The organism is Bradyrhizobium sp. SRL28 (genome assembly GCF_018596315.1).
GTDB lineage: Bacteria > Pseudomonadota > Alphaproteobacteria > Rhizobiales > Xanthobacteraceae > Bradyrhizobium.
Window position 1 is genome coordinate 1 of sequence record NZ_JAHEAG010000019.1, and the last position, 57,671, is coordinate 57,671.

Here is a 57,671-nt window from a genome sequence, read left to right on the forward strand (position 1 = left end):
CGCAGAGCTCCGTCGCTCGCTGCAGTATCTGGCCGATGTTCCGGGTCTGCATCGCGATTCGGCCGAACTCGCCCAGCAAGGACTGTTGCCTCAACCGGTACGGAAGTTCCTGTCTCGTTGCCGCGGTCGACGCGACGGGAGACGTCACGGATTCCGTCCCCGCGGGGGTTGGCATGTATTCGTCCTTTCGAAATGCCGGCGGCCGGCCCGCCCTCCACTTGTAGCATGATAAGTTGCCGACCGGACGAGCGCGCTTAAGTTTGTCTTGCGGGATGGGATCGCGCGGACCTCTCTCCTAGCGTCCAGTGCCAGGCCCGGCGTTGCCGGAAGACTCCTCGATATGTTTTAATGACGGAACCTATTGTTCCGCCACCTCTTGTCCTGCCGGAGGACTGCAACGAGGCAGCCAGGGGGAATACGGCGTTGAACGATGCGGTTAAGATTCTGGTCGTCGAGGACGACCAGCTCATTCAGGCTATGGTCGAAGAAGCCCTTTCAGACGGTGGCTTTGCGTCGGCCCTGACAGCGTCCGGGGAAGAAGCAATTACGCTTCTACAGGACGACAAATCCAAATCCAAATACCGGGCGGTCGTGACCGACATCAACCTGCTGGGAAAGCTCGATGGATGGGAGGTCGGCCGCTTTGCCCGGGAGATCGATCCGACGATGCCCATCATCTACATGACCGGCACTCACGGGGAGGAATGGGCGTCCAAGGGCGTCCCTAACAGCCTGCTGCTTGCAAAGCCTTTTGCCCCTGCTCAGATCGTGACTGCTATATCCCAGCTTCTTAACGCGACCCCGCCGGTCCCGCCCGCAGATTAGCGAGCCGGGCCTCATGGCGAAAAAGCTGAAGATCCTGTCAAACCTCGCTGGGCTTCTTCGACCAGGCCATCGCGGCCGAGCGGGCCGCATTGGGAAAGCGCTCGCAACCCGAGAACCCCGTTGGGAGAAGCAGAAGAACAAGCTGGACCTCGCCGTGCGCCGGGCCCGCAAAGAGTTCACAGCGAAGGGGAGCGCCGTCAAGGCGCCCCTGCCCGCGCGGCCGTAGCGCACCGGCCGGGCGATCCAAATCAGGGCAAAAAATTTTTGACCCCCCCTTGAAACCAAAAACGGGTTTTGTAATTTCTAAGTCGCCACCGCAGGGTGGCTCTCGGGTGCCTGATGGGCCCAGGAAATCCAGACGGGCACCGGTCGTGTCCGGTGCCGCTATTAACCATTTTGCTCCTAGGAGGATCTGGCTATGCGCACTTATGACTTCGCTCCCCTCTTCCGGTCGACCATCGGTTTCGATCGTCTATTTGACCTCGCCGAGACCGCCCAGCGCGGTGCCGAGGAAAGCTATCCGCCCTATAACATCGAACGGCTGGCCGAAGACCGTTACCAGATCACGCTGGCGGTCGCGGGTTTCTCGCCGGATGAAATCTCGATCACTGCAGAGCAGAACGTCGTCACCATCGAAGGCAGCAAGACCGAGAAAGCCGAGCGCGAGTTCCTTTACAGGGGTATCTCGACCCGGCACTTCAAACGGCAGTTCAATTTGGCCGACTACGTCCAGGTCAAGAACGCGTCCTTCGACAACGGTCTGCTGAAGATCGAACTGGTCCGGGAGATTCCCGAGGCCATGAAGCCGCGGCGGATCACCATCAACGGCGCGGCGCCGGCCAACGTGCACCAGATCGAGTCAAAGGCGGCTTGAGCAAACCACGGATCGCGGCGGCCCAGACTTCGGGCTGCCGCTCCAACTCGTCTTCGAATGGAGGAAACCATGCGGCCGACGACCGCCATTGACGACAACGTCTTCGACTTCCAAGCGCTCCTTCACCCCGGTACCGTCTTCGAGCACCCCAAGGACGTGGTCATGCATCCGTCCCTGACGCTGGCCGAAAAGCGGGCAATCCTCGCCTCCTGGGCATCGGACGCTTCGGCGATCGCCTCTTGTCCTACGCTACGCGCTCCGCAAGGCCTGAAGATGCCGGTCAGCATCGACGCCATCCTCGAGGCCTTGTGCGAACTCGATGGCGGCCCACGGAACCCGCCCGGCGGAAAGCCGCAGCGCCGGTTTTCCACGGCGCGCGCGCAGGCCGCCTGAAGGTACAGGATCGAATTCGTCTACCCGGCAGGTGCACGCTGGCGACTGAACGGCAATCAGAACCCATCCCTTCCAACCGGTAGGAGATGCGCTATCTCCTCGGCAAGTTGCGCTTGCGTGTAGGGTTTTGCGAGGCGTGCGACGTCTACCACTTCACTTCCTTCCAGCTCAGCGAACCCCGTCGCGAGCAAGATCGGAAGTCGAGGATATTGGCGGCGCACTTCTCGGGCCAGTTCGATTCCTGTCATCCCTGGCATCGCGTGGTCGGTTATCAAAAGATCAGCAGCCAGTCCACCTTCAAGAAGCCGCAACGCCTCTTTGGCGGAGTGCGCTTCAACCACCTGATGTCCGAGGTCTTCCAGTAGATCGACAGTACTGCCGGCGATCAGAAGATCGTCATCCACAAAGAGAATCTTCGCTGGTCCTGAGGCTTGAGTGACGATGTTTCGCGCCTGTCCGGAAGGGAGCGCCGTTTCACTGGCAACGGGAAGCCAAAGTCTGGCGGTTGTTCCGCTCGAGGGGGCGCTTTCGAGGCTCAGGGCACCGCCGGATTGTTGCGCGAGGCCGAACACCATGGACAAACCCAAACCCGTGCCTTTGCCCACTCCCTTCGTTGAGAAGAATGGTTCTACCGCCCTGGCCAGCGTTTCTGCGTCCATTCCTTCTCCAGTATCTCGCACCGAGAGCACCACATATCGGCCCGGCTGGACACCCAGCTGATCGTCGACGTCGACAATTTGCTCGGACAGCCCGACCGTGAGGACGCCGCCCGTAATCATCGCGTCCCGGGCATTCACGGCGAGGTTGAGCAGAGCCATTTCGAGCTGGTTCGGGTCGACGTCGACGACCGGCATATTGCCTTCGGCGTGAAGCTCGATCCGAACCATCGGACCCACCGAACGATCTATGAGGCCTATCATGTCTTCCACAAGGCTTCGGACATCGGTGGCTTGCGCCTTCAGTTCCTGCTTGCGCGCAAAGGCGAGTAGTCTTTGCGTCAAAGCGGCGCCACGGCGGGCGCCTTCCATAGCGCCATCCAGGAGCCTGTGAAGTCGCGCATCTTCACTTAGTTTTTTGGAAAGCAGGTCGAGATTGCCGATGACAGCCATAAGCAAGTTATTGAAATCGTGGGCTACCCCACCGACAAGCTGGCCCAATGCCTCGATTTTCTGTGCCTGCAGCAACGCTGCCTGGGCTCGTTCGCGACCCGCAATTTCTTCTCGGAGTTGACTGTTCGCCCGCTCAAGGTCGGCCGTTCTCTCCGTCACCAATCGCTCCAGTTCTGCAGCGGCGCCGCGCTGGGCTTCAAGGTACGCACGAGTTTGATACTGTCGTCTTCGAGCGCGCTCCGCGGAAAGTATCGTGGCCTGAAGCGTGATGGCCTGCAACGGGCGCTCGAGAAAGCCCACGTTACGCAGGCGAATGACCAACTCGCGCCTGAACGCGGCAAACTTGCCACCTTCGTTGTGGTTAGTCAGCACGACAAAGGGTTGATCGGACCACGGTGGCTGACGGCCCACCCATTCCTCCAAAACGCCGGCATTATTCCCGTAGAGCGCCTCCTCCGCTACAACCACGACTTCGACGACCCACTCGAGATACTCAATCAGTTCCTGAAGAGTGTTGCAGACCACCGGACGTAAGCCGGCCCTTTCGATCAACGTGGCGACGGTTGCGGCGTCACGTCCCACTGGCATCAGGACCAAAACCACCCCTCTGGGCGTTTCAGCCCTGACCATTGGTGTCCCGAGACATCAGAGGCGCCTCTTCTCCTTTGTACACCGGCGTTCCGCCGAAAATTCCGCTAAAACCCTTGAGCGGGGGGCCGACGGTGATGCCTTGATGGCTTAGCTTGAATTCACGGATCGTATGTTCGTGATTGCCGCTTCGTTTCTTCACGACGGACAGTGCGCGCCTCACGCTGCCGTCGAACTCGAAATACCGCAGCATCAGCACACCATCGGCGAGATAACTAATATCAAGCGGCGTATCCATCGGCCCAACGAGACCATGCTGCGCAAGTACCAGGATGGTTAAGACGCCACGCTGACTGAGATAGCTCAGTAGCTCGTGCATCTGAAGAATCAAAAACCGTTCGTCCGGCATAGCATTGAGATAGCCGTTGAGGCTGTCGATAATCACGACCTGGGCAGTATCCTTTTCAACACTGCCTCGCACGGTGTCGGCGAACTCACCCGGGGCCATTTCAGCAGGATCGATTTGCTGAATGTTGATCAACCCATTTGCCAAACCCTGTTCGAGCGGGAGTCCCAGCGTCTCGGCGCGCGCCCTCATGGTCCCACGCCCCTCATCGAAGGCAAAAATCACGGAGCGTTCGTTCCGAGACGCGGCCGCAATCGCGTAGGTAAGTGCTAGGGATGATTTTCCGACGCCCGCCGCGCCGATCAGGAGTGCATTTGTTCCGCGCTCAAAGCCACCGCCTAGCAGCGCGTCCAGCTCAGGATTTCCGCTTAGGACGAGGTCGGTGTCGAAATCTTTATGATGCTCGGCTGCAACGAGTCGGGGGTAAACGTTGAGACCCCCATGCCTGATAGTAAAGTCGTGAAATCCGCCCTTGAAATCGATGCCACGCATCTTCACGACACGAAGGCGTCGCCGCTGCGCACCGTAGTCAATCGCCAGCTGCTCAAGCAGAACGACGCCATGAGCGATCGAGTGCAGTTGCAGATCGTTCTGCTGTGATGAAAGGTCGTCGAGCAAAACCACGGTAGACTTGCGACCTGAAAAGAAGTGTTTCAGCGCGAGAATCTGACGACGGTATCTAAGCGGACTTTGTGCCAGCAGCCGAAGCTCCGACAGGCTGTCGAGCACAATGCGGGCCGGGGCCAACGCCTCAACCCGATCGAAGATCATTTGCGTGGTTTCGTTGAGCTCCATATCTGCAGGATGCAGCACCGTGAGTTCTTGGCTTGGATCCAGAGTGGTCTCAGGCGGGATTAGTTCAAAGATCGTGATGCCGTTGAGTGACCACCCATGACGCTTCGCGACCAGACGCAGTTCTCGCTCGGTCTCCGATAGCGTGACGTAAAGTGTCGGTTCGCCGGCGCGAACTCCTTCAAGCAGAAATTCCAAAGCCAGGGTCGTCTTGCCCGAACCGGGTTGCCCTTCGAATAGATACATCCTCTCGGGATCGATGCCGCCCCCGAGTATGTCGTCTAAACCGGCATTTCCAGTGGAAATCCTCGGAAGCTCATCCTCGTCGAGCAACTGCTTATCATCATCCATGTCAAATCCCCGTTCCGCCGCAGGCGAACCCTCAACATCGATGTAGGGAAACTTTTACCCCCGGGGCTCGGTTCCCGGCGTGAGCCTGCTCGAACGAGTTTGACGGGGCGGGAAGCCCCTTGAGGGCCTGACATGCCCGCGTTCTTTCGATGAGCATTCCATCCACTGCAGGCAAACAACGGCGCATTCATCTCAATCTGAGATGCGGGATGTTGAAATATGGAACCAAGGCGCGTTTTGCTACGTTGGGTCTGTTTGGGAGCGCTCGACCCGTTGGATAAACCACAATCAAAGCTCGACGGGGTCGCCGATGCACGGCGGCTTCAACTGCTGATAGATGCCATCGTGGATTACGCAATCTACATGATCGATGTAGATGGCACTGTGCGTAGCTGGAATTCCGGTGCCGCGCGACTGAAGGGCTATTCGGCCGACGAGATTATCGGCAAGTCATTCTCATCGTTTTACTCGCCCGGGGATCGGGCGAAAAAGCTTCCTCAAACCGCGTTGAGGATTGCAGCCGAAACCGGCCGTTTCAGCTCTGAGGGTTGGCGCGTCCGCAAAGACGGGAGCCGCTTTTGGGCGTTAGTTGTCATCGATGCGATTCGCGACGAGCAAGGTCAGGTGATCGGCTTTGCAAAGGTCACACGTGACATCACAGAACGTCAGCAGGCCCACAACGAACTTTTGGAGAGCGAGCGACGATACCGTCGATTGATCGAGGCTGTCGTCGATTATGCGATTTTTCAGCTCGACCCTGCCGGCAATGTAACTACTTGGAATCCGGGTGCACAGCGCATCAAAGGCTACGATCCGGGCGAAATTATCGGTCGGCACTTCAGCCAGTTTTACACGCCTGAAGATATTCAACTTGGTGTGCCTAAAATCGCACTTGCTGAGGCGGCCGAACAAGGACGCTTCGAGGCTGAAGGCTGGAGAATGCGAAAGGACGGCAGTCGCTTTTGGGCGTCAGTTGTCATCGATCGCATCACAGATGAGGCTGGCGAACTCGTCGGCTTTGCAAAAGTAACTCGCGACGTAACGGAGCGAAGGCAGGCACAGGAAGAACTTCAGCGCGTTCAACTGCAGTTAGCTGCATCTCAGAAGCTCGAAGCGGTTGGTCAGCTCAGCGGCGGGATTGCGCACGATTTCAATAATCTCCTGATGATCGTGCTCGGCAACCTTGAGACCGCAGAGCGGAACAGCCGCGGCTTGGCTGACAGCATGAATCTTCAGCGGGCGCTGGCCAATGCCAAGCGGGGCGCACAACGGGCAGCAGCGCTGACTAGCCGCCTGCTCGCGTTCTCCCGTCGGCAAGCGCTGAATCCGCAGCCTATCAATCTGAATAATTTCCTGAATGGTTTGCAAGAGTTTCTGCAACGTACCCTCGGCGAACGCATCGAAGTTCAGACCGTCGGAAGTGCGGGTCTCTGGTCGATCGAGGCCGACACCAACCACCTCGAATCCGCCATTATAAATCTCGGCATCAACGCACGCGATGCAATGCCCGATGGTGGGAAACTGACCGTCGAAGCGGTGAACGTATTAGCTGACGAGGACTATTGCCGCGTAAATCCCGAGCTTTCTCCAGGTCAGTATGTAATCGTTTGCGTGACGGACACGGGTACCGGAATGAGCGCGGACGTCCTTAATCATGCTTTCGAACCCTTTTTTACGACGAAGGATCCCGGGCAAGGCACGGGCCTCGGTCTAAGCCAAGTCTACGGTTTCGTAAAGCAGTCTGGCGGGCATGTGAAGATCTACAGCGAAGTCGGCCAAGGTACCAGCATCAGAATGTATTTCCCCCGGTACCATGGGGATGCTCGACCGGCCGATAGTGATGCAGAGGAGATTCGCCCGGAAGGCGAGAAACTTGAGACGATACTCGTCGTCGAAGATGATGCGGACCTGCGTGCATATGTTTCCGAACTGCTGCGAGACTTGAACTATCGGGTCGTTGTGGCTTCCAGCGCCCAAGCTGCCTTGACCATTCTCCTGCAGGAAGAGCCAAAGGTCGATCTCTTATTGACGGACGTCGTTATGCCTGGAATCAACGGACGGGAGCTTGGTCGGCGCGCACAACAGATCCGCCCCGGCATCAAGATCCTGTATATGACAGGTTACTCGCGAAATGCCGTGGTCCACCAAGGACGCCTGGACGAGGGAGTCGAGTTATTAGAGAAGCCTGTCTCTCAGGCAAAACTCGCCTTGCGCGTGCGCGAAATGTTGGACTGGTTCAGACCATAGTCATGAATCGAGCCCGACACGCAGCGGGCACGACACATTCCCGGCCCGTTTCGTTTGTTGACCTTAGTTTTACCGTACATGATTGGAACGCCGAGGATCATTCTCGGTGCGATGGCCTCGCGCAGACGTGTCTTTCCTTCCGACACGGCCCAACTGCGAGTGAGGAACTCCGTCAGTGGCAGCCTCACTTTGTCAATTTGCAAGCTTCCCCGGGCTTGAGATGGAGTTTATCCAGCGAGGCCTGTTGCTCTTGCGTAACGCGATCAGTCACGAGTTCCGCAGTCCAACCCTCCGGGACGGCTGCAAGCACCAATGTCAGCGCTTGACTTGGTTTGGCTGCCGCGACCCAAAGCTCCTTCCTTGGTCGTCCTCCAGACCAATCGCGGATCAACGCCCTCGGCGAATAGTGTTGCTTGAGGGCCTCACCGCCACTCAGCCGGCAGGTGTGCGAACCCTTGAAGCTTTCAAAAGTCGTTTGAAGGAAAGGGGCGTCCAAAACATCGAGATTTTTATCGAATTTCTTGAGCTTGGAAGATTTCCCGGCCAGGCCCACGAGACCCGAACAGCGCACTACCTCAAGGAAAAATACTCCGAAAATCCGCCGGACCTAGTGATTCCGATCAGTCGTGGTGCACTGGCCTTCTCGCTGCAATATCGGAGCACGGTCGCCGCCGACACGCCCATCGTCTATTGCTGCACAGCGGCGTCTTCTGTGACCGCCATGAACGTTCCACGAAACGTGCCCGGTGTCGTTACTGAATACAATTGGCTCCAAACACTCGCGCTTGCCGAGCGCCTTCAACCAGAAGCGCGCAACCTGGTCGTGATTTCGGGGGCGTCCGATTTTGATCGGGCCTGGCAAGAGGACGCGCGCCATCAGATCGAGGGGCGTTCAAAAAGATTTAACACGAACTACATGGCTGGCCTTCCCTATGAAGATTTACTACGGGAAGTTTCGCAATTGCCGCGCGACACCATCGTGTTGCTGGTCCCCGTTTTCGTGGATGGGTCAGGCCGACCGCGCATGCCGCCAGAGGTCGCTGCGGACGTTGCGCGGGTCTCGTCCGCCCCCGGTTATGCGCCAGCCGCTACTTTTTTTGGTCATGGAATCGTCGGCGGATATATGGATAGCTTTGAAGCGCACGGTACTGCTGCGGCTGACCTGGCTCTCGAAATTCTTTCCGGAAGAGATCCGACCACGCTCCCTGCTCAAACCAAACCAACTCACACTTACCAAATCGACGCACGGCAGCTCGCACGTTGGCAACTCTCGGAAGGCAACCTTCCGCCGGGATCAGTCGTTCTGCTCGCCGAACCAACGCTGTGGGAGCGCCATCGCACCCTTGTGATCGCGGTCATTGTAGGATTCGCACTACAGAGCGCTGTCGTCACGTTCCTCCTGATTCAAATGCGCAAGCGCCGGCAAGCCGAACTCTCCTTGAAGGAGAGCGAAGATCGACTGGCATTCGCGGCGGCTGCTGCAAACATTGGCATCTGGCGCTTGGACGTCGCAACCAACGAGTTCTGGTCAACGGAGTACTGCCGGTCAATCCTCGGCCTTGCGGACCAGAAACCTCTCAACCTCGACAGGGTGCTCAGCGCCGTTCATCCGGAAGATCGTCATAGCCTGGCCGAGACGTTGACGTCTGCTGCGGACGATGGACTGGTCATCGACAATGAATTTCGTGTCGCTGCTCCGGGGCAAGAGGTGCGCTGGCTTCTTGCACGCGGGCATTCCTTGTTCAACAACGGCGGAGATCCGGTCGGGATCAGCGGTATTTTCGCAGATATTTCGGCCCGAAAGGCTGCTGAAGCGGAGGCCGATCTTCAACGCAAGGAAGTTTCACACCTCATGAGAGTTTCTGTTCTTGGCCAACTGTCGGGTGCGATCGCCCACGAATTGAATCAGCCGCTGACAGCGATCCTGGCCTATGCGCAGGCCGCGCGAAAAATGATTGCCCGCAACAACTCCGATTTGGGCAAAATCACGGAAGTGCTTGACGACATCGTCGCGGAGGATAAACGCGCCAGCGAGGTAATCCGACGTCTGCACGGGTTGTTGCGAAAGGGTGAGAGCAAGACCGAATCGATCAACCTCAACGATCTGGTCGACTCGACGCTCCGGCTCCTGCGCAGCGAATTGATAGATCGGAGGATCAAGGTCGACGTCACCCTCGAGCACAATTTGCCTCGAACGTCGGGCGATCCCGTGCAGCTGCAACAGGTTCTGCTCAACCTCTTGATGAATGGCATGGATGCAATGAACGCAGCCTCACTTTCGCAACGGGTCCTTACCGTGGGAACGCGCTCCTCCGGCACAGGCACCATAGAAGCCTTCATTTCCGATCGGGGCCAAGGAATTGCGCCCGAAGAACACAGCCGGATTTTCCAGCCGTTCTTTACGACCAAGCATCAGGGGCTCGGCCTCGGTCTCGCGATTTGTTCCACTATCGTGAAGACGCACGGAGGCAAGCTTGGCATCGACAATAATGCGGACGGTGGCGCGACTGCATCATTTGCGCTGCCAGTGGTGGTTGAGATGGCTCCAGCGTCATGATCGAGAGCCAGTTGACGGTCTTCCTCGTAGACGACGATCCGGGTGTGCTGAAGGCTCTCGCAGTGTTGCTAACCGAGTCCGGCTTTGATGTGCGAGCTTTTTCCACGCCGCACGAGTTTCTTTCCCAACACGACCCGTCAGTGCCGGGATGCGCTGTACTCGATGTCGCGATGCCCGGTCTCGATGGCCTTGAGTTGCAGGCTTCTCTTGCGACCGGCAAATTAGATAGACCAGTAATCTTTATTACCGGGGTCGGAGATGTGCCAACCTCCGTTCGTGCCATGAAGGCGGGCGCAATCGATTTTCTCACGAAGCCGGTGAGTGACGATGAACTCTTGGCTGCGATCGCTCGGGCTACGGAAAAAGATGCTGAGTCAAGGACGCGGCATAAGGAGCTGCAATCGATCAACGAGCGACTGGCAAAGCTGACGCCGCGCGAACGCGAGGTGCTCACCCACGTCATCGCCGGTCGGCTCAACAAACAAATCGCCCATGATCTCGGGCTGGTCCTTAACACGGTCAAGATCCATCGTGGTCGGGTCATGGAAAAAATGGGAGTAAAATCAGTAGCGGAGCTTGTCAGGCATGCTGAACTGGCCGGCGTTCGGGCTGCCAAGTGTCCGTCCGGTCCTTGAGTTTTTCAGCCAGATTGATCCTTGGGCCAACTCGACAAGTCCTATCCCAAGGGGAACTGTCGCGCATGTCCAGCCAGCACGCCCGCGTGGCCATTGTGGATGACGACGCTTCCGTTCGGAAGGCGCTGTCCCTGTTGCTGGATGTCTATTCGTATGAAGTCGAAACATACGGATCTGCAGCGGAATTTCTGCAGTCGCTGCGTAAAGGGGTTCCTCAATGCCTGATTGTCGATCTTCAAATGCCGGAAATGACCGGGCTTGAACTTCAGCATCGCCTTGCCTGCGACGGCTTCAACATACCGACGATCGTGATTACGGGCCACGATGAAGTCGCCGCGCAGGAGCGGTGCCGGTCAGCCGGAGCAAAGGCATATCTGCACAAGCCGATCCAGGAGGACACGCTGATTGCAGCCATCGGAGCAGCAACGGCCTAATAGAGGTGTCCTCTGAAGGCGGTAATCGATGCGCGCGTGAGCCATTTCTTGAACGAGCCCACCTTCGAAGATGTCCGCTGATGCTGTGGACTGCTCTTCCACGGGAACGTGAGTGCCACCGATTTGGGGCTGAGTTTGACCAACCGCCGCTTTCGGTTGCAAAAAAGGTGATCCACGCTATCGAGCGGAAGCCTGGGAAGTCTGTCGATCCTAAAACCGAGCCCTACGGTCCGCATTAAGGCGTGACAAAAAGCTCGTTGCTCATGTGAGCGGAAGTATGGGCCAGGATATGGGCTGCCAAATAGCTACCTTCACGAAGCGCTGAAAATTAATGACTTTTCGGCCTCTATGGCGGAGAGAGTGTCAGTCAATCCTCATTGAAAGATCAAGCATTTTCGACCTTCCTCGGCCAAAACCCACCGTTTGAGCTACCGCCGGAAAACGAGATCGCGTCTTCGACAAGAGCCTATCGCGTCCAATGGATTGTCATCGACAACAACGCCACTAAGCGACCAGCGAAAGGCAAATTGCCGTCGCACCGCTCAGCCTGATCGCCGTCAGTAGCAATCTGGGTCGCGCCGAGACGCTGCCGCTGGTGGTTCCTTAGCCCGATATCACCGAAGTCAGACCGCCATCGACGGCAAGGATCTGACCAGTGATGTGCTTGCCGGCGTCGCTGGCGAAGAGAACCGCGGCGCCTTTCAGATCGTCCTCGTCGCCGATGCGGCGCAGCGGCGCGCCGGCGGCGAGCTTTTCGACCCCGACAGCTTCGATCGTGCCCTTCGTCATCCTCGACGGAAAGAAGCCGGGCGCCAGAGCATTGGCCGTAATTCCGTAGCGTCCCCAACTACCCGCCAGGGCCCGCGTGAAATTGACCACGGCGCCCTTGCTCGTATTGTAGGCAACCATCTGCATATCTCCCGAACTTCCGAACAGGCCCGCGATCGAAGCAAGGTTGATAATGCGGCCATACTTGTTGGGAATCATCGAGTGTTTTGCAACCTGTTGGCTGAGCAGGAACAGCGAGCGGATATTCAGATTCATCACCTTGTCCCACGCTTCGATCGGGTGATCTTCGGTCGGCGCGCCCCAGGTGGCGCCGGCGTTATTCACCAGAATGTCCACCCGGCCGAGCTTCCTGATCGCTTCGTCAGTGAGCCGCTTGACGTCTTCGTCCCTGGAGTTATCCGCTGCGATCCACTCCGCCTTGATACCGAGACCGGCAAGATGCGCCTGGGCATTTTCCAGGTCCGGCGCCTTGCGAGACGAAATCAAGACACGAGCCCCTTGCTCGCCTAACGCCTCGGCTATCTGCAGCCCAAGGCCGCGGGAGCCGCCTGTAACAAGGGCGTTCTTGCCGGTGAGATCGAATGCCTTCTTGATGCTTCCCATAGTCAGATCCTCTTTGTGGGCGAAGTTCTGCCGAGCGGTTATGTGGACCGCGGGATCTCTATTTCCCGCGGAATACTGCCGAGCGACGTTCCACGAAAGACTGGATACCTTCTTTCATGTCTTCGCTGCTGAAGACGCGATCCTTGATCTTGGGAATGTAATCGATCGCTGCTGCCTCGCCGGCCTCGATATATTTCAATGCGGCTTCCTTGGTCACCTGAATGCCGATCGGCGCGTTCTTGGCGATGAGTTGTGCGATTTCCATCGCGCGGGCAATCTGTTGGCCGGAAGCGACGACTTCCTGAACAAATCCGATCTTGTAAGCCCGCGCTGCGCCGAACTCGTCGCACAGGAACAAATGATACATCGCATCTCCCCAGCCGGCGCGCGTCAAATACCGAAAGTGGGCGCCTCCAAGCGGCGCGATCCCGCGCTTGGATTCCATCTGGCAGAAGCGGGCGTCGTCGGCCGCCACGACGATGTCGCCAGCCAGCATCATTTCGATGCCGATCGTGAAGCAGATCCCCTGCACTGCCGTCACAATCGGCTTGCGGCAACGGCTTTTCAGCGCGAACGCATCGATGTTGCCAGGCTTGATCACGGTATTCTCAGCCTTGGGCCCAAAGAATTTCGGCATATCCAGTCCGGCCGTGAAATCCGGGCCTTCGGCGCAGAGCACGCCGACCCAGTAATCGTCCGTTCGGTCGAGAAGCGTCATCGCATCCGACATCTGCGCCATCATCTGCGGACTGAAGGAGTTCTTCTTCGCCACGTTGTCGATGATGATCTTGAAGACGTGCCCATGCACCTCGGTGCGGATCTGCCCGACTTGGGCCTTAGTGTCGTTCATTGCTGGTCTCCGAATTGCTTCCAGGTGACTGCGCAACCACACGCAGGCTTTTCCGGGTCGACTGGAGTGCCGCCGATTATTCCTTGCCAACCAGCTTGGAACGGTCGCCAAAGCACCGGCTACAAAGCATTTGGATAGCCTTTCATCGCTCAGCTCAGCGCCGCGAACGCGGTCCGTTCGAAAGCCATCAGTTCTTCCGTCCGGCCGTCACCTACCTTCAGTAGCCACTGCGGATCCTGAAGCAACGCCCGGCCCACCGCGACGAGATCGAACTCCTCGCGATCGAGGCGGCGGATCAACTCGTCGAGGGATGCCGGACGGGAGCTTTCTCCACCGTATGCGGCAATGAATTCGCCCGTCAGACCGACCGATCCGACTGAAATCGTCGGTACGCCCGTCATTTTCTTCGCCCATCCGGCGAAATTCAAATCGGAGCCATCGAATTCCGGCTCCCAGAAGCGCCGTTGTGAGCAATGCAAAATGTCGACTCCCGCGTCGACCAGAGGTTTGAGCCAGACTTCCAATGCGCGAGGCGTATCGGCCAGCTTCACTTCGTAGTCCTGCTGCTTCCATTGGCTGATCCGGAGCAATATCGGAAAATCCGTTCCGACCGACTTGCGCACCGCGTGGACGATATCAGCAGCAAACCGGGCCCGGCCGGGCAGGTCCTTGCCTCCGTAGCTATCCTCTCGGCGATTGGTACCTTCCCAGAAGAATTGATCGATCAGATAGCCGTGCGCGCCGTGCAATTCGACAGCATCGAATCCCAAACGCTTCGCCGCAAGCGCCGCATCGGCAAATGCGCGAATGGCGTCTGCGATGTCCTCTTCGCTCATCGGCTCGCCGAACTTCTTCTCCGGTCGCGACAGGCCGGACGGACTGTCGTAGGCACCGGGAGGAGACCAATTCTGGGCGCGCGTGCGGACGGCTCCGACATGCCATAGCTGCGGTGCCATCAGGCCACCCGCGGCGTGCACCTCGTCGACCACACGCCGCCACCCCGCCAGTTCCTTATCGCCATGAAAGCGAGGAACATTCGGATCGTTCAGGGATGCCGGACGATCCACGCCCGTCCCCTCCGATATGATGAACCCGACCGCGCCTTCGGCACGGCGGCGATAGTACCGCGCAACGTCTTCAGTTGGAATTCCGCCGGGAGAGAATGAGCGCGTCATCGGCGCCATCACGACCCGGTTCGGCAGGTTCAACCCCTTTAGCTTGAAAGGCCGGAAAAGTACGTCGCTGGACATTCGTGCTCCACGGTTCACTCGGTAGCTTTGCGGGCTCAGATTACGCGGATTGCATCTTCAGAGGGCAAATTCACTTTTCCTCGGCGGTGAGCACGTTCCCGAACTGCTCCCACGAACTGCCGGTCCAACGCTGCAATTGAAGCTGCCTGTACGCCATACTGCTTTCCGGGCCCGTGTTGATCGTAACACCCGGTATGAGAGTGGGTAGCGACAGCCCGCGTATGTTCCGCGATTGCTTGACGATATTCTCGCGCGAGAGATCGTCACCGCACTGCTTGAGCACCTGCTCCAGGATGTCCCTGCTGCGTACCGAACAGATAATTGGCGTCGCCGATGTCGGCGCCCGGCAGGTATTTCGCGAAATGGTCACGGTACCATTTGATGCCAGGGTCGTCGGCCCACTTCTTGTCGTTTGGATCCTTGGTAATCGTTGCCGCGACGATGCCCACGGCCTTTTCCGGTCCCGCGGGAACGATGGTTGAAGAGACTGAACTCGAAACGAAATTGATCAGGAACAGAGGCTTCCAACCGACCTCATCGGCCTTCTTGATAGCCTGAGCCGCGAACTTCGGCGTGCCGGCAACCAGGAACGCCTCTGCGCCGGACGATTTCAACTTCACCACATGGGAATCGATCGTCGGCTCGGTCACTTCATAGGAGGACGATACAACTTTCTTGTCGAAGTCGTCTTTCAGGTAGCCTTTGAATGCGTTGACGAAGTCCTTACCCAGATCGTCGTTCTGATACAGGATCGCAATCTTTGCGTCCGGCCGGGCCTGGGTGATGTATTTCGCGTAGATCCGCCCTTCCGTGTCATAGCTCGGCAACCCAGTGGTGGTCATCGGAAATTCCACGAAGTTCGTGAATTTGGTGACGCCGCTTACCACAAACAGATGTGGCACTTTCTTCGCGTTGACGTACTTGATGGTGGCGCCGATGCCGGGTGTACCGAGCGGGCCGAACAGGAAGGCCACTTCATCGCTTTCGACGAGCTTCCTGGTCTGCTCCACCGTCTTGGGAGGACTGTAAGCATCGTCGTAGGTGATGAGATTGATCTTGCGGCCGTTGATGCCGCCGCGCTCGTTGATCGAATTGATGTAGGCGATCAGACCCTTCCCGGTATTGCTGAGCGGCGACGCGGGACCGCTAAACGGGAACGTAGCCCCCACCTTCACTTCGGCGCTCGTGATGCCGGGCGTTTCCGCACGCGCCTGCGCGCCGACGATCGTCACGCCGATCGCGGCTGCTAATATAGACTTCCTGAACATCGACCTCTCCCTTGTGCGGCGACAGGTTGCGTCGCTCATCAATCGTTGAATTTCCGTACGGCCTCGGCGACCGGCTCCCGGTGTAGCTTCGTCCCCATCCCTTGCAGTGCGGCACTCAGCCCGCTGCTGCGGCATCGGATGTCTTTCCCGTCGTCCGTTCGATCGCCATCTCTCGCAGCTTGTGTTTGAGTATCTTGCCGGTGGAGGCTGACGGCAGAGCGTCGAGCACGATCAATTCAGTCGGGCGCTTGTACGAAGTGAGCTGTTGGGCTGAGTACGCCTTCAGGTCTTCGGCGCTGACACTGGCGCCGGGGAGAAGCTGCACGAACGCGACGACCTCTTCGTTGCCATCAACCGGCCGTCCCACCACCGCTGACTGGACGACTTGGTCGTGCGCATTCAGCACCGCCTCCACCTCGGCGGGATAAACGTTGAAGCCGGAGCGGATGATGAGTTCCTTGGTGCGGCCAGCGATGTAGAGATGGCCCTCGCCGTTCACCCGAGCTAGATCCCCTGTGTTGAACCATCCTTGGTCGTCGATCGCCGCGGCCGTCTGCTCGGGAGAGCGATAGTAACCGAGCATCACATTGGGGCCTCGGACGTGCAACTCGCCCACTTCGCCGGTCGCCACCTTCTTGCCCTGCCTGTCCACGATCCGGTGCTCAATACCGGGAAGAAAGGGGCCAACCGACTCGTCTGAGACAGGACGTTCTGATCGGACACCCGACAGGCCCGGCGAACATTCGGTTATGCCGTAATTGTTCAATAGCGGGATTCCGAATTCGTCCTCGATCCTCTTCTTCAGGTCGAGGTCGAGCGGAGCGCCGGCGACGGCCGTGATCCGCAGCTTGCCTCGCTCGAGTCGTTGGATGCCCTTGACCGCCTTGTGTTCGAGCAGCCGCTGATATGTGGCGGGAACACCGAACAGGCTCGTGATCCCCTCCTCGGCTATGGCGTGGGCCAGCGCGGCGGGATCGGCCTTGGCCACAACATACAATGTGCCGCCGTGCATCAGCGTGGCGATCAGCAGGATCGAATACCCGACGATGTGGGACATCGGCAGCACGCCGTAGATGCGGTCCGCCGGACCGCTTTGGCGAAGAATTCCCGAAGTCTTTGCGGTAAAGAGCAGGTTGCGGTGGCTCAGCATGACCCCCTTCGGAGCACCGGTCGTGCCCGAGGTGTACAGGAGGCCCGCGACCTGGCGGGCGCCATCCTTCTCGACGGGCTCCGCTTGCGCATCCGCATTGAGTGGACCAATACCGATTCCACCGAACGGTCCCACAGCGTCTATATTGGCGCCGACGCGGCTGGCGTGATCGGACGCTTCCTTCGAAAGCGCCGAGTTGAACAGCACACGCCTGGCGCCGCTGTGCGTCCCGATCAGGTCGATCTCCCTGGCTGAGAGGCGGGGATTAACCGCAATACCCCAGGCATCGAGCTTGCTCGCCGCGAGCAGCATCGCCCCCAGGGCCACGCTGTTCTCGCTTGCAATCATCACGCGATCGCCGGGCCTGATCCCCAAATTGGAAAGATCCTTCGCTACGGCGTCGACAGCTTCCGAGAACTGCCGGTAGCTCCACGAACGTCCCCCTTCCACGAACGCCGGATGATCCGGGATGTCCCGCACGAAGGGCGCATAGACCTCGTGTACCCTGGATGGCAGGCCGTCCAGCAGTTCGGCCGCGGTGATATCGTCCACGCTCCTCATGCCACCCTCCTCGCGCCTTGTCTTCGGGAGCGCTGCGCGGCCGCCTTCAAACCGGGAGGTCCGCCCCTTCAGGCGAAGTAAATAGTTCTAAAATAGAACTGTCAAGCCGGATGACCATCCATCGGTACTGACGGATACGGCGACGTCGGTCGTACGTCCATAATTCCTATTTGGAATTCGACGTCACGACGTAAATCGTTCGGATAAAGCCGTGGCATAAGGCTCACTTAAGGTACACGCCTGCGAAAGCGGCAGAGCCGTACCACCTGAAGCGACAGCTTTCCGCTGATGTTAAAGCGCGTCAGCGTTCGACAGGAAGAACCCGAGCCGGCGACGGAAGTGGCGCGAGCGTGAGACGTCTCAAGTCGAGCGATGCCTGCGATGTGTATGCAGGACAGGCTTCCGCGATCACTCAATCAACCGTTACAGAGCGCATGCGTTTGGCTGCCGATCGTCCGGCGCCTGGTGCAACTGAGGGACGCCCTCAATTGAACTTCCATTCTGCTTGCCCCAACTCCGAAGCGAAAGCAGTACAGGTCCGAGGCTCTGGCCGAAGGCAGAGATTTCATATTCCACCTTCGGAGGAATCTGCGGATAGGCACGGCGCACGATCACGCCATCGGCCTCCAACTCGCGCAATTGAAGGGTCAGTATCCTCTGCGTGGCGTTAGGGATGGCTCGGGACAGTTCCATGAACCGCTTCTTGCCAGCGAAGAGATGAAACAGGATCAGTGGCTTCCACATGCCGCCAATGACGGACAGTGTCACTCCGACCGCACATCCGCTCTTCGCGTCAAACCGTCTTGGACGCATAGACACCTCCAAAAATGGTCGCATCTGCCATGATCATGCGTTCTGCGGCATGCAGGACACGAATTCGGGCCGGCGGAGCCTAAGCTCCGGTCACACTCGCTCAGTTGACGTCTTTGGATGTTGCCGTCGATGCCATTGAACCGACGTCAGGATTTATATCACATGACGATCCTAATACAATAGATGCTCGCAGCCTCCTGCAAGACAGCGGGGTGATTTCGGCCGGTAGCCTGCCCAGGCTTCGGGACGCTCCATCGCCAAATCAGGCCCGCTGTCATATCAGCCAAGCCCGGGCTCCCCGCTTTGGCACGCGTCGGGTACGTCCATAAATGATAGTATCCGCTTTAATTGTGCCTTCTTGCGATAAAGCGGCGCGACCCTAGCTCCGTGGACAACGCAACACCGACCCTAGGATATGGCGATGACGTTCAAGGCGCTGCTGGCAGCAAAGACGGGTGAGAAGATTACGACCAGCGTGGTCGAAATGAACGAGCAGGATCTCATGCCTGGCGACGTTACGGTCGCCGTCGATTATTCGACCGTGAACTACAAGGATGCGCTGGCCATTAGCGGGCGCACGCAGGTCATTCGCCAGTTTCCCCTCATTCCCGGTATCGATCTCGCTGGAACAGTGGAGGCATCCTCCTATCCCGGCATCGCAGTCGGAGACCGCGTCGTCGCCAACAGCTGGGGGTTAAGTCAGACTCATCATGGTGGATATGCCCAGAGGGCACGGCTGAAAGGCGAATGGCTGGTGAAGATTCCGGCGCCATTTTCGACAAAGGACGCCATGGCGATCGGTACGGCCGGTTACACCGCGATGCTGTCGGTGCTCGCCCTCGAACACGGCGGCATTACACCGCAGCGTGGAGATATCCTCGTAACCGGCGCTAACGGCGGCGTCGGGTCGATCGCGGCCGCGCTCCTCGCCGATCTCGGTTATCGCGTCGTTGCATCGACTGGACGTCTTGAGGAAGCCGATTATCTGCGGAGTCTCGGCGCGGCTGAAGTCATCGATCGACGAACGCTTTCGGAGCCTGGAGCGCCTATCGCGCGCGAGCGTTGGGCTGGCGCTGTCGACTCCGTCGGCAGTCATACCCTGGTGAACGTATTGGCACAGACGCAATACCGCGGCGTGGTGACGGCCTGCGGCCTGGCCCAGGGTGTCGATCTTCCTGGAACGGTTCTGCCGTTCATCCTGCGCAATGTCACCCTGGCGGGCATCGACTCGGTGAATACCCCTCAGGCGGCGCGACTCGAGGCATGGTCACGCCTGGCGCGCGATCTGGATGTGAACAAACTGGCCCGAACGATGCAGGTGGTCGGCCTCGCAGAGGTTCCCGATGTGGTGCGCCAAATGTTGGCCGGGAAGGTCCAGGGCCGCACGGTCGTGGACGTCAATGCCTAGCTATGTCGCGACCGGACTTGCTTGGCCACGCCTCGATGAAAATCGGACCGCGCGGCAACAAGACAGCAAAACCCTCTTGGAGACCATTATGCGTTTTCTGAAACGATCAGGCGCCCTCGCGCTCACCTTGGCTGCTGTACTCATGTCCTCCGGGACCCGGGCGGATAATGCCTCACCTGTCGGCTTGTGGAAAAATGTCGATGACGTCAGCGGCAAGCCGAGAGCGCTTATCCGTATCACGGAATCGAATGGCACCCTGCAGGGCAAGATTGAAAAGGTATTCCGCGCCCCGTCCGAAGACCGGAACCCGAAATGTGAAAAATGCGAGGGCGCGCTCAAGGATGTGCCGGTAATCGGCTTGGTAATCCTGAGTGGCCTGAAGAAGGACGGCGCCGAATATACCGCCGGCAAAATCCTCGATCCGGACAATGGCAAGATCTACAGCAGCAAGATTCAGCTGACCGACGGCGGCAAGAAGCTCAACGTGCGCGGCTACATTGGCGTGTCAATGCTGGGACGTTCGCAGATTTGGGATCGCCAGGAATAGAGAGCAAGCTCAGCATCGATTGAGACCGGCCTCGGACGCGAATGATAGCTTCCGGGGCCGCGGAAGCCTCGTCAAATGGCGACCTCCACCTTCTTGTTGACGAACACTCGGTCGATGTCGGCGAGAGGCACGTCAACTCGAAAGGCATTAGTCAGTCGCTACGTAGATCCGAACCGAGGCAAATGCGGTTCACCATTTCTCGGCCCACGGTCGGAGGACGACTTCGAACGCCCAGGTCGACCGATGCTGCTGATGAAGCTGAAGATAGGTTTTCGCGATGTGGACGGGGTCGGCCATGTTGTCATCGACAGTCGTGCCCGCCAGCCGATGTGCGCGGGTCCCGTCCTCCTGGGTCCAGCCGATCGCGGCGTCGATCGGCACATTCGCGACGTGGATACCCTGCGGCATCAGTTCTCTTGCCATGCTTTGCGCGAGTCCGGACTTGGCATGACATGCCATTGCAAAGGCGCCGCTTGATGGGAAGCCCTTGAGCGCCGCGCTGGCGTTCGTGAAGATGATCGTTCCTCTCGCGCCGTTGGCATCGGGTTCGTTTCCGAGCATGAGCCGAGCGGCCTGTTGACCGACCAGAAACGCGCTGAAGGCCGAGTTTCGAAGTGTTTCGAGCGCCATCACCGGCTCGGCTTCGATAACGCTCTTGCGAAAAATGCCGGGAACGCGGCCATCGATGTTGTGCACGACAAGCCTCGGCGTCCCGACGTCTTGGACGACGCTCTCGAACAGCTGTGCCACAGCCGCTGGGTCGCTGGCGTCGCAGGCGTATCGACGCACGCCATGCGTCTTCTCGAGGGTCTCAAGGACCGCCTTTTCGGGATTCCTGGCTGCGACGCAGACACGCATGCCGTTCTCCGCGAATAGCCGGGCGCAACTCGAACTGATGCCCGGGCCACCGCCGACAATGAGTGCAACGTCCTGCATGGAAGGTTGAGTGTCGCGCTTGGATTCAGTCATGTTGTTTCCTCGGATGTGTTTGGTGGCCGGCCGGCGTCGTGGCGTCGCAACTCAGGCGGCGTCATTTCGAGACCTGTTGCTTCACTGCAATGACGACCTTGCCCTTTGCGCGCCCGGTCTCGACGTAGGCCAGCGCATCTCCGGTCTTCTCAAACGGGAAGACCTTATCCACGACCGGACGGATCACGCGGGATTCAATCAGGGAAGTGATCTCGCCCAACTGCTGTCCCTGCGCACGCATGAACAGGAATGAGAAGCGCACACCCAGGCTTTTGGCTTGTTTCCGCGCACCACGGCTCAGGAGGCGTATCACCAGCTTCAGGAATGGGTTCAACCCTAATTCCTTGGCGAATTCGGGATCCGGCGGCCCCGAAACCGAAATGAGGAGGCCGCCCGACTTGAGCACACGCAGGGATTTTTCGAGCGTCTTGGCGTCCTGGCTGTGCAGGACCAGATCGTAGCCCGACAAAACCTTCTCGAAATCCTGCGTCTTGTAGTCGATGACCACATCTGCGCCGAGACTCTTGACCAGCTCGACATTTTTCGTGCTCGTCGTCGTCGCAACTGTCGCGCCGAGGTGCTTGGCGAGCTGGATGGCAAAAGTCCCCACACCACCGGAGCCGGCCTGAATGAAGACCTTCTGCCCGGGCTTCAGCTTGGCCACCTCCACCAGCGCCTGCCAGGCGGTCAGCCCCACGAGCGGAATGGACGCGGCTTCTTCCATGCTGATGTTCTTGGGCTTTAGCGCCACGTCGGCTTCATTCATGGCAATGAATTCCGCGAATGTTCCGACCCGATGATCGCGCGGCCGTGCATAGACCTCGTCGCCCGCCTTGAACCGCCTGACCTTGGGGCCAACCCTGGTGACGATCCCGGCAACGTCGTGGCCTAGAACGAAAGGCGGACGATACGGCAGGAAGAGTTTGAACTCTCCGTTTCTGACCTTGGAGTCCAGAAGGTTCACACCGGTCGCGTGAACTCGAACCATGACATCATCGTCCCGCACCTCCGGCTCCGGTACTTTGGTCAAGCGCAGAGCGCCGTTCTTTTCATATTTTTCGACAACGAATGCCTTCATGGTGTCTTCTCCAATTTGAAGTATTGTCGCGGCGTCATGCGCCGAGGAAGGACAAGGCCTTCGGCACAAAATCGGCGTGATTCTGGAAAATCCCGCCATGCCCGGCATCTTCGTAGATAACCAGTTCTGCGCCCGGGATACGGCGCGCCATATCGATGCTATTTGCGGTCGGCACCATGATATCGTTGTCGCCATTCGCGATCAGCACGGGGATCCGAATGCTTCCGAGATCTTGAGGCGCCTGTCGGCCCCAAGCAGTGATCGCCTTGACCTGCCGCAAGAAAGCGCCGGGCGTAGGTCCTTTGTCCCGGCCTGCCTTGCGCTCTTTCAGCCGTTTCAGGAAGGCCGCCGCCGCTTGGCGGCCATTGGCCGTGGACCTGAAGAACAGATAGAATTTCGGGTCTCGCAGCGTCAGGAAGCCTTTGATCATCAAAGGCCAGGACACAGGCCATACTTTGTCGATACCTTCGCCGCCCGCCGGCCCCGTGCCGGTCAAAATGAGCTTTCGCACCAGGTCTGGTGCTTTCAACGTGATGTCCTGCGCCACAAATCCGCCGAGGGAAAAGCCGAGCAGATCGACCTTCTCGAAGCCCAATGCGCGGATCAGGGCAATCGCATCCCGTGCCATTTCATCGATCGTCACGGGCGCTATTCCGCCCGATGCACCGATACCCCTGTAATTGGTCGCGATCACGCGATGCTTGCTGGCGAGACCGTCGACAATCCGCGGATCAAAATTGTCGAGAACCGCGCCCCAATGGTTGAGAAGAATTAGCGGCACGCCGGTGCGGGGACCGATGTCGCGGTAGACGAAACTGGTCCCCCCGACATTTATCGAGAGCGTGGGTGCATCTATGTAGCGCGCTGCCCGTCCGATGTTAGTAACAGAACTAGCCATGGCTTTCTCCATTGTCCGGCTCGGACCGAAAATTCCAGGATGGAAGGGATATTCGGCCGGATGGCGCAGCTCCCTCTTTGCGCGCCAGTACATGTGCTGATTACGCCAGCCCGAACTGCGACCGCAGAATCGTGTCGAACAGGGCCCGAGGACACCGGGCGCAGGCGACCTGCCGCGCGGCCTTGCCACACGACGAGCCGGCGAGGAACGCTGTCTGATTGCGCTCCGGCGCGCTCAAAACCGGCATGATTTTACCTCTCAGCTATAAAGCAGCCCCACTTCCAGGGACTTGCAGCGGTCGTTCGCTCACTTTTTTGATGACGATCGTCATCTTATGTGTTAGATGATGATCGTCATGAAAAATGTCAAGCGGAGTTTTTGCGAATCTGAGATCGCTCGGCCGTGGCTAGGACCAGCTGACGCAGGTCCTGCGACCAGCGGAGTGAGAAAACGATGAGGGTGTCGCGCGAAAAGGCGCTGGAGAACCGCGAGCAGATCATAGAGACTGCGGCGCGCCTGCTGCGCGAGCATGGTTTCGATGGGATCGGCGTTGCCGACATCATGAAAGCTGCCGGCCTGACCCATGGCGGCTTCTATCGCAACTTCGCTTCAAAGGATGATCTGGCGGTCAAGGCCAGCGAACGTGCGATCGCGGACACGACAGCGTTGCTGAAGGATGGACTGGCCCAACAGCCCAAAGATCCGTTTCGCGAACTCATCGAACGCTATGTGTCATCGGCCCATCGCGACGATCCAGGTTCCGGGTGCATTCTGCCGGCATTGGCCGTGGACGCCGCGCGGAGCGACGACCCTGCTCTCCGCGCTGTCTTCATCACGGCGATTCAAGACTATCTCGAACAGATTGGGAAACTGTCGTCCGCGACCTCGAGGGCCACCGGCAGCAGACATCCCGCGGCTATTCTCTCGGAGATGGTTGGCGCTGTCATATTGTCTCGGGTGATTGCGGATACCCCGCTGGCGGAATCGCTGATTGCTGCCGTGGTGGCGGATATTGCCGGACCATCCGCGGAAAACAAATCGGCCAAGGCGTGATTCAACGCGGCAGCAAAAGGCTTTTGGCGTTTCCTTCTGCCGATTAGTCTCACCTGAAATTGGGAACGCGTTTCTCGATGAAGGCTCGCACGGCTTCGGTGTGCTCCGCCGTACCCGCCGCAACGACCATCTTCTCGGCCTCGTGATCCAATGACGTCAGGAAGTCAGCCGATAGGGCAAGGTCGAGATTATCCTTGATGGCGGCATAGGCGCTCACCGGACCGTTCGCCAACATCCTCGCCCATGCGAACGCTTCCTTCTGCAGGTCAACATCCGGCACCACGCGATTTACCAACCCCAGTGCTTCGCAGCGGCGTGCATCGATCCGTTCGGACAAGAACATCAGTTCGCGGGCACGCGCCGTCCCGGCCAGCCGGGTCAACAGCCACGAAATGCCGTAATCGCCCGTGAGCGCAATTCTGGCATAACCAGTCGTCATGATGGTGGATTCGGCTGCGATACGAATGTCGCAGGCGAGCGCGATCGCAAGCCCAGCGCCAGCCGCCGCTCCCGGCAGGGCCGCGATCGTGGGCTTACGCACCGAGATAAGTACGCCGGTCAGGGTTCGCTGGCGTTCCTGCAATCGCGCAACCTTGTCGCTGAATGACATGGCGGGTGCGGCAGAGTTGCCGCCCATCCCCTTGACGTCGCCGCCCGAACAGAAAGCGCTGCCTGCACCGGTAATCAGCAATGCACCGACGTCCGGATCGTCACCGTTGCGTTTGATCATTCGGCGCAACGCGGGCGTGAGATGGTCGGAGAGCGAATTTCGCGCCTCGGGCCGATTCAAGGTGATCACGGCAACGCGATCCCGGATCGCGCACAGCAATTCGTCCGTCCCTGTATCAATCGAGATTGACTCATCCGTCATGGTTATGACCTTTCAGGTCCAGCGTCGGCGGCGCTCTTGAATGAGTAAGCGCGTTACGCAGCTGTAGCCGCGTTTCTCATTGGCCAGGTGTCACCAGTTTTCGCGGAAAGGCCGCAGTTCCGCGAGGAATGACCAGGCCGATCGGTCCTGACCGTAGAGATGGTACAGTTCGTCGGCGATGGCGGCAGGCTTGATGAAGAATTCATCCGGTTTGTCGCTCATCCGCGCCCGCATCCCGGGCGTGTCGATTACCGCGTCGATGAGGACATAGGCGACGTGGACGCCAAGAGGCCCCATGTCACGTGCGATCGACTCGGCCAATATACGCTGCGCCGCCTTTGTCGGAGCGAAGCCGGCGAAATTAGCCTTACCCCGGATCGAAGACGTGTTTCCGGTCACCAGGATCGCGCCCTTACCTCTCTCAATCATGTCAGGAGCCACTTCGCGGGCCAGATATAACAAGCCCATCACGTTCACCTCGAAATTGCCCTTCAGCATCTTCGGATCGATCTCGCGAAAGCTTCCCCAGCCTCCTCCGACCGCGTTGTGGATGAGAACCTCGGCCGCTCCAAAACGGCGCTTTACGTCATTGACGACGGTCCGCACCTGGCTCTCGTCGGACACGTCGCAGGTCACCGCGTGCACATCGGGAAGCTCTTGCGCAAGGCGATTGGTGAGCTCGGCTGAGCGGGCAAGCGCTATGATACGGAATCCGCCCGCAGAGAACCGCTTGACGATGGCAGCTCCCGTGCCCGGCCCCACCCCGGTGACGATCGCGATCGGTTTCTCGGTCATTTGATGCTCCCTTCGAGCTATTATCCAGCCGCTCTCATATGAATTCGCTCGGACTGCGACTGATAGACGGCGGCCTCCTGCGCGGACACCAGTGCCAGACGAACCGCGACGTTTTTGTGGTAGGGCGTGCCCGCAATGGGATCGCGGTTGCCGCTTTCCGTGAGCAGATTGATACGCGGCCCGTTGATCAGGCGCTCTCCGTCCGACGTCGGGTATGCCTGACCGTAACCGTGCGGCAGCGCCAGCTGGCCATTCCGCATGGCATCGTCGACCTTGCAGCGGACGACGAGCCGTCCGACCACCGACTCGACGGCGATCCAGTCACCATCCTCTGCGCCCAACTCGCTCAGATCGCTCGAATTGATCAACATGGCGCCGTCCGGATCCTCGCGCCGCCACGCGGGATCGCGAAAGATCTGGTTGGCGTTGAACATGCGGCGGCCACCCGCCGCCAGCATGAACGGAAACTCTTTTGGCGCGCCCGCTGCTTGCGGATCGAGCCGTGCCAGCCATTCCAGCATCTGCGGGACCACCAGCCGAACCTTGCGGTCCGAATGGCTGATCAATGACCAGACCTCATCATAGTCGTGCCGGGTAACGGCAGTGCCTTGCCGGGTGGCTACGATCGTGTCGAACAGGAGATCGCCGAGCTGGTGATCCGCCACCTCGTCCGATGCGCCGATCGCCCGCCGCACCGCTTGCGGCGATCGCTTCGCGCAAGCCAGCGCCGCGCCCCACAAGGGAGCTGCGGCCGCCGTGCCATCCGGAAGCGTCTGCCCCAGTGTATGGTAGAGCACCAGGGCGGGAACTGCGCCGATCGAAGGGTTCTCCGCGATGAAAGCACGGAAGGCGATGGCGAACTCGGCTCGGGAACGCCGCGCCGCCTCCCGCAGGGGCGCGAGCACATTGTCACCTGGCAGAAGCCCCAGGGCGATGGCAAGCCGCGTGTAGATCTCGGGCTCCGGCAAGGTGCCGGCGAGCGGCGGTAATACACCGGCACGAACATGAAAATAGTTCGTCGGAAATTCGAAGTTGAACAGGGTGAATTCAGTTTTCTCAAATTGTGAGGACGCCGGGAGGACGTAATGCGCGAGCCGTGCGGTTTCGGTCATCGCAACGTCGACCACAACGCACAGGTCGAGCGAGCGCAGCGCGCGTTCCACGGCCTCGGTGTTTGCGGCCGTGTTGGCGGGATTGGAACTGTCGATCCAGGCGCAGCGCAACCGGTCGGGATGGTCCTTGAGCACGGCTTCGGGGAAAATGTTGGGAGGCAACAGGCCCCCAATAATTGCGTCGCCGGTCGGTGCGAATGTCTGGTTCGGAGAATTACCCCATAGCGGTTGAAGCCAGCTATGCAATTGGTTGGTGCCTTTACGACCGAAATTGCCGGAAAGCATGATCAGAAGCTTTTCGAGGTAGGAGTTGAGCGTCGAGTTGATGCCTTGCTGGATACCAAGCTCGACCCGAACCACCATGGCCTTCGCCGCGACGATCATCGCGGCGCAACGCTCCAGATCCGCGATCGAGATATCGGCGGCGGCAGCCCATTCTTCAACGGGGATGTTCAATAGCGCTTGCCTCACTTCCGTGAAGCCGATGGTGTGCTCCTCAATGAAGGCGTGGTCGATCCGGTCGGACCGGACAAGCGTGGCCAGCAGCGCGCCAAGGAGAAACGTGTCGGCACCAGGACGAACCGCGAGATGCAGATCCGCCATTTCGGCGGTTTCGGTTCGCCGGGGATCAATGACGATCAGCTTGCGTGCGGGATCCTTGCGGATTTGATTGAGATGATCGCGCGCATTAGGGAAGCCGTGCGCGATCCAGGGATTGGCACCGATGACAAGCAAGAGATCGCAATGATGGACGTCCTCGGCGGTGTGGCACGTCTGGCTGCCGAACATGTGGCCATTGACCCAGAAGTCGCCGGTTTTTTCCTGCGAAAGGGCGTTGAAGACGCTGCGCGAACCCAGTGCGCGCAACAATCCACTGGCATAGGCGCCGCCGGCGTGGTTGCCCTGCCCGCCACCGCCGTAAAGGGCGATAGTCTTGCCGCCATATCTGTCGACGATGTCTCGCAGCCGGTCCGCGATTTCTGCGATCGCCACGTCCCACTCGATTGCATCAAAGCCGCCGTCGGCGCGGCGACGCAGCGGCGTCGTGAGCCGATCTCGGTGATGCGCATAATATGGAATCCGGGTCGCCTTATTGCACAGGTAGCCCTGTGATTTCGGGCTCGAACGGTCGCCCCGTACTTTCTCGAGGCGCCCCTCGTTCACCAGGACTTCGATCCCGCAATTGATGTAACACAGGTTGCAGGCCGTCTTGAGCCATTTGCCGGCCGTCATTTTGACCTCCCTTGTTATGATTTTTCGCAGCGCGTCGCCTTTGTTGTTCTTCGTTGCGGCTTCCGAGTCCGGCCGCCTGCGGTCTTGCGTCCGGCATCGAGGATGCGGTCGGAAAGTTTCCCCGCGCCAACGGCACGCGACAGCACGATCGATCCCACCATGGTTGCGATAGCGCCTGTCGCGATTTGGCGGGCCTGTCCAAGTGGCTCACCGGGAAGCAACTCGACAAGGGCATCGATCATCTTCTCGAGTTTGGAAGCCAGGGCCTGCTGCTCGCTCGGGCTCGATCGCGCGACATCGACGGCCAGGGTTGGAAGCGCGCAACCCTGTTTGGGATTGTCGCGATGCCGGAGACTAAGATAATCGGCGATCAACGCCTCGAAGCGTTCCCTGCTGGTTTTCCCGTTCGCCAGTTTTTTCCATCGATCAGTCGTTTGGTCCATTGCAAAGGCGATCGCCTCGCTGACAAGCGCGGCACGCGAATCGAAATGGTTATAGAAACCGCCGTGCGTGAGACCCGCGAGCTTCATTAAGTCGACAACACTGAGCCCTTCCGCGCCCTTTTGGCGCAAACCATAGGAGGCATTTTCAACGATCCGATCGTGGGTTTGACGCCTGTGGTCTTCTACGTATCGCATCGCCACTCCGTGCAAGGTCCTAAGGTGATCGGCTGCACAAACCGTCCCCATCCCCTCGAAGCAATTCTGGAACCGCGCTTCCTTGAAGTTCACGGCAACATTTCATTGCAATACCGGCTATCTTATATGACTATCGTCATATAACAACACCTATCAACAGGAGAGTTCGCCATGGCCACCGCTTCCGACCCCGTCGTCATCCTTTCCGCCGCCCGCACGCCGCTCGGCCGCTTCATGGGCGAGTTGTCGCCGCTCAGCGCCCACAAGCTCGGCTCCCACGTGATCGGCGCGGCGCTGGAGCGGGCCAAGCTTGCGCCCGAGCGGATCGATGAGGTTTTCATGGGCAACGTCTTGCCGGCCGGACAAGGTCAGGCGCCGGCGCGCCAGGCCGCCCGCGGCGCCAAACTGCCGGATGCCACCGGCGCCACCACCATCAACAAGGTCTGCGGCTCCGGCATGAAGGCGACCATGCTGGCCCACGACATCATCAATGCGGGCTCGGCCTCGATCGTACTGTCGGGCGGCATGGAGAGCATGAGCAATGCGCCCTATCTGCTGGCCAAGGCACGCGGCGGTTACCGTGCCGGCCATGACCGGATCATCGACCACATGATGATGGACGGGCTGGAGGACGCCTATGAGACCGGCCGCTCGATGGGCGATTTCGGCGAGGCTACCGCGGAAGCCTATCAATTCACCCGCAAGGATCAGGACGCTTACGCGATCGAGACGCTGACCCGCGCGCGCAAGGCGGTCGAAGGCGGCGCGTTCAAAGCCGAGATTGTGCCGATCACGCTGACCGAAAAGACCGGGCCGCGGATCGTCGCCAGCGACGAACATCCGTTGAAAGTGGACCCCGCCAAGATCCCCGGGCTGAAAGCCGCGTTCCGCGCCAACGGCACCATCACGCCGGCCGCCTCCTCCGCCAATGCCGATGGCGCCGCGGCGCTCATTCTCGCAAAGCGCTCACTCGCGGATCTCGACGGCCTTCCCGTACTGGCCGAGATCAAGGGCCACGCGACCCACAGCCAGGAACCGCAGTGGTTCACCACGGCGCCGATCCCGGCCATTCGCAAGCTGTTGGATAAGATCGGCTGGAGCGTCGGCGATGTCGATCTGTTCGAGATCAACGAGGCCTTTGCCGTGGTGGCGATGGCGGCGCAGAAGGATCTCGGCATCCCCAGGGAGAAGCTGAACGTCAATGGCGGCGCCTGCGCGCTCGGTCATCCCATTGGCGCCACCGGCGCGCGCCTGATCGTAACTTTGTTGCACGCGCTCGAAGCCCAAAACCTCAGGCGCGGCGTGGCCGCCCTTTGCATCGGTGGCGGTGAAGCCACCGCCATCGCGATCGAGCGCGTCGTCCGCAGATAGTACGGCCGATCCGACAGATAAGGGCTCGGCGAGCGGCGCGAACCGCGTCACTCGCCGCCTTGTAACCTGCCTATCCCTATCAGCGCGAAAGTTCCCATGGCTGACCAGTGCGAAACGACCAAGAGCGTGCCGCGGGATGTTCCCGTCTCCAGTGGCCTGGCGATCGCAGTCCTTTCCGTCCTGGCCGCCACGGGAACGCTCGCAACCAACATCTTGCTGCCGTCGCTCCCGCAGATTGCGATCTCATTGAATGTCACCAGTGCGGCGGTCACGTCCGCCATCACCGTCTTTCTTGCGGTGTTCGGGATAGGCCAGCTCCTCGTCGGAACGCTTTCGGATCGCTACGGCAGACGCTGGCCAGTCCTGATCGGATTTGCCGTGTTCATCGGCGGCAGCGTCTGGTGCGGTTTGGCAACAGATCTACCTAATCTTCTGGTCGGCCGCATCGTGCAGGCTGCTGGCGCTTGCGCGACGTCAGTGTTGTCTCGCGCCATCGCCCGCGACATGTTCAGTGGGCCGGCGCTAGCGCGCGCGATGGCGCTAATCATGATCGTAATGTCCGCAGCCCCCGGATTCTCGCCTCTGCTCGGCGGCGCACTCGATCACAGTTTTGGCTGGCGCTCCGAGTTCGCTCTCGTCGCGGCCTTTGCCGCGGCTGGCGCCATTGCTTACGGCATCATCCTCGGCGAAACCCACAATTCGATCCGCACTCCGTTCAATCTGGTCGCCATCGCCAGGACCTATGTCGGCCTGCTTGCCGATCGTCGTTTCGCCATCCCCGCCGCAACCGCGAGCCTGATCATCGGCGGCTTGTTCTCGATGTTTTCGGCTGCACCGCGCCTATTCATTGAAGCGTTGCACTTCACGCCGATCCAACTCGGCCTCTTCTTCGCTGGCACCGTTTTTATCGTATTCGCCGCGGGCATGCTGGCGACGAAACTGGCACCACGCTACGGGCTCGATCGTCCGATCCAGGCGGGACTGTGGGCGACGGCCACCAGCAGCCTTGCGATCCTGCTCATTTCGATGATCAGCCCGACTTTCCTGCCGTTTCTGGGCGCGATGTGCGTTTTTCTCCTCGGCATGGGCGTTGTCAGCCCACTGGCTACTGCGCGGGCGCTTTCTCCATTCGGAGAGAAGGCCGGCGCCGCCTCGGCACTGCTGGGTTTCTGGCAGATGATGAACGCCGCAATCGGCGTTTGGCTTGCTGCTTCGGTGTCGCATGAAGCAATGTTCGCGCTCGGCGTCGTGTTGAGCGCGTTTTCACTGCTGGCACTTGGCCTGTACGCGTGGGGCCTGAGGTCACCTGCTCCCCATTAGGTGCCATGGAACTCCGGTTTGCTGCTGCCAGGCGGCCGCTTCATCTCGAACATGTTCTCCGTCCTGACCTCGAGGTAATCTCCACCACGGCCGGCGCGCAGTATGGGACGCGCAAGGGCCGTGTTGTATACACCGTCCTCGATCAAGGACTTGTCGATGTATACTGCGACGACCTCGCCGAGCACGAACCATCCTTCGACCTTCTCACCGCGCGCATTCGACAGCTGAGAGACGTCGACGACCTTGCATTCCATAGCGGCCCTGCTCTCGCCTACCCGCGGCACAGCGACGTGGCGCCCGGGTATTGCCGTCAGCCCTGCGGCTTCGAACTCGCTCACGCCGTGATCGAGCGGCGTCGCCGTCACGTTCATGCGCTCGCCAAGATCCATCGTAACCAGATTCCAGACGAATTCGCGGGTCTCGCTGACGTTCTTGACGGTGTCCTTCCACGAAATTGACGAGAACCCGATTATCGGAGGGTCGTAGAGGAACGCGTTGAAGAAGCTGTATGGAGCGAGGTTCAGTTGACCAGCCGCATTGCGCGACGAAATCCAGCCAATCGGACGCGGCGCGACAATCGCGTTGAATGGATTATGCCGGAGCCCGTGACCCTTCGACGGCTCGTAATAGTGGAAGTCAACCATATCCATAAATTTTCTCCGAGGCTACCGAAGGCCATCCGTCGCTGGCCGGTCGGGCTTCATCAATGGCGATCAACCCTCGTCAGAACATCCGGCAGCAGCACACCCGTCCGGAACGCTCACGCGATCGCCCGGGTGGCAGCCAGCCTTTGCTCGGCACCATCGAGGAAGCCAGTCAAACGCTGACGGATGATTCGTTCGGCGTCCGCCATGATGCGGTCGATCAGTTCCTTTACCGTCGGGATGTCGTGAATGAGGCCCGCGACCATGCCGCAACTCCAGGCGCCAGCGTCCATATCGCCGTCGATCATCACCTTGGGATAGACGCCCGCCACCTGATCGTGGATATCTTCGATCTTGAGTTGCTCGCCCTTCTCTCGTTCGATTTCGAGCAACTGCCCGACGCCTTTGTTGTTCAATACGCGCTCGGTGTTGCGGAGCCCGCGCATGACCAGACGCGTGTCGAGCTCTGATGCCTTGACCAGCGCATTCTTGACGTTTTCGTGCACGGGCGCTTCTTTGGTGGCAATGAAGCGCGTTCCCATGTTCATCCCGGCGGCCCCCATCGCAAGGGCAGCGACGAGGCTGCGTGCGTCCGCCATGCCGCCCGACGCCACGAATGGGATCTTCAGTTCCTCGGCCGCTCGCGGCAACAGGATCATGTTGGGCATATCGTCCTCACCGGGATGGCCGCCGCATTCGAAACCGTCAACGCTGACGGCGTCGCAGCCGATCTGTTCGGCCTTCAGCGAATGGCGAACGGACGTGCATTTGTGAATCACTTTGATGCCACCCGCCTTCAAGGCCGGCATATATTGCTCAGGGCTGCGACCCGCGGTTTCAACGACCTTGATCCCGCCTTCCCTGATGGCTGCGATGTACTCCGGATAGGGCGGCGCGCTGAAGGTCGGCAGGAACGTCAGGTTCACGCCGAACGGCTGGTCCGTCATGTCCCGGCAACGCGCGATCTCCTTGGCCAGCAGTTCCGGCGTCCTCTGCGTCAGGCCGGTGATGATTCCAAGCCCGCCGGCGTTCGAAACTGCGGCCGCGAGTTCGGCAAACCCCACATAGTGCATTCCGCCCTGGATGATCGGATGTTCGATACCGAACATTTCGGTGATTGCTGTCTTCACAAGTGCCTCCGATGTGGTTTCACAGATGTCTGGTCTGGCCGGCTTGTTGCTCGTCAGTGGACAATTTCAAGAAGTCCTGCGGCGCCCATGCCACCGCCCACGCACATGGTGACGACGGCGTATTTGGCCTTGCGCCGGCGACCCTCGATCAAGGCGTGGCCGGTCAGCCGCGCTCCGGTCATACCGTAGGGATGGCCAACCGCGATCGAGCCGCCATTGACGTTGAGCTTTTCCGGATCGATCCCGAGCTTGTCGCGGCAATAGATTACTTGCACCGCGAATGCCTCGTTCAATTCCCAGAGATCAATATCGTCGATCTTGAGTCCGTGTCGCTTGAGAAGCCGGGGCACGGCGTAGACCGGCCCCACTCCCATCTCGTCCGGCTCGCAGCCTGCCGAGACAAACCCGCGGAAAATGCCGAGCGGCTTTAGTCCCTTCTGCACCGCCAATCTGTCACTCATGATGACGGCCGCACTTGCGCCGTCCGACAACTGGCTCGCATTGCCGCCAGTGATGGTGAAGCCCGGCCCCTTGGCCGGCTTGACGCCGGCGAGACCATCAGCGGTGGTATCGGGACGCGGTCCCTCGTCAGCCGACAGCGTCACTTGCTGATATGACACGGCACCGGTCGCCTTGTCCGTGACCGCCATCGTCGTCTTGATCGGTGCAAGTTCGTCGTTGAAGCAGCCGGCTTGCTGCGCTGCCGCGGTTCGGCGCTGGCTCTCCAAACTATATTCGTCCTGGCGTCCGCGCGAAATGTCGTAGCGCTTTGCCACGATCTCGGCTGTATCCAGCATCGCCATGTAGGCATCTCCCTTCATGGCGAGCAGCTCCGAATCGACGGCATGAAACATATTCATCTGCTTGTTTTGCACCAAGCTGATCGACTCGCCACCGCCGCCGATAGCGACTTCCACACCGTCGAAGATCACGGACCGCGCCGCCAGGGCAATCGCCTGAAGGCCGGACGCGCATTGGCGATCGATGGTCGTTCCGGCCACGCTCACCGGAAGTCCGGCCCGCAATAGCGCCTTGCGAGCGATATTGGTGCCAGTGGTACCCTGTTGCATGGCGCAACCCATCACGACATCCTCTACTTCGGCGCCCTCGATCTGAGCGCGTGAGAGCGCCGACGAGATCGCATGCCCTAACAGGGTGGCGCCCTCGGTATGGTTGAGCGCGCCCTTGTATGCCTTTCCGATCGGGGTGCGGGCGGTCGAGACGATCACAGCTTCAGTCATGGTTACACCTTTGGTTGGATACGACAGTCGGATTACCGCCTCGGACGGACATTCAGCTTTGCTGCGCGTATCGCATCAGATGATAGGCAGGATCGCCAAACTGGATATTGATGGAGTTTATCCGTTTGAAGTAATGGCCGACGTTCAATTCGTCGCTCATACCCATGCCTCCATGTAGCTGTACGGCCTGCTCCGCGACGAAGCGCGCGGCGTAGCCGACTTTCGACTTCGCACCAGACGCCAGCTTCGATCCATTTGGCTCCCGAGCCGCGAGGCTGAGGCTCAAATGTTGTGTCAGCGAGATCGACTCTTCGAGCGCGATGAACATGTCGACCATGCGGTGCTGCAACACCTGAAACGTCCCAAGGGCGACCCCGAACTGCTTGCGTGCTTTGCTGTACTCAAGCGTCGCCGAATTCAGCACCGACATCGCGCCGACTGCTTCCGCGCAGAGCGCAGCGATAGCACGGTCGCGGCACGCTTCGAGCGCCGCGACACCTTCGCCTTCGGTACCAAGCAACTGGCTGTTGGGCACTTGGACGTCCATCAGCGTGAGCTCGGCGGCGCGCCGGCCATCGACGGTCTTGAAGCTTTGCAAGTGGAGATTGGCCGAATGGCGATCGACGACGAACAGGCTTACGCCGGCACGATCGCGCGGCCCACCGGACGTCCGCGCCGAGACGATCAGTTTGTCGGCCCACGGCGCACCAATCACCGCCGACTTCGTTCCGCTCAGGACAAAATTGTCCCCCTGGCGCCGCGCCGTCGTCGTTACGTTGTCAAAATCGTAGCGTGATCGCCCCTCCGCCCAGGCCAGCGTCCATATGGCGCTGCCGTCCATAATATTCGGCAAGAACACCTCGCGCTGCTCCGGTGAGCCGGCGTCTTCGATCAGGCCGCCAGCGAGAACAACGGTCTCGAAATACGGTTCGACGACCAAACTTCGTCCGAACTCCTGCATCACGATCATGGTCGCAAGCGATCCGCCACCAAGACCGCCGGAGCTTTCCTGAAACGGTGCCGCGCACAACCCAAGCTCGGCAAAGGCGCTCCAGTGCTTGCGGCTCCAGCCTTCATCCGTCGCAACAATTTTTCGACGCTCGTCGAAATCGTACTGCTCGCGCAGGAAGCGTTGAATGCTGGAGCGGAGCAATTCCTGTTCTTCCGTCAACTGGATATCCATCCGATGCCTCGTGCGATGTGGTCAGAGACCCAAAACTGCTTTGGCGATGATGTTGCGCTGGATTTCATTCGATCCCCCGTAAATGCTGAGTTTTCGGGAGTTCAGATATTTCTCCGTCGCCGTGTGCCCGTACTCCGGTCCCGGCATGAAGCGATTGGCGCTTACCGGGTGCTCGCGAATCGCCAGGCCGTAGTTGCCGATGGCCTGATGCGTCAGATCCGTGATGCGCTGGAATATTTCGGTACCCCTGATCTTGAACAGCGACGCGGCCGGTCCCGGATCGATGCCACGCGACATCTGCGCGACGATCCGCAGTTCGGTTGCCTCCAACGCAAGCAAATCCAGCTCGACGCGCGCAATTTCCTTGATGAACTCCCCGAAAGTCGGATCGTCCTCACCGACTTCCGTTCTCACGATCCGCTTGAGACGCTCCAGATAGCGCGTCGACCGGCCGATCCCGGCCATGCTGGTACGCTCGTTGCCGAGCAGGAATTTCGCGTAGGTCCAGCCCTTGTTTTCCTCGCCGATCAAATTCTCGGCAGGGACGCGCACGTCCTCGAGGAACACGTCATTCACTTCATGCGACCCGTCGATGGTAATGATCGGCCGCACCGTGACGCCGGGCGATTTCATGTCGATCAGCAGGAAGGAGATGCCGGCCTGAGGTTTTGCCGAAGGATCGGTCCGCACCAGGCAGAATATCCAGTCGGCATGCTGGGCCAGTGTCGTCCAGGTCTTGTGTCCGTTGACAACGTAGTGATCGCCGTCCCGCACAGCCTTGGTGCGTACCGACGCGAGGTCAGAGCCGGATCCCGGCTCCGAATAGCCCTGGCACCACCAATCCTCACCGGAGAGGATTCGCGGCAGAAACTTCTGTTTCTGCTCGTCGTTGCCGAATGTGTAGATGACCGGTCCGACCATGGTCACGCTGAACGCGAGCGGCGGCAGCGTCCCGGCGCGTGATGTCTCCTGCTCGAAGATGAAACGCCGCGTGATCGACCAGCCCGGCCCGCCGTACTCCTTGGGCCAGAGCGGCGCGATCCATCCCTTCTTGTGGAGAACGCGGTGCCAGAGCAGCATCTGCTCCTTGGAAAGGTCGGTTTCCGGATTGGGAACGCGCATTTCCGCGGGATAATTCTCCGCGATGAAGGCGCGCACCTCGTCACGAAACGCTGCCTCCTCACTGGAAAGTTTGAGTTCCATTGTGAGAGGCTCCCGCTACCACTTCTCGCCGAACGGACGAATCTCCAGTTCAAAAGTCCAGGCGCTTTTGGGCTGCTGATAAAGCAGCCAATAGGACTCCGCGACCGACGATGGCGGCATCAGCAGATCGGGATCATCCAGTGAGTTCGGGCCAAGCGCCTCGATCCGCCGCTGCCGCACCCATTCGGTGTCGACCCCGGAGTCGATGATGAGATGCGCTACGTGGATGTTCTTTGGACCCAACTCGCGCGCGGTCGCCTGTGCAACGGCCCGCAGGCCGAACTTCGCGCTGGCGAAGGCCGCATATCCCGTCCCACCGCGAAGGCTCGCTGTCGCACCGGTGAAAAAGATGTTGCCTTTGCCGCGGGGCAGCATCAGCCGCGCGGCCTCGCGACCGGCGAGAAAGCCGGAATAGCAGGCCATTTCCCAGACCTTGCGGAATACGCGTTCGGTGGTATCCAAAATCGGAAAGTTGACGTTCGCGCCGATGTTGAAGATGCAAACCTCGAGCGGCGCGTGCTTGTCCGCGTCGCCGAGGAAGGAAATGATTTCCTCCTCCTTGCGTGCATCGAGCGAGCGCGCGTGAATTTCGCCGCCGGCCTTCTCGATCTCCTTGACGAGCGGTTCGAGCTTGGCGCCGTTGCGGCGCCCGGCGAACACCGTGAAGCCCTCGGAGGCGAACTTCTTTGCAATCTCGCTGCCGATAAAGTCGCCAGCACCGATCACGGCCACGGTCGCGTTTCTCTTTTGCAAGGGTGTTCTCCCGGTCAGGTTAGATCTGTTGTCTGCGAAGTGGAGCGGCCTGCGCCGGAGGTACTTCCCCACATAGGGCCTCGGCGAGCTTGTGCTTGAGTATCTTGCCGGTGGAAGTAGCCGGCAACGCATCGAGAACGATGATTTTGGACGGCCGCTTGTATGAGGTGAGCTGAGATCGCATGAAACTCATCAGATCCTCAGGAGTCGCCTGCGATCCCGCCAGCAGTTGTACAAAGGCGACGATCTCTTCATTGCCATCTGCGGCACGGCCGACCACGGCGCATTGCACGACTTCCTTGTGCGAACTGAGCACCGCTTCGGCCTCGGCTGGATAGACGTTGAAACCCGAACGGATGATCATTTCCTTGGTGCGGCCGACAATGTACAGGCAGTCGCCGTCGAAACGCGCCAGATCGCCGGTATTGAACCAGCCCTCACTGTCGATTGCCTTGGCGGTAAGCTCAGGGGCACGATAGTAGCCGCGCATCACGTTGCGCCCGCGGACATGCAGCTCTCCGACTTCTCCTCTTGCCATCGGAATTCCGTCGAGTGTTCTGACCCGCGCCTCTACTCCCGGCAGCAGTGTGCCTACCGCCTGGTCGGCACGTGGCGCATCGAAGCGCACGCCCGATATCCCCGGCGAACATTCGGTGATCCCGTAGCCGTTGAGCAGCGGAAGGCCGAGCTCTTTTTCCACGCGCAACTTCAGATTCAAATCGAGGGGAGCGCCGGCGACGCCGATCAGGCGTAACGAGCCTCGGTCGAGTTGCTTCACACCCGACACGCTCTTGTACTCCAGCAGCCGTTGATAGGTGGCGGGCACGCCATTGAGGATGGTAACGCCCTCCTCTGCGATCGCCATGGCGGTCGCGGCAGGATCGTACTTGCTGACCATCCGCACCGTGCCGCCGGTCATCAATGTCATGATCAGGAGCGAGATGCCGACGATATGGGAGATCGGCAAGACGAGATAGATCTTGTCGTCTTCATTCATTTTGCGAATGAACGCGGTGGTCTTCGCGCTGATCAGCAGGTTGTCATGCGAGAGCATCACGCCTTTCGGCGTCCCCGTCGTTCCCGAGGTGTAGATCAGCACCGCGACTTGTTTCTGGGGATCTGCCTCCACCGGCTCGACGGTGGCGCTTTCGTTGAGCGGACCAACGCCAACCTCCTGCAGTGGGCCTATTTGCTGGTTCCCGGCGCCATAGCGCGAAGCGTGAGCCGCGGCCTCTTTCGAAGTACCCGATGTGAAAAACATCCGGCGGGCGCCGCTATGGTCGCGGATCTGATCCAGTTCGCGTGCGGACAATCGCGGGTTGGCGACGATGGCCCAGGCATCGAGCCGGCTCGCCGCCAGCAGCAACGCGGCGAGCGCAATACAGTTTTCGCTGACGAGGATCATCCGGTCGCCCGCTCTGATTCCCAGCGACGACAGCACGGTGGCGATCTCGCTGACACGCTGGTCCAGATCGCGGTAACTCCAGGATGCCCCGTCTTCGACCAGCGCGATCCGGCCGGGGGCTTTGGCAACCTGTCTTGCCGTTACTTCATGGATGCGACGCGGCAAGCCGACAGCAATCTCGTCGAGATTGATCGCCTCTGAAAGCTCCGCCACGACCGACCTCCCCATCAACGATTGCCCGCTCGCGCAATGCGCGGATGCTTGGCCGAACCTAACGTTCTTTTTTAGAACTCGTCAATGATAAAATCATCGTCCCGGCTTCACGCGGCCCGAAGGGGCAACCAAGCTGCCCTATTATGATTGGACCATTGTTGAACGCCGTCGTTTACAACGCGCCATCCGACCGTTACGATAAAAGTATCAAATAGGAACTTAAAGGGAGGAACGGAATGACGGCGAACCGCGGTGTAGCGATACTTGTGGGCGCAGGCGATGCCATTGGGGCGGCGGTCGCGCGGCGTTTTGCCAAGGGCGGCTATACGGTTTGCATCTGCAGGCGTGATGCGTCCAAATCGCAGGGGCTTGTGGCCGAGCTGAGGGATGCTGGACATCACATTCACGCGTTCAGCGTCGATGCCCGTCAGGAAGCGGAGGTCCAAGGCATATTCGCGCGGATCGAGAAAGAACTCGGACCGATCGAGGTCTGCCTCTACAATGCCGGCTCGAACGTCAACAAGCCTTTGCTGGACACCACGGAGAAGCTGTTCTTCAAGGCCTGGGAATTGGCCTGCTTTGGTGGCTTCCTGGTCGGACGTGAGGCTGCACGCGTCATGCTTCCGCGTGGACACGGCACCATCTTCTTTACGGGTGCGACGGCCAGCGTGCGCGGCGGCCAGGGGTTTGCGGCATTTTCATCCGCGAAGTTCGGACTTCGAGCGGTAGCCCAGGCGATGGCGCGCGAGCTGGGGCCGAAGAATATTCATGTTGTGCATCTGTTGATCGATGCAGGCGTGGATAGTGAGGCGATTCATCAGCGCATGAAAGCGGCGAAGGGGATCGAGGCAAGCGAAATTCCCCCGGATAGCCTGACAAAGACATCCTCCATTGCTGAGGCCTATTGGTTCACCCACCAGCAAAGCAGGGATGCCTGGACCCACGAGCTCGATCTCCGTCCGTCCGTGGAGACGTGGTAACATGAGCGCGACACCAAACCTGACCCTATGGGGTGTTGGGACAAGCCGCACCATCCGTCCGCATTGGGCCATGCACGAGCTGGGCCTGGTCTACACGACAAAGCCGATCGGACCGCGAACGGGCGAGACCAAGACCGCGGAATACACCAAGCTCAATCCGCGCCAGAAGATTCCGCTGCTTCAGGACGGCGACTTCTGCATCGGCGAGAGCGCCGCGATCGTTGCCTACCTGTCGCGAATGTACTCCACGACGGAGCGCTCGCTGATTCCTGAAACCACCCGTGAATATGCCGCGTGGCTGGAATGGTGTTTCTTTATCGTCGCGGAACTGGATTCAACCAGCCTTTACGTGATGCGCCGCCATCGGGCCGATGCGCTCGGTCCGATCTACGGTATTGCGCCCGAGGTCGTTGCCCAGGCAGGCGAGTATTTCCGCCAGCAGCTGCGCCATGTCGAAGTCGCGCTCGCAGACGGTCGGCAATTCCTGATGGGCGACCGGTTTACCAGCGCCGACATCCTGCTCACGACCTGCCTTGAGTGGGCCGTCGCCTATGGCGTTGGCATTTGCGACAATGCGCAGCCCTATCTCGAACGCATCAAGAACCGGGACGCCTACCAGCGAGCTGTCGCGGCGAATGTCCCGATAGCACCAATCACGCCGGTGCCGGCCAAGGTTTAGAAACCGACCACCACTCGCGCAGGGTACGAGGTTAGACCGCCACGCGCACGCTACGCTCGGCGACCATCTTGTCGATGGCGCTATCGTCGTAACCCAGCTCCCGCAACACGTCGCGCGAGTGCTCGCCGACGCGGGGAGCTGGTCCGCCAATCGCGGCCTCATTGATCTCAAAGCGAGCCGCCGGCTTCGGCTGCCGCACCCGACCGACCTTCGGCTGATCGAACTCCGCGATGATGCCGCGCGCGATTACCTGTTCGTTGTGGATGATTTCCCCGCGCCGCAGGATCGGCGCGCAAGGGACGTCAGCCGCGTCCAGGCGCTCCAGCCATTCGGCTGTGGTGTGCTGGCCGATGTATTCCGCCATCTTGTTGATGCGGGCCGTGGCATTGACCGAGCGCGCGCCCGGAGTCGCAAAGCGGGGATCGTTGGCAAGCTCGGGATCGCCAGAGGCCCGGCAAAAGCCCTGCCATTCGGAATCCGAAATTGTACCGGCCGTGATGTAGCCGTCGCTGGTCTTGAACACGAGATCCGGCCGGTCGTTGGGATCCGCGGCGGTGGTCTCGGCTCCTACCACCGTGTATTGCATCATGCCCTCAGGCCACAGATACGAAATCATCGCATCCAACATTGCGACCTGAATATGATCGCCCTGCCCGGTCTTCTCGCGAGCGTAGAGCGCCGCTGCCACCGCCTGCGCGGTGAACACGGCGGTGGTCTTGTCGCATACGATCGTGCGGATCATCTGCGGACGGTTCGTTACCGGCTGCGACTGGATATCGGCAAAGCCCGACAGCGCCTGTATGATCGGATCATAGACGCGCTTCTTCACATACGGGCCGGTCTCGCCGACGCCGCTGATCGAGACATAGATCAAGCGCGGATGGCGTTGGCGCAACTCATCGACGCCGAGACCGAGGCGCTCCATGGTGCCGGGCCGGAAATTCTGCACCAGGACGTCGGCCTGCGCGACCAGCTTGGCAAGAACCTCTCGGCCGGCCGCGCTCTTGACGTCGATCGACAGTGAGCGCTTGCCGCGGTTCGAAGAGATAAAAAGCGCGGAGAACTCGCCATCCTTGGCAATGGTGGCGCGGCTTCGCCGCGTAATATCGCCGCCAATCGGCTCGATCTTCAGGACGTCAGCGCCCTGATCCGCCAGAAACATGGTCGCGTAGGGACCGGACACCACGCCTGTCAAATCCAGGACTCGAACACCGCTAAGTGGGCCAGGCATGGGCATTCTCCCTGAGTTTACTTCGTTGTGGAGCCGACTGAGTTTTCCTCATGCAGGCCCAGGACATCGGCCCGGCTCTGCGGGCCTAAATTCCCAACCTTAGGCCGTTTTCGAAACCAGCTGACTGGTCTGTTCGACGATCGACTCCTCGACGTCACGGAGTTGGTCCTTGCCGAAGAACATTTCCTTTCCAACGAAGAAAGTCGGTGAGCCGAATGCTCCGCGGCCAACCGCGTCGGTGGTCCGATCGATCAACCCCTTCTTGACGTCATCCTGCTGCGCACGCGCGATCAACCGGTCGATATCGATGCCGGAGGAGATGAATGCGTTTCGGAAAGTTTCGAGATCATCCATCTTCTTCGGCTCTTCCCACATATGATGATAGGCAGCGCGGAAATAGGGTTCAAACATGCCTTCGAACTGAGCCGCGACGGCGCCGCGCATCAGCATCAGCGTGTTGACCGGAAAGAACGGATTCTGCCGAAATTTCGTGATGTTATGGCGGCGAATGAAGCGCTGGGTCTCGAGCGCCTGGTATTCCGGCTTGTTCTTGATTCCGCGGAGCGAGTCGAACGGTGACATGTTGCCGGTCCCCTTGAAGATGCCGCCGAGCAGAACCGGGACATATTCGAATTTCACGCCGGTGCGCCATTCGATTCCCGGCAGGACCAGTTCCGCCAGGTAAGCGTTCGGGCTGCCGAAATCGAACAGGAATTCAACTTTCAGGGGCATGTCAGTTCCTCCCGCAGAGCGAAATGGGTAGTCGGATTTGGTGATCTTCCAGCCGAAGCTCGGCTACCATTCGGTCATACAGTTCTAAAATCGAACTGTCAATCTACGCTGAATTCTGCTAGATTTAACTGGTCGCGGGGTATTGTTTGGCATTTAGTACCTATCTAGAATGGTAGAAGCGGCTGCGGTTCCCTGGGTTGATTCGAACGGAATAGGCGCCTGCCGACCGGAGAGCAGGAATGAAATGGGATGAACTTGAGCAAGAGCCATGTTCGATGGCTCGAACCATCGGTGTGATCGGTGACCGTTGGACGCTTCTGATCCTCCGCGAATGCTTTCTGCGTACGCGCCGCTTCGAGGGCTTTCAGTCAGCGCTTGGAATCACGCGCCATTTGCTCGCAGAGCGGCTGAAAAAGCTGGTTCGGCAGGGCGTGCTGCGCCGCATTCCATACCAGGAGTCGCCTAAGCGCCATGAGTATATCCTGACGCAGAAGGGTCTCGACCTCTATCCGATCATGATGGCGCTCGTCCATTGGGGCGACACCCACATGGTCGACGAACGCGGGCGGCCGTTGCTGCATCAGCACCGCAAATGCGGCAAGAACTTCGATCCGGTCATGGTGTGCTCCGAATGCGGGGAGCCGCTTTTGGCCAAGGAGGTACACACCCACCCCGGCCCCGGGGCCCGCCCGCCTTCGGAACGGATTTCTCGCGACAAGCCCGCAAAGCCAAAGACCCGCAAGCAAGCGGCGTGATCGTCCGTCAGGCCGCTCACGCTTAAATCACTATCACGTCTTCGCTCGGCGGCTCTGCATACAGCCTTTCGACGCACCACGATCGGTGGCTCAACACGGCCCGCTGATTGACGTAGGCCTTGTCGGTGATTTCGCCTGCCGCCATCGATGGCGGCTCCTTGAGCAGCGAGAACGAACAAATTCTTTCGCTGCTTCCGACGGTTTCATTGTACTCCCGAAAACGGTCTTTCAGGAATTGAACTACGAGAGGGTCGCAGGGCAAATCGGACGCTGGGGTCTTCGAGATCCGCGCTGCCTCGGCCGGATTCAACCAGCAGAGCAGCGCGCACGATTCACGATTTTCTCCCGCGACGACGAGGTCCAGCAATACGCCCCGGGTTGCAGCCAGAATGGCCGCTCGCATATTCCCGATCGAGACCCACGTGCCGTTCGCGAGTTTGAAGTTCTCGGAAATTCTGCCTGTAAAGCGCAACCCAAGCTCCGGCTTCTGGGGATCCAGAAACGAGACGGTATCGCCGATGCGATAGAATCCTTCCTCATCGAAGGCCTGTTCCGTCAAATCCGGCCTTCCGAGATAACCTGACGTAACGTTGGGTCCCTTGACCCTCGCCTCGTACGTATCGGAAACAGGGATCAGTTTTAATTGCAGACCCGGCGCGGGAAGACCGATCTCTCCCGGCTGGTCGGTCGCCCAATGGGTCGTACTGATTGTCGGGGCCGTTTCGGTAGTGCCGTAGCCCGACATGACGGGAATTCGCCGGCCAGTGATCGACGATGTCAGCCGATAGAGTTTCTCAAGCGTGGCCTGCGAGATTGCAGCCCCGGCATAGCTCAATCGATCCATCCGCTTGAATACGCTGGCGCCAAGTTCGAGGTCGTTCTCGATTGCACCACATAGGAGATTGTAGCCGGCAGGTACGTTGAACATGGCGGTGGGCGAAATCTCCTTGAGATTCGCGACCGTCTTGTGGAAGAGCTGAGGCAGCGGCCGGCCATCGTCGATGTAGAGCGTACCGCCATTCTTGAGAATGCCGTGAAGGATGACGTTGCTGCCCATCGTATGGTGCCAGGGCAGCCACTCGACCTGCACCGGCGCGTCCGGAGGAGACACCAGCAGACTCCCCATTTGCAGGGAAGTCGCCATCATGCGGTGGGTATTGAGCACGCCTTTGGGGAAACCGGTCGAACCTGATGTGAAGAGAATCTTTGCGACAGCGTCGCAAGAAACCGCCAATGAAGCATCCGCAAATCCTTCGCTCCCCGTTCGGGCTTTCAGTGCGCCGAAAGGCACGGTATCCGGCGCTCCATCGACACTGATCCAGGTTGCGGCTGCAAGTTCCGAAATCGAGCGCCCCGCGGAAAAGTCGCGCCCGCTCTGGACGAAAACGAAGTTCGGGCGCAGCGCTTCCGCTATATCTTTGAGACGAGCTAGGCCGCCGGGCATCAGCGTGTAGTTTGGCGATATCGGCGCCAGGATTACCCCTATTGACATCGCGGCGAACGAGATCACCGCGTTCTCGATCGAATTTCCTGAAAGTACCGCCAGCTTGTCAGCCGGCTTTGCGCCCATCTCGATCAGGCTTTGGCCGACCGCCTGGACCTGCGACCATGCTTCGCGATAGGTGATCTCGTCCCATCCCCCTTCCGCATTGCGTTGCGCAAGAAAAATTCTATCGGGAACAGAATTAGCCCAGCTCGGAAGAAAATCCGTGATACGCCAATCGCACTTTCCTAACTCAAGTGGCGAGCTCAATATGAGCGTGCCGTCGGTTCGACGCTCTATGGAAAGCTCCCTCGGCGCGAACGTCAGTGGCTTCGTCGACATCGAAACAATCTCCTGAACCGCTGTGATGGTCGACAAGCGCGCGGGGGCACGATTCGTCGCTTCTGATGCCATGTCCGCTGGACCTACCTGCCTGGATCGCGCGAACGATCAATCGGCTTTCGGGCCAGACCAGCCGGCAGTTGGCAACCAGCCCGCCAACTGCCGCCCCCGTCGCTTCGCCCAGTGAATTCACTCGGACTTGGCATCCAGCACTTCCCCGAAGCCTTCCCAACTTGTACCGGTCCATCGCTGCAGTCGCATCTGTGTCCAGATCATGTTCACCGTGTCGGTGGTGTTGACCTTGACGCCAGGCAGCACGGTCGGCACCACGAAATCCCTGAGGTTCTTGGCCTGCGCGAGAATATTCTTGCGGGACAGATCATTGCCGCATTGCTTTAGAATCTGCTCGAGCAGGACGCCTTGCTGGTAGCCGGTCAGATAGCTGCCATTGGTGATATCGACGCCCGGCAAATACTTGTCCAGAAATGCCCGGTAGGCCTGCATGCCAGGGTCATCTTTCCATGTCGGATCCAGAATATCCTTGTTGGTCGTGCCGACGATCACGCCGACTGATTTGTCGAGACCGGCGGGTGCGAGCGTGCCTCCGACAGAACCGGATGGGAAATTGATGATTACGGTCGCCTTCCAGCCGATCACCGACGCCTGCCGGATGGCTTGAGCGGCGAACTTCGGTGTGCCGGCGATCACGAGGGCATCCGCACCGGAGCTCTTCAGATTGACCACCTGTGAATCAACCGTCGGTTCGGTGACCTCATAGGAAGCGGTCACGACCTTTCGGTCGAAATCCTTTCCGAGAAACGCCTTGAACGCGCTGACATAGTCTTTGCCGAGATCGTCGTTCTGATAGAGGATGGCATACTTGGCGTTCGGCAATGTCTTCGTCAGATACTTGGCATAGATCTTTCCTTCGGTGTCGTAACTGACAAGACCTGTCGTAGTCAGGGGGTAACTGGCCACGTCCGTGAACTTGGATGACCCGCTGATAATTGCGATGCTGGGCACTCCTTTCGACCGCAGGTATTTTGCCGTAGCCGAGATGCCGGGAGTACCAAGCTGGCCGAACATGAACGACACTTCGTCGCTCTCAACGAGTTTGCGAACGTGCTCCACGGCTTTGGGAGGGCTGTATACGTCGTCATATGCGACGTAGTTGATTTTGCGTCCGTTGATGCCGCCGCGGTCGTTGACCGACTGAATATAGGCGATAACTCCCTTGCCCACGAGACCGATCGATGACGCCGGTCCGCTGAAGGGAAAGACGCCACCGATCTTGATCTCGGTAGCAGAGATTCCCGGCTCGTCCGCCGCGAATGCCGGGCCGCTCAAAAGCAGAGCCACAACCGCAACGGCCTTCCAGTTCACCAACATTGCTCGTCCTCCCAAACGCGCACCTTTCCGCGGCACGTCGCCTCGGGAGACAATACAGTTCTTTTTTAGAACTCGTCAAGCACTTAGATCATAATCCCGCGGAAAGGACAACGCGTGCCCGCAGGCCAAAGGTACGGCGAGGCGCTGCTCTCCGAAGAGATGTCACCAGCATTCTATTTTAAAACTAACCAGCCGCCTTTGGAGAAAACAAAAACCGTAGGCGAGCCACCTTTGGGCCCATGCAGTATTTCGGTGGCGTTTGCTGTCGATGATGAAGGCGTCAGCCAGTCTACCGGGGGACTACACGCGAAACGCGGTGCGGTTGCAGAGGCAGTTTTCAAGATTCTGCATCGAGGTTCTGGTAGTTTGAAGATTCGGTGATCACGCCGTCGCGGATTGAAGCATCTCCTCCGACAAGAGCGCCTTACTCGGCAGCCATTGCTGTTCGCAAATTTAATTCCTCCAGCGAATCCTCATGGGCCTCGTCTGCAGCCGGGCTAATCCGAAACCACGCGGCATAAAGTGCAGGAAGGAACAGCAGGATCAGCACCGTGCCGACCGCGGTGCCGCCAATCAGCGTATAGGCCATCGATCCCCAGAAGACGGAGTGCGTGAGAGGGATGAAAGCCAGCACGGCGGCAAGTGCGGTCAGGATCACGGGCCTCGTGCGTTGCACCGTGGCCTCGATGACCGCGTGATAGTCATCAAGGCCGGCAGCGCGGTTCTCCTTGATTTGTTCGGTCAGGATGAGAGTATTGCGCATCAGGATGCCCGCCAGTCCTATCAGGCCCAGAATGGCGTTGAATCCGAAGGGCTGATTAAAGGCGAGCAGCATCGGTACGACGCCGACGAGGCCAAGCGGTGCCGTCAGCATGACCATCGCCATCGTCGAGAAGGATCGCACCTGAAGCATGGTGACGATCAGCATGGCCGCGATCATGGCGGGAAAGACCGTCGCCAACGCGTCATTGGCCTTGGTTGCCTCTTCGATCGATCCGCCCAATTCGATGCGATAGCCGGCCGGAAGGGATGCGATCAGCGGCTCAAGCGCCGTCTTGATCTCCTTGGAGACCTCTGGAGGCTGGTTCGCCTCGTTGATGTCCGAGCGAATCGTGACGACGGGTGTGCGATCGCGGCGTTTCATAATCGGCTCTTCCAGACGGATTTCCGAATGGCCGATCTGGTCGAGCGGAATCGGGCGGCCGTCCCTGCTCATCAGTGAGAAATCCGCCAGACGCGCCGGATCCAGCCGCTCGCCGCCCGCGCTGCGTGCCACGATGGGGACATTGCGAATGTCCTCGCGGACCTGCGTAACGACGACGCCCGTGAGAAGGAACTGCAGCTGCCTGCCCACCTCCGCCGACGAGAGGCCGATGAGGTTCAGTCGATCCTGATCCGGGATGAAGCGGAGCACGGGTGTGCGATTGCCCCAATCGCGGTTCGCTTGCCGCACATCGGGAACGCCACGCATGACATCGAGCGCTTTGTCAGAGATGGCGTACAATTGCGCGGGGTCAGGCCCCATGACGCGAAACTCGACCGGGAAGGGCGTGTAGGGTCCGAACACAAGCTGAGTGACGCGCACGCTAGCCTCCGGCGCAAGCCCATCTGACACCGCCTGTCGGAGCCGATGCTTCAAAGCCTCGCGCGCGTCCGCGTCCGGTGTAAGCACGACGATCTTGGCGAAGGCCGGATCAGGCAGCTCAGGCGCCATCGCGAAGAAGAATCGGGGAGCGCCCTGACCGACATAGCTCGTGACGATCTTAGCCTCCGACTGGTGGTCCAGCCAGTGCTCGAGTTTTTCGACTGCGGCGGTCGTCGTCTCAATGCTGGTGCCTTCCGGTAAACGAACCTCCACCAGCACCTCGGGGCGGTCGGACGTCGGGAAGAACTGCTGTTTGATGGCGCCCATGCCGACGCCGGAAAGCGCGAAAGCGATAGCGACGATGCTGCAGGTAACGAACTTGTGGCGCACGGCGAAGGTGATGATCCCTCGCAGGCGTCGATAGTTCGGTGTGCCGTAGATCGCGTGGTGACCGCCTTCGATCGGTTTGATCGCCGGAAGCATCTTGACGCCAAGATAGGGCGTGAAGACCACCGCGACGATCCAGGAGACAATGAGGGCGAACCCCACGACCCAAAAGATGTTGCCGGCGTATTCGCCGGCAGTCGAGCGCGCGAAGCCGACCGGCAGGAATCCGGCGACCGTCACGAGTGTACCGGACAGCATCGGCGCCGCAGTATGGCTCCACGCATAGGCCGCCGCCTTGATGCGGTCCATGCCCTCTTCCATTTTCACCACCATCACCTCGATGGCGATGATGGCGTCGTCCACGAGAAGACCAAGCGCCAGGATCAGGGCGCCGAGCGTGATGCGGTCGAAGAACCGGCCGGTTTCCAGCATGATCAGGAACACGACGGCAAGCGTCAGAGGGACGGCAGCCGCCACGACGATGCCGACGCGCCAGCCGAGGCTGAGCAGGCACACCAGCAGCACCACGCCGAGCGCCATCGCGAATTTCATCATGAATTCGTCAACCGCCGAGGTGATGTTGACGGCCTGGTCGCTGACTTTGGCCAGAGTCATCCCGAGTGGCAGCGTCCGAGCGATAGCTGCGGACCTCTCCTCCAGCGCCTTGCCGAGCGCGAGGCCATCCCAGCCTTCCTGCATAACCGCCGCGAGCATGATGGAGGGCTCACCCTGGTGTCGAATAAGGTAGGTGGGGGGGTCCTCGTAGCCTCGGCGGACATCGGCGATGTCGGCAAGCTTCAGCGTCCGCCCCGCAGCGACGATGGGCGTGTCGGCGATCGCCTGGACACTGTCATAAGCGCCGTCGACCCGGATGAAAACCTGCGGCCCCTTGGTGTCGATCGAGCCTGCCGGTGTGACGGTGTTCTGCCGCTGCACGGCGGCAACGATATCCTGTGCCGATACGCCGAGGGTTGCCAATTTGGCGAAGGAAAACTCGATGAATATCTGTTGGGGACGTTCGCCGAGGATGTTGATCTTCTTGACACCGGACACGTGCAGGAGGTCCTGGCGAATGGTTTCGGCTTGCCTGGCGAGTTCCCGCATCGGCATGCCCTTCGCCTTGAGGGCATAAAGGGCGAAGCTCACGTCCGAATATTCGTCGTTGACGAAGGGGCCGAGCACACCAGACGGCAGCTTGCGCGCTTCATCCCCAAGCTTCTTGCGGGCCTGGTAGAACTCCTCCTGCACGCTAGATGGCGGTGTGCTGTCCTTCAGCGTAACCGTCATGTACGCGTAGCCTGGCCGTGTGGTCGTCTCCACCCGGTCGTACCAGGTCAGCTCCTGAAGCCGTTTCTCCAACGGTTCGGCGACCTGGTCCTGCATCTCACGCGCCGTCGCGCCTGGCCATACCGTCGTGACCGTCAGGGTCTTGATGGTGAAGGAGGGGTCCTCCGCCCGCCCGAGCATGAGGAAGGCGTAGGCGCCTGCGGCCGCCATCAGGAGGATGAAGAACAGGGTTACGGCCCGTTCGCGAACGGCGATCGCGGAAAGATTGAAATTCAGCATTTGGCTGCTCCTATTCCTCGACGTTCGTCCTGACGCCCGCCGTCTTGCGGCAGGTGGGCGCCGAGTGAACCGCGATGACCTAAAGAACGCCGGCCTCTGACTGCGCTTCTGCTAACTTACGATGGGTTCGGCGACAGCTTCTTTGAGGCCAGCTGCCGCTTGGGCAGCAAGCCCACGGGCCGCTTCCTGTGAATCCTGAAATTCCTCGAGTGCATGGACCCTACCCCACCGCAGGGTGAACACGTGGAGCCCACGGTTGACGTACGACGCGTCGCCGTGGGGCAGCGTTGCGGTGCCGTCCCACTGGACAAACACGGTGGTATTCACGGCCAGCCCTTCACCCAGATATTGTTGACCGTGAGATGGAGAGTGGGCTGGACGCGGCCGAGGCGCTCAAACCAGCTGCGCAGAGCTTCTTTGTGGTGGCGCTCACCACCAAGCGCGTGGGCACCGGAAACGCGGTGATGGATATGCGGCGCGACTGCTTTCACCGCTTCATCCCAGCGATGGTTGTTGACGTGGTCGAAGGTCTTTCGGATTTCGTTCTTGACGATGTAACCGTATAGCATTGTTGGTCTCCAACGGTGATCGCGGAAAGATTGAAGCTCATCAGTTGCCTCTGCTTTCAGACGCAGTCCTGACGCGAGCGCCCTCCTGCAGGAGATGAGCGCCGAGAGAAACAATCGGATCATCCGAACTCAATCCGGAGACCACCGCGCTTTCGCCGCTCAGCCGAACAAGTTTGATGGTCCGAAAGCGGACGGTTGATGTGGCGCTATCCAGGACCCACACACCGGTCTTCAGGCCGTCATCGAGCACGGCACCCAGCGGCACCTGAACTTCCGGCTCACTCGCCTGGCTTGCCAGCCGAATGGTTACCGTCGCGCCAAGCGGTGCTGCCGCGGCCTCACCGTCGAGCACATAACGAGCCTCATAGGTACGGGTCTGAGCATCGGCGGCGTCCGACAACTGCCGCAGATGCGCGGTATAGCGCCGCCCATCGGCCCCATACACGCGGGCCTCGGCCGCGGAGCCGATGGCGGGCCGGATCGTTTCGGGAAGCGCAACCACCGCTTCGCGGGGGCCGGCCTTTGCGATTCGAACGACTGTCTGGCCGGCGGAGACGACCTGCCCGGGCTCGCCAAGCGTTTCGATCACCGTTCCGTCCGCGTCCGCAACCAGGACCGAATAGGTCGCCTCATTCTCGGAGACCCGCGCGTCAGCTTCAGCGGTGGCGAGTTGCGCCTCGGCGGTATCCAACGCGGCCTTCGCTTGCTCGTAGCGCTGTCGGGAAGCCCATCCGTTGCTCACCAACTTGGCGTATCGCTGTTCATCCGCTTCGGTCTGAACGAAAGATGCACGCGCTGCAGCAACGGCGTTGCGCTTCGCCATGACCGCAAGGCGAAGATCGGTTTCGTCGATCCGCATCAGCGGCTGACCGGCTTTGACCGGCTGACCAGCATTCACAAACCGTTCCACGATCTTGCCGGCGACCCGAAAACCGAGATTGCTCTGCACCCTCGCCCCGATGATGCCCGTGAAGCCGCGTTCGGATCCGGTCACCCGCGCTGCCGTCGCCAATCTGACGATCGGGGGTTCCTGCCTCGGGTCGCTCACGGTAGAGGCTGCCTGCGTGCGGATGGAAAGCGTAACGAATCCGGCCGCCCCGAACACCGCGATCAGGATGCTTCCCAGCACGATAATGGGTCTTTTTTTCATGGCACGGCCTCATCAAATAGATTGCACTCGAACTCTATATCTGATATAGATTTCGAGTGCAATCTAAAAAATTGGAGATTTACAATGCGCGTGAGTCGCATTCAGGCCGCGGAAAACCGCGAAACTGTAATCAACGTCGCAAGTCGCCTTTTTCGGGAGTGCGGCTTTGATGGCATCGGCCTCAAGGATCTGATGAAGGGTGCCGGGCTCACCCAAGGCGCCTTTTACAAGCAGTTCGCGTCAAAGGAGGACTTGGCGGCGCAGGCGTCCAAGCGGGCATTGGAGAGCGCCACCCTCCGATGGTCGGCCGCGACCGCGGCGAAACCCAAGGATCCACTCGGCGCAGTGGTTGCGTTCTACCTCAGCGCCGACCATCGCGATGAAAAGATGGACGGCTGCCCGATCGTGGCGCTCGGCTCAGATGCCGCCAGACAGGGCAGCGACGTGAAAGCGTCATTCGAAGCCGGGATCAAAGACCATCTCGAAATCCTCAGCCGATTGATTGCCGAAACCAGCGGCGAGAAGCCCAAAGGAAAAGCGATGGCCATTCTCTCGACGATGGTCGGTGCGGTGATGCTATCGCGCGTCGTCAACGACCCCGATCTGGCTCAGGCCCTTCTGAAGGCGGCGGCCAAACAGGTTCGCGAAGCCGCCGCCGCTTGATGGCTGGTCAATCTTATAAATTCATGGAGGACACGAAATGCGCAAAGCCGGGATCCATAATTTTCCAGCAATAGACCGTCTCGTTTATGGCAAGGCTGCGGCAGACGCTTTGAAAGATGAGGCGGTGCGACTGGATGCTAAGCGCGTCTTCCTCATCGTCAGTCGAACCTTGAACACCAAGACCGATGAGATCGAGAAGATTCGTCGTGCTCTTGGCGACAAACACGTGGCGACCTTTGATGGAATTGCGCAACATACGACGCGCAAGCAAGCTGCCGAGGTGGCCCGTCAAGCTAATGACACGGAAGCTGATCTAATCGTGGCTGTTGGGGGAGGTTCTGCTATCGATCTCGCTAAGATAGTCATCATGGCGATGGAACATGATATCCGCGATGAAGCCGGTTTCGATCCATTTCCCATGGGCCCGGGCGTAAGCTTCTCTCCGTTCCTTTCGCCCACAGTCCGACAGATCGCGGTACCATCGACTCTAAATGGCGGCGAATACAATGCAGCAGCACTCGTCACGGACGAACGCCATAAGTTGAAGCAGATCTTCTTCCATCCCCAAATGATGCCACTGGCGATTATCCTCGACCCTGCCCTCACCCTTCAAACGCCATCGAACCTTTGGATGGGATCGGGAACACGCTCGATGGATCACGGTATCGAAGCGCTGTGCTCGCCCGCCGGCACCCCGTTGGCTGACGAAGTCGTCTTGGCAGGCATCCGCATTCTGCGTGAGGGAATGCTGCAGACTTTGCAGCAACCTGATGACCTGGAGGCTCGTCGACTATCTCAATACGGCTCATGGCTCGCGGCTTACGGCCTACAGGCACGCGTTCCGATGGGAGCAAGCCACGGCATTGGCCATGTGCTTGGAGGCACCTTCGACGTTCCCCATTACTATTGCACACCCGTCATTATGCCGAGCCTGCTGCGCTACAACAAACCCTTCACCGAGGATGCGCAGAAGCGTTTGGCGACAGCTCTTGGCGCCCCGGGTGGCGACGCCGCAGACGCCTTTGCAGCATTCACAAAAGCACTTGGACTACCTGGCCGCCTCGCTGATGTCGGCATAGGCGAAGACAAATTCGATCAGATTAGCAAGATTGCAATCAATCATCGCTTCGTACAGGCCAATCCGAGGCCCTTCAAAAACGAAGCCGAGATCATCGATCTGCTGCGAATGGCAGCTTAGCTGCCATCAGCGACGATGGACCAGGATTGGAAGGTAACTTATCATGCGTCGTGTCGTCGTTACGGGGTTGGGACTGGTATCACCGCTGGGTTGCGGCAGTGATTTGGGTTGGTCCCGCCTGCTTGCGGCCCGTTCAGGGCTGGCTGCCCTTCCCGAATGGGCGGCTACCCTTCCCGCTCGGGTCGCTGGAATCGTGCCGATAAAGGCCGACGATCCGGATGGCGGCTTCGATCCTGATCTGGTCGTCCCTCCCAAGGATCAGCGGCGGATGGATCGCTTCATCCTGTTCGCACTGGTCGCCACGGCCGAGGCCGTCGCACAAGCTGCATGGACTCCTTCCGACGCACACTCGCTCGAGCGGACGGCGACCGTAATCGCGTCCGGCATCGGAGGCTTTCCGGCAATCGTCGAAGCAGTTCGCACCACCGATCAGCGCGGGATCAGGCGCCTCTCGCCCTTCACGGTGCCCTCCTTTCTCGCAAATCTCGCGGCCGGTCATATTTCCATCCGCTACGGCTTCAAGGGTCCCATCGGTACGCCGGTCACCGCTTGCGCTGCGAGCGTGCAGGCGATCGGCGATGCGGCACGCCTCATCCGAACCGGCGAAGCCGACGTTGCGATTTGCGGCGGCTCGGAAGCCTGCATCGATCTGGTGAGCCTCGGCGGCTTCGCCGCCGTCCGGGCTCTTTCGACGGGCTTCAACGAAACGCCAGCGCGCGCGTCCCGGCCCTTCGACCGCGACCGCGACGGCTTCGTCATGGGCGAAGGCGCCGGTATCCTCGTCATCGAAGAGTTGGAACACGCACTCCGCCGGGGAGCCCAACCGATTGCCGAAATCGCCGGCTATGGCACGACTGCTGATGCCTACCACATCACGTCAGGACCCGAGGACGGCGACGGCGCGCGTCGCGCCATGGAAGGCGCCTTGCGGCAGGCCGGCCTCAAGCCCGGCGATATCCAGCATCTCAACGCCCATTCCACTTCGACGCCGGTTGGCGATGTTTCCGAACTTGAAGCGATCAAATCCGTGTTCGGCCGCGACGGTAAAATTGCCGTGAGCGCCACCAAATCGGCGACTGGTCATCTGCTCGGCGCAGCCGGGGGAGCGGAAGCGATCTTTACAATCCTCGCATTGCGCGAACAGGTTGCACCGCCCACCCTCAATCTCGAAAATGGCGATGCGGCCGCGGAAGGCGTCGACCTCGTCTCCCGTGAGGCCAGGCGCATGACGATAGAGCATGCGATTTCGAATGGATTCGGCTTCGGAGGCGTCAACGCCAGCGTCATCTTTCGGCGGTGGCAATGAAAGAGAACCGATAGCTCCGAACCCGATGCCCAATAACCCGTCCAGGCTGATGAAGGCGATGGCCGATCGATCGCGCGGACATAGGGGTGCTATCATCAAGCGCAAGAAATCGTACAAAATCGTTGGTTGTCGTACAAAATCGGTCCGTGGTGGCGGGGGAAGCACTCGGGTTCCGGCGGCGCGCTCCGAAATGGTGACCACTCTGATCGCGCAGATGTCCAATTTCCTCGCGCCAATCTGCGAGCGACGACGACCAACTTCGCCGTCAGGCGCGATAACGCGCGGCGGGCCTGGAGTTGCCGAAGCCTGCCGCTAAAACGCCGCGCGCCTTCTCAAAGGCGTCCCACGCCGCCACCTCGGGCACCGGCGGAATTGTCACCAATTCCTTGCGATCGAAGCCGACCAGGGCCGCATCCACGAGATCTTCAACCTCCATGACATTGGGCACCTTGCTGGCGTCGCCACCAGCTCGTTCGTAAATTTCGGTGCGCGTGGCCGCAGGCAGCACGGCCTGCACATAGACGCCCTTCGACGCGACTTCGGCAGCAAGACCTTGCGACAGCGTCATCAGGTAGGACTTGGTGGCGGAGTAGATGCCCCGGGAATGTTCGGGGAGCAGAGCAAGCACCGACGCGATATTGATGATCGCGCCGTTGCCGCGTTCAACCATGCGGCCGACGACGGCGGACGCGAGCAACGTCGGCGCGACCACGTTCAGCCGTAGCAGCTCGTCCATCCTGACTGGATCGGCGGTCGCGAAATCACCGATCAACGCCGCGCCTGCATTGTTGACGAGGATGTCGATAGACGGATCGGAGCGGAGGCGTCGGAGAACCGGTTCGAGTTGGGAGACGTCGATCAGATCGGCCGTGATGACTTCGACTGCAATGCCATGCGCATTGCGCAGTTCGGTGGCGAGGGTATTGAGCCTCTCGGTCGCGCGAGCGACGAGCACGAGATCGTGGCCGCGTGCGGCCAGGCGGCGTGCGTAAACTGCGCCGATGCCGCTCGAGGCGCCGGTAACGAGTGCGATCGTCATGGACGTTGTCCTGATTGAGTTTCGTATCGGGATGCTCTGCCGGGGATCGATGGTGACAAATCGTCGGAGCGGCGCGGTCAGCCGCGCGCCTTCAGATGAAGCATCGGGTGGTGCTCATAATGACCGGCGCCGTTCTTCACGATGGGGTCTTCCGAGGTGATCGCCGTGATCTCTTGGTCATCGGCGATCTGATAGAGCGACACGCCATAACCGCCACTCGGGTCCATGACAGGGCCGTGCGCGACGATCTGCCCCTTTTCGAGCAGGTCATCCAGGAACGCGCCGTGCTGCTTCATCCATGCTTTCTCATCGGCGGTCATGGTCGCGAGGAAATCGGCGCGCGGCGGGATGTACTTGCACAAATAGTACTTCATGGGTCGCTCCTCGGTGAAAGAGACATTTCAGATGCTTGGAGATCTCTTGATTTGAGGGATCAATCGGCCACGCCCATCTGCTTGCGAAAACTCTTCTCGAAGGTCTTTTCGGGAACAAAGCGCCGCATCAGGCGGAGACGGCCCGCCACCTTTCCAGGCGTGTACCGAATGCTCGGCTCTTTTTCGGTGGCAGCCTGCACCACCTTGTCCGCCACGGCTTCCACGGGATCGCCGGCCGCGATGCCGTTGCGCCAGGTCGCGTTCATGGCAGTGCGCCCTTTGTCGTAGACGCTCAGGATCCGATCGGGCTTGTCGCCATTCTCTTCCAGCGCGGTGCGGGTGAAGACTGGCTCGACCAGTGAGACACGAATGCCGAATGTTCGCAGTTCGTGATCGAGCGATTCGGAATAGCCTTCGACGGCGTGCTTGGTGGCGTTGTAGAGCGCTGTATATGGTCCGGGCAGGAAGCCGGCCACCGAACTGATGTTGATGATCCGGCCCTGGCCCTGCTTGCGCATGATCGGCAGCACTTCAGTGGTGGTGCGAAGGATGCCGAAGACGTTGATGTCGAACAGGCTCTGGGCTTGATCGAGAGATGATTCCTCGGCGGCGCCGATCAAGCTGCGGCCGGCATTGTTCACAAGCACGTCGATCCGGCCTGCAAGCCCGACGACGTCCTTGAT

Annotated in this window: 49 protein-coding genes and 2 pseudogenes (1 of these 51 running past the window's edge); 18 read left to right on the forward strand and 33 right to left on the reverse strand. The window is 59.8% G+C overall.

Annotation, left to right across the window (positions count from 1 at the left end; translation table 11 throughout):
* Positions 1 to 175: pseudogene (locus tag KIP88_RS46710) on the reverse strand (histidine kinase); the annotation flags it as partial.
* 173 nt (positions 176 to 348) lie between these two features.
* Here KIP88_RS46710 and KIP88_RS28545 point away from each other — a divergent pair.
* From KIP88_RS28545 to KIP88_RS28555, 3 genes are all read left to right on the forward strand, one after another.
* The gene (locus KIP88_RS28545) at positions 349 to 825 is read left to right on the forward strand and encodes a response regulator (RefSeq protein WP_283848534.1); all 477 of its coding nucleotides are present in this window, start codon (positions 349 to 351) and stop codon (positions 823 to 825) included.
* Positions 826 to 1,243: 418 nt separating this feature from the next.
* Positions 1,244 to 1,699, forward strand: a complete 456-nt coding sequence (locus KIP88_RS28550) for an Hsp20 family protein (protein ID WP_214491440.1) — start codon at positions 1,244 to 1,246, stop codon at positions 1,697 to 1,699.
* A 69-nt stretch (positions 1,700 to 1,768) separates the two neighbouring features.
* Positions 1,769 to 2,092, forward strand: a complete 324-nt coding sequence (locus KIP88_RS28555; RefSeq protein ID WP_214491441.1) for a hypothetical protein — start codon at positions 1,769 to 1,771, stop codon at positions 2,090 to 2,092.
* A 56-nt stretch (positions 2,093 to 2,148) separates the two neighbouring features.
* On the opposite strand, the gene KIP88_RS28560 is transcribed toward KIP88_RS28555, so the two are convergent.
* Together KIP88_RS28560 and KIP88_RS28565 are read right to left on the reverse strand one after the other, a co-directional pair.
* Positions 2,149 to 3,831 (reverse strand): ATP-binding protein, encoded by a 1,683-nt coding sequence (locus KIP88_RS28560; protein WP_214491442.1) that lies wholly within the window; start codon positions 3,829 to 3,831, stop codon positions 2,149 to 2,151.
* Positions 3,818 to 5,338 (reverse strand): ATPase domain-containing protein, encoded by a 1,521-nt coding sequence (locus KIP88_RS28565; RefSeq protein ID WP_214491443.1) that lies wholly within the window; start codon positions 5,336 to 5,338, stop codon positions 3,818 to 3,820. Before KIP88_RS28565 ends, KIP88_RS28560 begins: the two co-directional genes overlap by 14 nt.
* 255 nt (positions 5,339 to 5,593) lie before the next feature.
* Between KIP88_RS28565 and KIP88_RS28570 the strand changes: the two genes are divergently transcribed.
* The 4 genes from KIP88_RS28570 to KIP88_RS28585 all read left to right on the forward strand — a co-directional run bounded on the left by KIP88_RS28570 (position 5,594) and on the right by KIP88_RS28585 (position 11,211).
* A complete protein-coding gene (locus tag KIP88_RS28570) occupies positions 5,594 to 7,585 on the forward strand; it encodes a PAS domain-containing sensor histidine kinase (protein ID WP_214491559.1) in 1,992 nt (663 codons plus the stop codon).
* A gap of 409 nt (positions 7,586 to 7,994) precedes the next feature.
* On the forward strand, positions 7,995 to 10,142 hold the full coding sequence (locus KIP88_RS28575) for an ATP-binding protein (protein WP_214491444.1): 2,148 nt from the start codon (positions 7,995 to 7,997) through the stop codon (positions 10,140 to 10,142).
* A complete protein-coding gene (locus KIP88_RS28580) occupies positions 10,139 to 10,777 on the forward strand; it encodes a response regulator transcription factor (RefSeq protein WP_214491445.1) in 639 nt (212 codons plus the stop codon). The genes KIP88_RS28575 and KIP88_RS28580 overlap by 4 nt, the downstream gene beginning before the upstream one ends.
* A 65-nt stretch (positions 10,778 to 10,842) precedes the next feature.
* The gene (locus KIP88_RS28585; protein ID WP_214491446.1) at positions 10,843 to 11,211 is read left to right on the forward strand and encodes a response regulator transcription factor; all 369 of its coding nucleotides are present in this window, start codon (positions 10,843 to 10,845) and stop codon (positions 11,209 to 11,211) included.
* A gap of 603 nt (positions 11,212 to 11,814) precedes the next feature.
* Here the strand turns inward: KIP88_RS28585 and KIP88_RS28590 are convergent.
* The 6 genes and pseudogenes from KIP88_RS28590 to KIP88_RS28615 form a co-directional block, all read right to left on the reverse strand.
* Positions 11,815 to 12,603, reverse strand: coding sequence for an SDR family oxidoreductase (locus KIP88_RS28590; protein ID WP_214491447.1), 789 nt, complete (start codon positions 12,601 to 12,603; stop codon positions 11,815 to 11,817).
* A 58-nt stretch (positions 12,604 to 12,661) separates the two neighbouring features.
* Positions 12,662 to 13,453 (reverse strand): crotonase/enoyl-CoA hydratase family protein, encoded by a 792-nt coding sequence (locus KIP88_RS28595; RefSeq protein ID WP_214491448.1) that lies wholly within the window; start codon positions 13,451 to 13,453, stop codon positions 12,662 to 12,664.
* Between the two features lie 149 nt (positions 13,454 to 13,602).
* A complete protein-coding gene (locus KIP88_RS28600) occupies positions 13,603 to 14,703 on the reverse strand; it encodes an NADH:flavin oxidoreductase (protein WP_214491449.1) in 1,101 nt (366 codons plus the stop codon).
* Positions 14,704 to 14,773: 70 nt separating this feature from the next.
* A pseudogene (locus KIP88_RS28605) lies at positions 14,774 to 15,971 on the reverse strand (ABC transporter substrate-binding protein).
* A gap of 115 nt (positions 15,972 to 16,086) precedes the next feature.
* Positions 16,087 to 17,682, reverse strand: a complete 1,596-nt coding sequence (locus KIP88_RS28610) for a class I adenylate-forming enzyme family protein (protein WP_214491450.1) — start codon at positions 17,680 to 17,682, stop codon at positions 16,087 to 16,089.
* A gap of 423 nt (positions 17,683 to 18,105) precedes the next feature.
* Complete coding sequence (locus tag KIP88_RS28615; protein WP_308163661.1) at positions 18,106 to 18,450, reverse strand: helix-turn-helix domain-containing protein; 345 nt, start codon at positions 18,448 to 18,450, stop codon at positions 18,106 to 18,108.
* Between the two features lie 466 nt (positions 18,451 to 18,916).
* On the opposite strand from KIP88_RS28615, the gene KIP88_RS28620 reads away from it, so the two are divergent.
* Both KIP88_RS28620 and KIP88_RS28625 read left to right on the forward strand, forming a co-directional pair.
* The gene (locus KIP88_RS28620) at positions 18,917 to 19,903 is read left to right on the forward strand and encodes an MDR family oxidoreductase (protein ID WP_214491452.1); all 987 of its coding nucleotides are present in this window, start codon (positions 18,917 to 18,919) and stop codon (positions 19,901 to 19,903) included.
* Between the two features lie 88 nt (positions 19,904 to 19,991).
* The gene (locus tag KIP88_RS28625) at positions 19,992 to 20,450 is read left to right on the forward strand and encodes a DUF2147 domain-containing protein (RefSeq protein WP_214491453.1); all 459 of its coding nucleotides are present in this window, start codon (positions 19,992 to 19,994) and stop codon (positions 20,448 to 20,450) included.
* Positions 20,451 to 20,639: 189 nt separating this feature from the next.
* Here KIP88_RS28625 and KIP88_RS28630 read toward each other — a convergent pair whose 3' ends face one another.
* The 3 genes from KIP88_RS28630 to KIP88_RS28640 form a co-directional block, all read right to left on the reverse strand.
* Entirely contained in the window at positions 20,640 to 21,419 is a 780-nt protein-coding gene (locus KIP88_RS28630; RefSeq protein WP_214491454.1) for an SDR family oxidoreductase, read from the reverse strand.
* A gap of 61 nt (positions 21,420 to 21,480) precedes the next feature.
* Positions 21,481 to 22,497, reverse strand: coding sequence for an NADP-dependent oxidoreductase (locus tag KIP88_RS28635; protein ID WP_214491455.1), 1,017 nt, complete (start codon positions 22,495 to 22,497; stop codon positions 21,481 to 21,483).
* Between the two features lie 34 nt (positions 22,498 to 22,531).
* The gene (locus tag KIP88_RS28640; RefSeq protein WP_214491560.1) at positions 22,532 to 23,395 is read right to left on the reverse strand and encodes an alpha/beta fold hydrolase; all 864 of its coding nucleotides are present in this window, start codon (positions 23,393 to 23,395) and stop codon (positions 22,532 to 22,534) included.
* Between the two features lie 453 nt (positions 23,396 to 23,848).
* Between KIP88_RS28640 and KIP88_RS28645 the strand changes: the two genes are divergently transcribed.
* A complete protein-coding gene (locus KIP88_RS28645) occupies positions 23,849 to 24,448 on the forward strand; it encodes a TetR/AcrR family transcriptional regulator (protein WP_214491456.1) in 600 nt (199 codons plus the stop codon).
* 49 nt (positions 24,449 to 24,497) lie between these two features.
* Here KIP88_RS28645 and KIP88_RS28650 read toward each other — a convergent pair whose 3' ends face one another.
* The 4 genes from KIP88_RS28650 to KIP88_RS28665 all read right to left on the reverse strand — a co-directional run bounded on the left by KIP88_RS28650 (position 24,498) and on the right by KIP88_RS28665 (position 29,190).
* A complete protein-coding gene (locus KIP88_RS28650) occupies positions 24,498 to 25,319 on the reverse strand; it encodes an enoyl-CoA hydratase-related protein (protein ID WP_214491457.1) in 822 nt (273 codons plus the stop codon).
* A gap of 90 nt (positions 25,320 to 25,409) precedes the next feature.
* Positions 25,410 to 26,114: an SDR family NAD(P)-dependent oxidoreductase gene (locus KIP88_RS28655; protein WP_214491458.1), complete on the reverse strand. Its 705-nt coding sequence runs from the start codon at positions 26,112 to 26,114 to the stop codon at positions 25,410 to 25,412.
* A gap of 20 nt (positions 26,115 to 26,134) precedes the next feature.
* A complete protein-coding gene (locus KIP88_RS28660) occupies positions 26,135 to 28,459 on the reverse strand; it encodes a molybdopterin-dependent oxidoreductase (protein WP_214491459.1) in 2,325 nt (774 codons plus the stop codon).
* 14 nt (positions 28,460 to 28,473) lie between these two features.
* A complete protein-coding gene (locus tag KIP88_RS28665; protein ID WP_308163662.1) occupies positions 28,474 to 29,190 on the reverse strand; it encodes a TetR/AcrR family transcriptional regulator in 717 nt (238 codons plus the stop codon).
* A 78-nt stretch (positions 29,191 to 29,268) separates the two neighbouring features.
* On the opposite strand from KIP88_RS28665, the gene KIP88_RS28670 reads away from it, so the two are divergent.
* Positions 29,269 to 30,468, forward strand: a complete 1,200-nt coding sequence (locus tag KIP88_RS28670) for an acetyl-CoA C-acyltransferase (protein WP_214491460.1) — start codon at positions 29,269 to 29,271, stop codon at positions 30,466 to 30,468.
* Between the two features lie 96 nt (positions 30,469 to 30,564).
* Positions 30,565 to 31,788, forward strand: a complete 1,224-nt coding sequence (locus KIP88_RS28675; protein WP_214491461.1) for a multidrug effflux MFS transporter — start codon at positions 30,565 to 30,567, stop codon at positions 31,786 to 31,788.
* Here KIP88_RS28675 and KIP88_RS28680 read toward each other — a convergent pair.
* The 7 genes from KIP88_RS28680 to KIP88_RS28710 form a co-directional block, all read right to left on the reverse strand.
* Positions 31,785 to 32,438, reverse strand: a complete 654-nt coding sequence (locus tag KIP88_RS28680) for a flavin reductase family protein (RefSeq protein ID WP_214491462.1) — start codon at positions 32,436 to 32,438, stop codon at positions 31,785 to 31,787. The genes KIP88_RS28675 and KIP88_RS28680 overlap by 4 nt on opposite strands.
* A 110-nt stretch (positions 32,439 to 32,548) precedes the next feature.
* Positions 32,549 to 33,562, reverse strand: coding sequence for a nitronate monooxygenase family protein (locus tag KIP88_RS28685; protein ID WP_214491463.1), 1,014 nt, complete (start codon positions 33,560 to 33,562; stop codon positions 32,549 to 32,551).
* 53 nt (positions 33,563 to 33,615) lie between these two features.
* The gene (locus KIP88_RS28690) at positions 33,616 to 34,803 is read right to left on the reverse strand and encodes an acetyl-CoA C-acyltransferase (protein ID WP_214491464.1); all 1,188 of its coding nucleotides are present in this window, start codon (positions 34,801 to 34,803) and stop codon (positions 33,616 to 33,618) included.
* Positions 34,804 to 34,855: 52 nt separating this feature from the next.
* The gene (locus tag KIP88_RS28695; protein ID WP_214491465.1) at positions 34,856 to 35,986 is read right to left on the reverse strand and encodes an acyl-CoA dehydrogenase family protein; all 1,131 of its coding nucleotides are present in this window, start codon (positions 35,984 to 35,986) and stop codon (positions 34,856 to 34,858) included.
* Between the two features lie 21 nt (positions 35,987 to 36,007).
* Positions 36,008 to 37,189, reverse strand: coding sequence for an acyl-CoA dehydrogenase family protein (locus KIP88_RS28700; protein ID WP_214491466.1), 1,182 nt, complete (start codon positions 37,187 to 37,189; stop codon positions 36,008 to 36,010).
* Positions 37,190 to 37,204: 15 nt separating this feature from the next.
* Complete coding sequence (locus tag KIP88_RS28705; RefSeq protein ID WP_214491467.1) at positions 37,205 to 37,942, reverse strand: SDR family oxidoreductase; 738 nt, start codon at positions 37,940 to 37,942, stop codon at positions 37,205 to 37,207.
* A 19-nt stretch (positions 37,943 to 37,961) separates the two neighbouring features.
* The gene (locus KIP88_RS28710) at positions 37,962 to 39,560 is read right to left on the reverse strand and encodes an AMP-binding protein (RefSeq protein WP_308163663.1); all 1,599 of its coding nucleotides are present in this window, start codon (positions 39,558 to 39,560) and stop codon (positions 37,962 to 37,964) included.
* A gap of 236 nt (positions 39,561 to 39,796) precedes the next feature.
* On the opposite strand from KIP88_RS28710, the gene KIP88_RS28715 reads away from it, so the two are divergent.
* Together KIP88_RS28715 and KIP88_RS28720 are read left to right on the forward strand one after the other, a co-directional pair.
* Complete coding sequence (locus tag KIP88_RS28715) at positions 39,797 to 40,540, forward strand: SDR family NAD(P)-dependent oxidoreductase (protein ID WP_214491469.1); 744 nt, start codon at positions 39,797 to 39,799, stop codon at positions 40,538 to 40,540.
* Position 40,541: 1 nt separating this feature from the next.
* The gene (locus tag KIP88_RS28720; protein WP_214491470.1) at positions 40,542 to 41,219 is read left to right on the forward strand and encodes a glutathione S-transferase family protein; all 678 of its coding nucleotides are present in this window, start codon (positions 40,542 to 40,544) and stop codon (positions 41,217 to 41,219) included.
* Positions 41,220 to 41,250: 31 nt separating this feature from the next.
* Here the strand turns inward: KIP88_RS28720 and KIP88_RS28725 are convergent, their stop codons facing one another.
* Both KIP88_RS28725 and KIP88_RS28730 read right to left on the reverse strand, forming a co-directional pair.
* Positions 41,251 to 42,450, reverse strand: coding sequence for a CaiB/BaiF CoA-transferase family protein (locus KIP88_RS28725; protein ID WP_214491471.1), 1,200 nt, complete (start codon positions 42,448 to 42,450; stop codon positions 41,251 to 41,253).
* Positions 42,451 to 42,549: 99 nt separating this feature from the next.
* Positions 42,550 to 43,182, reverse strand: coding sequence for a 2-hydroxychromene-2-carboxylate isomerase (locus KIP88_RS28730; RefSeq protein ID WP_214491472.1), 633 nt, complete (start codon positions 43,180 to 43,182; stop codon positions 42,550 to 42,552).
* Positions 43,183 to 43,421: 239 nt separating this feature from the next.
* On the opposite strand from KIP88_RS28730, the gene KIP88_RS28735 reads away from it, so the two are divergent.
* Positions 43,422 to 43,937 carry a helix-turn-helix domain-containing protein gene (locus KIP88_RS28735; RefSeq protein ID WP_214491473.1) on the forward strand — a complete coding sequence of 172 codons (516 nt, stop codon included), beginning with the start codon at positions 43,422 to 43,424 and terminating at the stop codon, positions 43,935 to 43,937.
* A 22-nt stretch (positions 43,938 to 43,959) separates the two neighbouring features.
* Here the strand turns inward: KIP88_RS28735 and KIP88_RS28740 are convergent, their stop codons facing one another.
* The 5 genes from KIP88_RS28740 to KIP88_RS28760 all read right to left on the reverse strand — a co-directional run bounded on the left by KIP88_RS28740 (position 43,960) and on the right by KIP88_RS28760 (position 52,408).
* The gene (locus KIP88_RS28740) at positions 43,960 to 45,834 is read right to left on the reverse strand and encodes an AMP-binding protein (RefSeq protein WP_214491474.1); all 1,875 of its coding nucleotides are present in this window, start codon (positions 45,832 to 45,834) and stop codon (positions 43,960 to 43,962) included.
* A gap of 117 nt (positions 45,835 to 45,951) precedes the next feature.
* Complete coding sequence (locus KIP88_RS28745; protein ID WP_214491475.1) at positions 45,952 to 47,151, reverse strand: ABC transporter substrate-binding protein; 1,200 nt, start codon at positions 47,149 to 47,151, stop codon at positions 45,952 to 45,954.
* A gap of 424 nt (positions 47,152 to 47,575) precedes the next feature.
* The gene (locus tag KIP88_RS28750) at positions 47,576 to 50,686 is read right to left on the reverse strand and encodes an efflux RND transporter permease subunit (RefSeq protein WP_214491562.1); all 3,111 of its coding nucleotides are present in this window, start codon (positions 50,684 to 50,686) and stop codon (positions 47,576 to 47,578) included.
* A 326-nt stretch (positions 50,687 to 51,012) separates the two neighbouring features.
* A complete protein-coding gene (locus KIP88_RS46715; protein WP_249791082.1) occupies positions 51,013 to 51,258 on the reverse strand; it encodes a nuclear transport factor 2 family protein in 246 nt (81 codons plus the stop codon).
* A gap of 40 nt (positions 51,259 to 51,298) precedes the next feature.
* On the reverse strand, positions 51,299 to 52,408 hold the full coding sequence (locus KIP88_RS28760; protein WP_214491476.1) for an efflux RND transporter periplasmic adaptor subunit: 1,110 nt from the start codon (positions 52,406 to 52,408) through the stop codon (positions 51,299 to 51,301).
* Between the two features lie 84 nt (positions 52,409 to 52,492).
* Between KIP88_RS28760 and KIP88_RS28765 the strand changes: the two genes are divergently transcribed.
* The 3 genes from KIP88_RS28765 to fabF are packed head-to-tail and all read left to right on the forward strand — an operon-like array spanning position 52,493 to position 55,575.
* Entirely contained in the window at positions 52,493 to 53,071 is a 579-nt protein-coding gene (locus KIP88_RS28765; RefSeq protein WP_214491477.1) for a TetR/AcrR family transcriptional regulator, read from the forward strand.
* A gap of 37 nt (positions 53,072 to 53,108) precedes the next feature.
* Positions 53,109 to 54,269 carry an iron-containing alcohol dehydrogenase gene (locus KIP88_RS28770; protein ID WP_214491478.1) on the forward strand — a complete coding sequence of 387 codons (1,161 nt, stop codon included), beginning with the start codon at positions 53,109 to 53,111 and terminating at the stop codon, positions 54,267 to 54,269.
* A gap of 43 nt (positions 54,270 to 54,312) precedes the next feature.
* Entirely contained in the window at positions 54,313 to 55,575 is a 1,263-nt protein-coding gene (fabF, locus tag KIP88_RS28775) for a beta-ketoacyl-ACP synthase II (protein ID WP_214491479.1), read from the forward strand.
* Between the two features lie 265 nt (positions 55,576 to 55,840).
* Here the strand turns inward: fabF and KIP88_RS28780 are convergent, their stop codons facing one another.
* From KIP88_RS28780 to KIP88_RS28790, 3 genes are all read right to left on the reverse strand, one after another.
* Positions 55,841 to 56,614: an SDR family oxidoreductase gene (locus tag KIP88_RS28780; protein WP_214491480.1), complete on the reverse strand. Its 774-nt coding sequence runs from the start codon at positions 56,612 to 56,614 to the stop codon at positions 55,841 to 55,843.
* Positions 56,615 to 56,691: 77 nt separating this feature from the next.
* A complete protein-coding gene (locus KIP88_RS28785; RefSeq protein WP_214491481.1) occupies positions 56,692 to 56,988 on the reverse strand; it encodes a YciI family protein in 297 nt (98 codons plus the stop codon).
* Positions 56,989 to 57,047: 59 nt separating this feature from the next.
* Positions 57,048 to 57,671, reverse strand: the 3' portion of a protein-coding gene (locus tag KIP88_RS28790) for an oxidoreductase (protein WP_214491482.1). Its footprint extends 210 nt past the window's final position; 624 of the gene's 834 nt are visible here — the last part of the coding sequence; the start codon falls outside the window, past its right edge; it ends in the stop codon at positions 57,048 to 57,050.

What these genes read in the sequence shown, in the direction of transcription:
- KIP88_RS28545 (WP_283848534.1), top strand. Translation starts at nt 349, where the DNA reads ATGACGGAACCTATTGTTCCGCCACCTCTTGTCCTGCCGGAGGACTGC.
- KIP88_RS28550 (WP_214491440.1), top strand. Translation starts at nt 1,244, where the DNA reads ATGCGCACTTATGACTTCGCTCCCCTCTTCCGGTCGACCATCGGTTTC.
- KIP88_RS28555 (WP_214491441.1), top strand. Translation starts at nt 1,769, where the DNA reads ATGCGGCCGACGACCGCCATTGACGACAACGTCTTCGACTTCCAAGCG.
- KIP88_RS28560 (WP_214491442.1), bottom strand. Translation starts at nt 3,831, where the DNA reads ATGGTCAGGGCTGAAACGCCCAGAGGGGTGGTTTTGGTCCTGATGCCA.
- KIP88_RS28565 (WP_214491443.1), bottom strand. Translation starts at nt 5,338, where the DNA reads ATGGATGATGATAAGCAGTTGCTCGACGAGGATGAGCTTCCGAGGATT.
- KIP88_RS28580 (WP_214491445.1), top strand. Translation starts at nt 10,139, where the DNA reads ATGATCGAGAGCCAGTTGACGGTCTTCCTCGTAGACGACGATCCGGGT.
- KIP88_RS28585 (WP_214491446.1), top strand. Translation starts at nt 10,843, where the DNA reads ATGTCCAGCCAGCACGCCCGCGTGGCCATTGTGGATGACGACGCTTCC.
- KIP88_RS28590 (WP_214491447.1), bottom strand. Translation starts at nt 12,603, where the DNA reads ATGGGAAGCATCAAGAAGGCATTCGATCTCACCGGCAAGAACGCCCTT.
- KIP88_RS28595 (WP_214491448.1), bottom strand. Translation starts at nt 13,453, where the DNA reads ATGAACGACACTAAGGCCCAAGTCGGGCAGATCCGCACCGAGGTGCAT.
- KIP88_RS28600 (WP_214491449.1), bottom strand. Translation starts at nt 14,703, where the DNA reads ATGTCCAGCGACGTACTTTTCCGGCCTTTCAAGCTAAAGGGGTTGAAC.
- KIP88_RS28610 (WP_214491450.1), bottom strand. Translation starts at nt 17,682, where the DNA reads ATGAGGAGCGTGGACGATATCACCGCGGCCGAACTGCTGGACGGCCTG.
- KIP88_RS28620 (WP_214491452.1), top strand. Translation starts at nt 18,917, where the DNA reads ATGACGTTCAAGGCGCTGCTGGCAGCAAAGACGGGTGAGAAGATTACG.
- KIP88_RS28625 (WP_214491453.1), top strand. Translation starts at nt 19,992, where the DNA reads ATGCGTTTTCTGAAACGATCAGGCGCCCTCGCGCTCACCTTGGCTGCT.
- KIP88_RS28630 (WP_214491454.1), bottom strand. Translation starts at nt 21,419, where the DNA reads ATGACTGAATCCAAGCGCGACACTCAACCTTCCATGCAGGACGTTGCA.
- KIP88_RS28635 (WP_214491455.1), bottom strand. Translation starts at nt 22,497, where the DNA reads ATGAAGGCATTCGTTGTCGAAAAATATGAAAAGAACGGCGCTCTGCGC.
- KIP88_RS28640 (WP_214491560.1), bottom strand. Translation starts at nt 23,395, where the DNA reads ATGGCTAGTTCTGTTACTAACATCGGACGGGCAGCGCGCTACATAGAT.
- KIP88_RS28645 (WP_214491456.1), top strand. Translation starts at nt 23,849, where the DNA reads ATGAGGGTGTCGCGCGAAAAGGCGCTGGAGAACCGCGAGCAGATCATA.
- KIP88_RS28650 (WP_214491457.1), bottom strand. Translation starts at nt 25,319, where the DNA reads ATGACGGATGAGTCAATCTCGATTGATACAGGGACGGACGAATTGCTG.
- KIP88_RS28655 (WP_214491458.1), bottom strand. Translation starts at nt 26,114, where the DNA reads ATGACCGAGAAACCGATCGCGATCGTCACCGGGGTGGGGCCGGGCACG.
- KIP88_RS28660 (WP_214491459.1), bottom strand. Translation starts at nt 28,459, where the DNA reads ATGACGGCCGGCAAATGGCTCAAGACGGCCTGCAACCTGTGTTACATC.
- KIP88_RS28670 (WP_214491460.1), top strand. Translation starts at nt 29,269, where the DNA reads ATGGCCACCGCTTCCGACCCCGTCGTCATCCTTTCCGCCGCCCGCACG.
- KIP88_RS28675 (WP_214491461.1), top strand. Translation starts at nt 30,565, where the DNA reads ATGGCTGACCAGTGCGAAACGACCAAGAGCGTGCCGCGGGATGTTCCC.
- KIP88_RS28680 (WP_214491462.1), bottom strand. Translation starts at nt 32,438, where the DNA reads ATGGATATGGTTGACTTCCACTATTACGAGCCGTCGAAGGGTCACGGG.
- KIP88_RS28690 (WP_214491464.1), bottom strand. Translation starts at nt 34,803, where the DNA reads ATGACTGAAGCTGTGATCGTCTCGACCGCCCGCACCCCGATCGGAAAG.
- KIP88_RS28695 (WP_214491465.1), bottom strand. Translation starts at nt 35,986, where the DNA reads ATGGATATCCAGTTGACGGAAGAACAGGAATTGCTCCGCTCCAGCATT.
- KIP88_RS28700 (WP_214491466.1), bottom strand. Translation starts at nt 37,189, where the DNA reads ATGGAACTCAAACTTTCCAGTGAGGAGGCAGCGTTTCGTGACGAGGTG.
- KIP88_RS28715 (WP_214491469.1), top strand. Translation starts at nt 39,797, where the DNA reads ATGACGGCGAACCGCGGTGTAGCGATACTTGTGGGCGCAGGCGATGCC.
- KIP88_RS28720 (WP_214491470.1), top strand. Translation starts at nt 40,542, where the DNA reads ATGAGCGCGACACCAAACCTGACCCTATGGGGTGTTGGGACAAGCCGC.
- KIP88_RS28725 (WP_214491471.1), bottom strand. Translation starts at nt 42,450, where the DNA reads ATGCCTGGCCCACTTAGCGGTGTTCGAGTCCTGGATTTGACAGGCGTG.
- KIP88_RS28730 (WP_214491472.1), bottom strand. Translation starts at nt 43,182, where the DNA reads ATGCCCCTGAAAGTTGAATTCCTGTTCGATTTCGGCAGCCCGAACGCT.
- KIP88_RS28735 (WP_214491473.1), top strand. Translation starts at nt 43,422, where the DNA reads ATGAAATGGGATGAACTTGAGCAAGAGCCATGTTCGATGGCTCGAACC.
- KIP88_RS28740 (WP_214491474.1), bottom strand. Translation starts at nt 45,834, where the DNA reads ATGGCATCAGAAGCGACGAATCGTGCCCCCGCGCGCTTGTCGACCATC.
- KIP88_RS28745 (WP_214491475.1), bottom strand. Translation starts at nt 47,151, where the DNA reads ATGTTGGTGAACTGGAAGGCCGTTGCGGTTGTGGCTCTGCTTTTGAGC.
- KIP88_RS46715 (WP_249791082.1), bottom strand. Translation starts at nt 51,258, where the DNA reads ATGCTATACGGTTACATCGTCAAGAACGAAATCCGAAAGACCTTCGAC.
- KIP88_RS28760 (WP_214491476.1), bottom strand. Translation starts at nt 52,408, where the DNA reads ATGAAAAAAAGACCCATTATCGTGCTGGGAAGCATCCTGATCGCGGTG.
- KIP88_RS28765 (WP_214491477.1), top strand. Translation starts at nt 52,493, where the DNA reads ATGCGCGTGAGTCGCATTCAGGCCGCGGAAAACCGCGAAACTGTAATC.
- KIP88_RS28770 (WP_214491478.1), top strand. Translation starts at nt 53,109, where the DNA reads ATGCGCAAAGCCGGGATCCATAATTTTCCAGCAATAGACCGTCTCGTT.
- fabF (WP_214491479.1), top strand. Translation starts at nt 54,313, where the DNA reads ATGCGTCGTGTCGTCGTTACGGGGTTGGGACTGGTATCACCGCTGGGT.
- KIP88_RS28780 (WP_214491480.1), bottom strand. Translation starts at nt 56,614, where the DNA reads ATGACGATCGCACTCGTTACCGGCGCCTCGAGCGGCATCGGCGCAGTT.
- KIP88_RS28785 (WP_214491481.1), bottom strand. Translation starts at nt 56,988, where the DNA reads ATGAAGTACTATTTGTGCAAGTACATCCCGCCGCGCGCCGATTTCCTC.